This is a genomic window from Variovorax defluvii (assembly GCF_039541515.1).
GTDB classification, from domain to species: domain Bacteria; phylum Pseudomonadota; class Gammaproteobacteria; order Burkholderiales; family Burkholderiaceae_C; genus Variovorax; species Variovorax defluvii.
Genome location: NZ_BAABGJ010000027.1, coordinates 154587 through 210678 on the forward strand (window position 1 = coordinate 154587; position 56092 = coordinate 210678).

The following is a 56092-nucleotide window of genomic DNA, read 5'->3' on the forward strand; positions in this document are numbered from 1 at the left end:
GCCGCTGGCGGCGGGGCTCCAGAGCCGCGAGAAGAAGCTCTTGAGGCTGTCGGCCAAGCCGGCCGTGGTGATGCCGATCTGCGGCGTTGCCGACGATGGCCCGGCCTGCAGGGCACCGGCGACTGCGAAGGCGGCCAGGACCATCGCGACGAGACGCCAGAGGTGCCAGGCTGGGATCGGCGGCGCGGATGGCGCGGTGGCCTTGCGGTGGCGTGCGGCAGATCCTCGTGCAGGCCCTGACGAGCGGGCGCGAGGAGGGGTCGAAGCTGGGGTGATGCGCTTCGAGCGACCGCTCAAGCCGATGAACGACGAGACACGGGCGATCAACGCCCGCAGCGGCGCGCGCCGCGATGGACTTTTCATGTGTGACAGCTCTCCGGGAACGCCTGCTTGTTGTCGAGGCCCCCGCACCAGGCGGTGTGCGGAGGCGGCGCGACTATACGGTCATCAGGCCCACGCCCGAAGACTGCGGCTTGCCAGCCACGGAAGCCCTCGCTACATTGCGTTTTTTGAGGGCCTGCAATGTCCGTTGACGCCGTTCCGACTCCTTCCGCACCGACGCTTCCCCCGACCTCCTCCGAGCCCTCCTCCCCCGTGCCGAGCGCGCCGCAGCGCTCTCACATCCGCCTGACCTCGCATGCAGGCGGCTTCGGCGCCCTGCCGATCCAATGGGGCGCCCCCACCGCGACCGAGCGCGGGCCGGTGGTCGGCACCACCACCAAGCGCGCACACCGCAACGTGATCGGCACCCACAGCGGGTCCTACAGCGTGTACCGCGCACTGGCCGTGGCGGCCGGCGCACTCAAGCGCGAACACAAGGCCGACCTGACCAACACCGCGCCGACCGACGCGATCGGCCCCTATCCGCAATGGAGCGAGCCGGGCCGCATCGTCTCGCTCGACCCCTGGGGCGCGGTGGTCGCCGACGTCTTCGCGGCCGAACTCGCGGCGGGCTACGACATCCGTCCCACCATCGCGGTGACCAAGGCCCACGTGATCCTGCCCGAGGTGATCGAGGCGCTGCAGAAGGGCCGGCTGCAGGCCGACGGCAAGTTCCTCACGCCGGGCGGCGCGGCCATGGTCACGAAGGCCGCGGTCGAGCCCGTGTGGTACCTGCCCGAGGTGGCGCGCCGCTTCGGCTGCTCAGAGACCGACCTGCGCCGCGTGCTCTTCGAGGAAACGGGCGGCATGTATCCCGAGTTGGTGACGCGCTCCGACCTCGAGGTCTTCCTCCCGCCCATCGGTGGCCAGACCCTCTACATCTTCGGCAACCCCCGCGACCTGGCCAACCCCGAGGTCGAGCTCACCGCGCGCATCCACGACGAATGCAACGGCTCCGACGTGTTCGGCTCCGACATCTGCACCTGCCGGCCCTACCTCACGCACGCGATCGAGGAATGCATCCGCGGTGCGCAGCGCGGTGGCGTCGGGCTGATCGCCTACTCGCGCAAGGAAGGCCGCGCGCTGGGCGAAGTGACCAAGTTCCTGGTCTACAACGCGCGCAAGCGCCAGGTCGGCGGCGACACGGCCGACCAGTACTTCGCCCGCACCGAATGCGTGGCCGGCGTGCAGGACATGCGCTTCCAGGAGCTGATGCCCGACGTCTTCCACTGGCTGGGCATCCGCAAGATCCATCGCCTGGTATCGATGAGCAACATGAAGTTCGACGCCATCGTCGGCTCGGGCATCGAGATCGGCGAACGCATCAACATCCCCGACGAGCTGATCCCGGCCGACGCGCGCGTCGAGATGGACGCCAAGATGGCGGCCGGCTACTTCACCCCCGGCGCGGTCCCCGATGCCGAGGAACTCAAGAAGGCCAAGGGAAGGACACTGGACTCATGACCGGCAACAACTACGGACTCGATCCCGATCGCCCCACCGCCAATGCCGCCGTGCGGCATGCAGACGCGGATGGCCATGTCGACCCCGCGCTGGAGTTTGTCGAAGACACCCACCGCCCCGCGGGCGCCGCCGCCTTCCTGCGCACCACGCGCGCCATCCGCATCCGCGCGGACGCCCTGCTGGCGCGCGCACGGCGCGGCGAATCGCAGTGGTTCACCATCGGCGACGAATCCGCATTCGACGCGACCGCGCGCGCCGTGGCCGACGTGACGCGCGAGCGCTATGCGAAGCACACCATTCCCTACCACAGCCGCTGGCGCCACTTCGAGGCCGGCGGCGTGGACCGGCTGCAGGAACTCAACCGCCTGCTGGGCGACCAGAGCCCGACCCAGCGCGCCCGCGCCCACATCGACCTGGCCGTGGTGAGCGTGCTGCTCGATGCGGGTGCCGGGCCCTACTGGCACTACACCGAGCCGGCCACCGGCAAGCGCTTCACGCGCTCCGAGGGCCTGGGCGTGGCCAGCTTCCACGCCTTCACCGGCGGCCTGTTCTCCTCCAACCCCGAGCGGCCGCTGCAGGTCGATGCCGTCGGGCTGCGAGGGCTGGTGACCGACCGCCTCGGCGACGCCTTCCAGGTGAGCGACGTGAACCAGATGGTGGGCCTGCCCGGCCGCGCCACGCTGCTGCGCCGCCTTGGCGAAGTGATGAGCGAACAGCCGCAGACCTTCGGCGAAGACGGACGGCCGGGCGGCATCTTCGATGCACTGGTCAGTCCCTTCGGCCCGGCCGCGCCGCCGACGGCCGAGACCACGGCGCACGAGATCCTTTCACTCCTCCTGGAGTCGCTGTCGCGCATCTGGCCGGCGGCCAACACGATCGACAGCGGCGGCACGGGACCGGGCGATGCCGTCGGCGGCGTGGCGCCGGACGACCCGGTGCTCTCGCTGGGCGACTGCTGGCGCCACAGCGCGGTGCGCGGGCCGGGGCTCACCAACGGCTGGATGCCCTTCCACAAGCTCTCGCAATGGCTGACCTACTCGCTGATCGAGCCCTTCGAATGGGCCGGCGTCAAGGTGCGGCACCTCGAAGCGCTGACGGCCCTGCCCGAGTACCGCAACGGCGGCCTGCTGCTCGACAGCGGCGTGATCGTGCCGCGTGATCCGGCCCTGCTGGAGCGCGAATGGACCGTGGGCGACGAGTTCATCGTCGAATGGCGGGCGCTGACCATTGCCCTGCTCGACGAGTTGGTGCCGCGCGTGCGCCAGGTGCTGGGCCGCAGCGAGGATGAACTGCCGCTCGCCCGTGTGCTGGAAGGCGGCACCTGGGCCGCGGGCCGCGCACTGGCACAGCGCTTGCGTGGGGGAACGCCACCCTTGCGCATCGAGAGCGACGGCACGGTCTTCTAGACTCGGCACTCTTTCGCAACGCCAAGAAGTCCATTTCATGAGCAACGTCCACCTCGTCGACCACCCCCTCGTCCAGCACAAGCTCACGCTGATGCGCCGCAAGGAGGCCAGCACCAACAGCTTCCGGCGCCTTCTGAACGAGATCAGCATGTTGATGGCCTACGAGGTCACGCGCGACATGCCGATGCAGGACATCGAGATCGAGACGCCGCTGGAAACGATGCATGCCAAGGTGATCGACGGCAAGAAGGTGGTGCTGGTCTCCATCCTTCGCGCCGGCACCGGTATCCTGGACGGCATGCTCAGCGTGGTGCCCGGTGCGCGCGTGGGACACATCGGCCTGTACCGCGACCCGAAGACGCTGACCGCGGTCGAGTACTACTTCAAGATGCCCGGCGAGATGGGCGAGCGCGACTGCATCGTGGTGGATCCGATGCTGGCCACGGGCAACTCCGCGGTCGCGGCGGTGGAGCGGCTGAAGGAGCTGAACCCGAAGTCGATCAAGTTCGTCTGCCTGCTGACCTGTCCCGAGGGCATCCGCACCATGCAGGCCGCACACCCCGATGTGCCCATCTACACCGCCGCCATCGACCGGGAACTCAACAGCCACGGCTACATCCTGCCGGGCCTGGGCGATGCCGGCGACCGCATTTTCGGAACGAAATGAGTTCTCCCCAAGACTCACCCACTTCGTGGGGGGCCACACCAGCGGCCCGCGAAGCCGGTTCCGCGGTAAACCCCGAATGAATTGCAACTGAGGAGAAGCCTGTGTCCCTACGCCGTCATGTCATCGCCCGCTCCATCGCCGTCGCCGCAGCGCTCGTTGCAGCTGGCGCGCCCGGTCTCGCGCTGGCGCAGACCAAGCTCAAGGTCGCCGCGGTCTACACCGTGCCCTTCGAGCAGCAATGGGTGGGCCGCATCCACAAGGCGCTGAAGGCCGCCGAGGCCCGCGGCGAGATCGAGTACAAGGCCACCGAGAACGTCGCCAACGCAGACTACGAGCGCGTGATGCGCGAGTATGCGCAGGCCGGGAATCAGCTCATCCTGGGCGAGGTGTTCGGCGTCGAGGCGGCCGCGCGCAAGGTGGCCAAGGACTTCCCCAAGACGGCCTTCCTGATGGGCTCCTCGCTCAAGCCGCAGGCGCCCAACTTCTCGGTCTTCGACAACTACATCCAGGAGCCGGCCTATCTCTCCGGCATGGTGGCCGGCGGCATGACGAAGACCAACAGGATCGGCATGGTCGGCGGGTTCCCCATTCCCGAGGTCAACCGGCTGATGAACGCCTTCATGGCCGGCGCGAGGGAGACCAATCCGAAGGTGGAATTCAGCGTGAGCTTCATCAACAGCTGGTTCGACCCGCCCAAGGCCAAGGAGGCCGCCTTCGCGATGATCGACAAGGGCGCCGACCTGATGTACGCAGAACGCTTCGGCGTGAGCGATGCGGCCAAGGAGCGCGGCAAGCTCGCCATCGGCAACGTGATCAACACGCAGGACAAGTACCCCGACACCGTGGTCGCCTCGGCCCTGTGGAATTTCGAGCCTTCCGCCGACCGTGCCATCAAGCTGGTGAAGGAAGGCAAGTTCACGGCCGAGGACTACGGTGTCTACTCGCACATGAAACACAAGGGCTCGGAACTCGCGCCGCTGGGCACCTTCGAGAAAAAGGTGCCGGCAGAGATCGTGGCCAAGGTCAAGGCGAAGGAGGCGGACATCCTCTCCGGCAAGTTCACCGTCAAGGTGGATGACAGCCAACCCAAGTCGACCGCGAAATAGACGCAATGAGGCATTCCTCCCCCTGGGAGAGGGTCGGGGTGAGGGCACCAGACTGTGGATAGCGTGCAGCCCCCGCAAGCGCCCGATGTCCTCACCCCCGCCCTCTCCCAAAGGCAGAGGGAGCAAGACCCCACCCTCGCGCAAAGGGAGAGGGTATTGCGGCTGCGCGGCATCACCAAGCGCTTCGGCACCCTGGTCGCCAACGACGCGATCTCGCTCGAGCTCGCCGGTGGCGAGGTGCTCGCCCTGCTGGGCGAGAACGGCGCGGGCAAGTCCACGCTGATGTCGATCCTCTTCGGCCACTACGTGGCGGACGAAGGCACGATCGAGGTGTTCGGCCGCCCGCTCGCCCCCGGGCTGCCCAAGGCGGCGCTGGCGGCCGGCATCGGCATGGTGCACCAGCACTTCACGCTGGCCGACAACCTGAGCGTGCTCGACAACGTGATGATGGGCACCGAAGCGCTGTGGCAGCCCTTCTCGCGGCGCTCGGCCGCGCGGGTGAAGCTGCTGGAGGTCTCTCAGCGCTTCGGCCTGCCGGTGCAGCCGGACGCGCGCGTGGGCAGCCTCTCGGTGGGCGAACGGCAGCGGGTGGAGATCCTCAAGGCGCTCTACCGGGGCGCACGCATCCTGATCCTGGACGAACCCAGCGCGGTGCTGACACCGCAGGAGAGCGAGGCCCTGTTCGCCACCCTGGCCCAGATGGTGGCGCAGGGCCTGACGATCATTTTCATCAGCCACAAGCTGGACGAGGTGCTGCGCGTCTCGCACCGCGTGGCCGTGCTGCGCGGCGGCCGGCTGGTGGCCGAGGCGCCCACGCGCGAGACCAGCGCGTCGCAGCTCGCGCTGTGGATGGTGGGCCATGCGGTCGAGAGCGTCGCGCGCTCGCCGGCGCGGCAGGTGGGGGATGCGGTCTGCGTGCTGGACCGCGTGCGCACCGAGGGCAACGGCCACGACCGGCTGCACGATGTCTCGCTCACGCTGCGCGCCGGCGAGATCATGGCGGTGGCCGGCGTGTCCGGCAACGGGCAGGTGGCGCTGGCCGAACTGCTCAGCGGCACGCGCCGCGCGACGGCAGGCGCGGTCAAACTGATGGGCCGCGCACTGCCCGCCACGCCGGCGCGGCTGGTGCAGCGCGGCGTCGCGCGCATCCCGGAAGACCGGCATGGGGTCGGCGTGGTGGGCGACCTGGCGGTGTGGGAAAACGCGGTGTCGGAGCGCCTGCGGCACCCCGCCTTCTCGCGCTTTCTGTGGGTGCGGCGCGCAGCGGCCCGGGCGCATGCGCGGCGCATCGAGAAGGCCTTCGATGTGCGCGGCGCCGGGCTCGACACGCCGGCGCGCTCGCTTTCCGGCGGCAACATGCAGAAGCTGATCCTCGGCCGTGCGCTGCTGGCGCCGGAGGGCGCCACGACACGCAGGGCCGCGCGCCTCATCGTCGCGCACCAGCCGACCTGGGGGCTGGACATCGGCGCGGTCGCCTATGTGCAGCAGCAGCTGATCGCGGCGCGCGATGCAGGCGCCGCGGTGCTGCTCATCTCCGATGACCTGGACGAAGTGCTGGCCCTGGGGGACCGCGTGGCCGTGATGCATGGAGGCCGGCTCAGCGAAGCACGGCCGGCCGCGTCGTGGACGCGCGAGGCCATCGGGCTGGCGATGGCGGGTTCATGATCAGGCTGGAGCGCCGTCACCGTGTCTCGCGCAGCGCGCTGCTGCTGGCACCGATGGGCGCCGTCGGCTTCACGCTGCTGGTCAGCGCGCTGCTGGTGATGTGGGCCGGCGCGCCGGTGGGGCGCACCTACGCTCTGCTGCTGCAGGGCGGCTTCGGCTCGCTGTTTGCCTGGAGCGAAACCCTGACGCGCGCCACGCCGCTGATCCTGACCGGGCTGGCTGCCACCGTGGCCTTCAAGGCACGTCTCTTCAACATCGGCGCCGAGGGGCAGTTCTACGGCGGCGCGCTGGCGGCGGTGGCGGTCGGCGGCATGCATGGCGGCTCCGGCTTCTCGCTCCCGACATGGCTGCTGTTCCCGCTCATGATGGCCGCGGCGGCCGGCGTGGGCGCCCTGCTGCTGCTGGGGCCGGCGCTGATGAAGAACCGCCTCGGCGTGGACGAGGTGGTCACCACGCTGCTGATCAACTTCATCGTGCTGCTGGGCGTCTCGGCCCTTCTGGACGGTCCGATGAAGGACCCGAGCGCGATGGGCTGGCCGCAGAGCGTGTCGCTGCGATCCGAACTCGAGCTCGGCCGCCTGATCGCGCAGACGCGCGTGCATACCGGGCTGCTGTGGGCCGCCGTGTCGGCGGTGCTGGCCTGGATGCTGTTCAAGTTCACCGTGATCGGCTTCGACATCCGCGCGCTGGGCGCGAACGCGCGCGCCGCCGCCTTCGCCGGCGTGCCGGTCACGCGCACGGTCGTCCTGGTGGCACTGATCTCGGGCGCGCTGGCGGGCCTGGCCGGTGCGATCGAGGTCGCCGGCCGCACCAGCTACGTCACGCTGGACATGTCGCCCGGCTACGGCTACAGCGGCATCGTCATCGCGATGCTGGCGGGCCTGCATCCGCTGGGTGTGCTGGCCGCCGGCGTGTTCGTGGCCGGGGTGCAGGTGGGCGCGGACACGATGAGCCGCGCCATCGGCGTGCCGACCTACATCGCCGACGTGATCGTGGCGGCGACGCTGGTCGCGGTGCTCGTCGCCACCCTCCTCACGCAGTACAGGGCGCGATGGAAGTAGCCGAAATCCTCGTCAACCAGGCCTTCTGGGTGGCCGTGCTGCGGATCGCCACGCCCCTGGTCTTCGGCACGTTGGGCGTGCTGCTGTGCGAACGTGCGGGGGTGCTGAACCTCGGCATCGAGGGCATCATGGTCGCCGGCGCCTTCGCCGGATGGCTCGCGGTCTACGCCGGCGCGCCCTTGTGGGCCGGCGTCGCGGTGGCGGCGCTGACCGGCGCGGTGTTCGGCCTGCTGCATGCGCTGCTCACCGTGGGGCTGGCGCTGTCGCAGCATGTGTCGGGCCTGGGCATCACCCTGCTGGCGACGGCGCTGAGCTACTACGGCTACCGCGTGAGCTTCCCCAAGGTCAACACGCCGCCCACGGTGACGCCCTTCGGCCCGATGGACTGGCTGCCGATACCGGTGCTCGGTGCGCAGACGCCGCTCACCCTGCTGGCCCTGCTGCTCGTGCCGCTGCTGGCCTACCTGCTCTATCGCACGCCGCTGGGCCTGGCGCTGCGCATGGTCGGAGAAAACCCGCAGGCGGCCGAGGGCCAGGGGGTCTCGGTGGCGGCCGTGCGCACCGGCGCGATCGTCGCCGGCTCGGCGCTGATGGGCGTGGCGGGCGCCTTCCTCACGCTCTCGGCCTTCAATGCCTTCTTCTTCAACATGGTCAACGGCCGCGGCTGGATCTGCGTGGCGCTGGTGGTGTTCGCCTCCTGGCGGCCGGGCAAGGCCTTGCTGGGCGCCCTGCTCTTCGCCTTCTTCGACGCACTGCAGCTGCGGCTGCAACAATCGGGCGACGCCTTGCTGCCCTACCAGCTTTACCTGATGCTGCCCTATGTGCTGTCGATCGTGGCGCTGGTGCTGGTGGCGCGCAAGGCCGGCTATCCGCAGGCCCTCATGAAGCCTTATCGCAAGGGAGAACGCTAAGCATGCTCGATTTGTTGGTCCACAACGCCAGCCTGCCCGACGGCCGCAGCGGGATGTCGATCGCGGTGCAGGATGGCCGCATCGCCGAAGTCACGGCCGGGCTCGACGCGCCTTCGAAGGACAAGGTGGACGCCACCGGCCTGCTGGTCGCGCCGCATTTCATCGACCCGCATTTCCACATGGACGCCACGCTGAGCTACGGCCTGCCGCGCGTCAACCAGAGCGGCACGCTGCTGGAGGGCATCGCGCTGTGGGGCGAGCTCAAGCCGCTGCTGACGGCCGAGGCGCTGATCGAGCGCGCGCTGGCGTACTGCGACTGGGCCGTGGCCAAGGGGCTGCTGGCCATCCGCAGCCACGTCGACACCAGCGACCCCAGCCTGCTGGCGGTGGACGCACTGCTGGAGGTGAAGAAGCGCGTGGCCCCCTACCTCACGCTGCAGCTGGTCGCCTTTCCACAGGACGGCGTGCTGCGCACCCAAGGCGGCGTCGACAACCTCAAGCGCGCCCTCGACAAGGGCGTGGACGTGATCGGCGGCATCCCGCATTTCGAGCGCACCATGGCCGACGGGGCCGCCAGCGTCAGGTTGCTGTGCGAGCTGGCGGCCGAGCGCGGCCTGCCGGTGGACATGCACTGCGACGAATCGGACGACCCGCTCTCGCGCCACATCGAGACGCTCGCCTTCGAGGTCCAGCGCCTCGGGCTGCAGGGGCGCGCGACCGGCTCGCACTGCACGTCCATGCATTCGATGGACAACTATTACGTGAGCAAGCTGCTGCCGCTCATCGCCGAGGCCGGCGTCAGCGTGGTGGCCAACCCGCTGATCAACATCACGCTGCAGGGGCGCCACGACAGCTATCCCAAGCGCCGCGGGATGACGCGCGTGCCCGAGCTGATGGCGCAGGGCGTGAACGTCGCATTCGGCCACGACTGCGTGATGGACCCGTGGTACGGCATGGGCTCGGGCGACATGCTGGAGGTGGCCCACATGGGCCTGCACGTCGCGCAGATGACCAGCCAGCAAGGCATCCGCCGGTGCTTCGACGCGGTGACGGTGAATGCCGCGAAGGTCTTGGGGCTGCAGGGCTACGGGCTGGAGGCCGGGTGCGAGGCCAGCTTCATGCTGCTGCAGGCGCGCGATCCGGTCGAAGCGATCCGGCTGCGCGCGCCTCGGCTCAAGGTCTGGCGCCGAGGCACGCTGCTCGCCGAGACGCCGGCAGCCACGGCCGCACTGCGGGTGGACGGGCGGCCTGCATCGACGAGCTGGATGCCGGTCGGGCACTGAGCGGGGCGCCGCGGCGCGCCCGGCGTTCCACCGCGGCAGGGCTGCCGCTACCGTTCAAGCGGTGGGCGCGATCGCCTCGGCGTATTCGTAGAGCGCTCCCAGGATCTCCTCGCTTCGCTCGTCGGCAGTCTCGGCCAATTGGTCGATCTCCGCGAAGAGCTGGGTCACGCTGCGCGCCCCGCCCTGGCCTTCGAGCAGGCGCGCCACGCGATGCGCCTCCCAGCGCTCCTCGTCCGCTGCCTGGAGGGTGTGGGGGAAGTTGCGCGCGCGGTAGCGGAACAGCAGTTCCTCCAGCCGGGAATCGTCGAAGCCGGTGCGCGCGCGCGCCAATTCGTCGGGCGACAGGGCGCGCAGCTGCGTGAGGCGGCGGCGGTCGCCGTTGCCGACGAAACCGCCATAGAGGTCTTCGTCGACATCGGGTGCCGCTTCGCGCGGCCGTTCGTAGACCTGCGGCCAGATTGCGCTCATGTCCGGCAATTCGGCGGCCAGCTCGGCGTGACGCATCGCCTGCGCCAGGTCGATGCCCCAGCGCTCGGCCATGGCAGGCGCCAGCGTCTTGAGGTTGCCGACCACCATCGGCGACTTGTTGAGGTGCACGCCCTTCAATGGCAGGCGCCGCACGCCTTCCGGCAGGTCGGCCGTGCGCGTGAAGAGGCGCAGCCGGAGCGTCGCCACGTCGAGGTCGCGCAGCTCGCTGGGGTCGTGTCCCAGGTCCCAGGCGAGCAGTTCGTTCTTGTTGGTGGGGTGGCTCGCCAGCGGCCACATCACCGCCAGGCAGCCCCGCTCGGCCGGAAACATGCCCGAGACATGCAGGAAGGGCCGCGCCGACTCGCGCGTGGCCGGCAGGCCCAGCTCGCCGGCGACACGGTCCTTCTTGTGCAGGCTCAGCGCGAAGTCGAAGAGCCGGGGCTGGCGCGTGCGGATGAGCCGGGCCAGTGCGATGGTGGCGCGCACGTCCGACAGGGCATCGTGGGCCGCTTCGTGCAGCAGGCCGTTGGCGCGCGCCAGGTCCTCCAGCTTGAAGCTCTGGCTGCCATCTTCCTTTTTCGGCCACTCGATGCCGTCGGGCCGCAGCGCATAGCACAGGCGCACCACGTCGAGCAGGTCCCAGCGGCCGCAGTCGTTCTGCCATTCACGCGCGTACGGGTCGATGAGGTTGCGCCAGAACAGGAAGCGCGTGACCTCGTCGTCGAAGCGGATGGTGTTGTAGCCCACGCCGATGGTGCCCGGCTGCGAGAAGGCGGACTCGATGCGCGCGGCGAACTCGTGCTCGGGCAAGCCGCGCTCCAGGCAAAGCTGCGGCGTGATGCCGGTGATGAGGCAGGACTGCGGGCTCGGGAGGTAGTCCGGGGCCGGTTTGCAGTAGATCATCAAGGGCTCGCCGATCTCATTGAGTTCGGCGTCGGTGCGGATGGCGGCGAACTGCGCGGGGCGGTCGCGGCGCGGAACGGCGCCGAAAGTTTCGTAGTCGTGCCAGAGAAATGTTTGCTGGGTCATCAGAATGCTTTCCTCCCTATTGCGTTCTTTTGCCGTTGTTCTGCGTACGTGGTGTAGGCCGGCCGATCCTATAGCAGCGGCGAGAACAGCCGTGCCGTGGCGTCGCCGAGCCGGCGCACGAAGGCCTGTCGGCGCGGGTTTCGCACTTGTGCGGCGCTTTTCAGGTCGGTCTCGAATTGGGCGGCGAGCGGCCCCGCGAGTGCCGGGCCGTAGATGACCGCGCACACCTCGAAGTTGAGTCGGAAGCTGCGGTTGTCGAAGTTCGCGGTACCGATCATCGCGCACTGGTCGTCCACGACCAGCGTCTTGGAATGCAGCATGCGCGCCTTGTACTCCCAGATCTTGACGCCGGCTGCCATCAGTTCGTCGTAGTAGGAGCGCGCCGCCGCACTCACGATCAGCGAATCGCTGCGGCGGGGCACCAGCAAGCGAACGTCGACGCCGCGCAGCGCCGCGCTGGTGAGCGCCATGAGCGCCGGCTCGCCGGGCACGAAGTACGGCGTGGTGAGCCAGGCGCGCTGTGAGGCCGAGTGGATGGCCGCGACGTGAATGCGATGGATGGCCTCGAGCATGCTGTCGGGGCCGCTGGTGACGATCTGCACCGGAATGTCACCCGCGCGCTCGTGCGCCGGCAGGCGCGGCAGCAGCGCATCGAGACTTTCGTTGAGGCGGCGCGGGTCCGCGCCGGTGGCATAGGTCCAGTCTTCGAGAAAGGTGGTCTGCAGCCAGCGCACGGCGCTGCCTTCGATGCGAAGGTGCGCGTCGTGGTAGGCGTCAGCGCGAATCCGGCCATCTTCCTCGTCGGTGATGTTGACGCCGCCGGTGAAGCCGATGCGGCCGTCGCAGACGACGATCTTGCGGTGGGTCCGGTAGTTGGTCACCGGCCGCAGGCGACGGCCGATACGGGTGTCGTGGAACAGTGCCACCTCGATGCCGGCTGCCACCATGGGCGCCATGAAGCGCCGGCCAATTCGCTTGGAGCCCAACGCGTCCAGCAGCAGCCGCACGGTGACGCCCTCGCGAGCCCGCTCGATGAGCAGGTCGCGCAGCGCGGTGCCGGTCCGGTCGGGCTCGAAGATGTAGTACTCGAGGTGGATGTGATCGCGCGCCCGGCGGATCGCTTCGAAAATGGCGTCGAAGGTGGCGGCGCCGCCGGACAGCAACTCGGCGGCCGTCGCGCTCGACACCGGAAGACCGCAGGCGGCCGTGCCGAGCGCGGCCATCTGCCGCAAAGCGGGCGGCGCCTGCTCGGCGGCATCGCGCAGGCTGGTCAGATCCGCGGGGGCCTGCCCGATGGCGCGGCTGCGCAGCCGCTTGAGGCGCTGCTTCTTGAGCCGCTGGGGGCCGAGGAAGTAGTAGATGAGGAAACCCGCAAAAGGCAGCAGCGCCAGCGAGAGGATCCAGCTCATCGTCGAGACCGGCGCACGCTTCTGCATGACGATCCAGACGGAAAGCACCGCGATATAGCCGCTCCATGCCAGGGAGAGGCCAGTCTTCCATTCGTGGCTGAGCTCGGGGAGGATCAAGGCGGGAAGGAACAGTCAAAGAAAAGGCCGGTAGCACGAATGCTACCGGCCTCGCGCGACCGAGCTCGCAGGCGGCTGCGGGTCAGCCGGTGGCGGCCTCTTCCGCTTCGGGCTTGGCGCGCCCTTCCTTCTTGGGCAGCGGCTGGATGTCCAACTGCACCTCTTCCTTGTCGTCGAGGTCCACCGTCAGGCGGCCGCCTTCCTGCAAACGCCCGAACAGCAGTTCGTCGGCGAGGGCACGGCGGATCGTGTCCTGAATCAGCCGCTGCATCGGACGCGCACCCATCAACGGGTCGAAGCCCTTCTTCGCCAGATGCTTGCGCAGGGCGTCGGTGAAGGTGACGTCCACCTTCTTCTCGGCCAGCTGGGTTTCCAGCTGCAGCAGGAACTTGTCGACCACGCGCAGGATGATCTGCTCATCGAGCGCCTTGAAGCTCACGATCGCATCCAGGCGGTTGCGGAACTCCGGCGTGAACAGGCGCTTGATGTCGCCCATCTCGTCGCCGGCCTGGCGCGGATTGGTGAAGCCGATGGTCGACTTGTTCATCGTCTCGGCGCCCGCGTTGGTCGTCATGACGATGATCACGTTGCGAAAGTCGGCCTTGCGCCCGTTGTTGTCCGTCAGCGTGCCATGGTCCATGACCTGCAACAGCACGTTGAAGATGTCCGGGTGCGCCTTCTCGATCTCGTCGAGCAGCAGCACCGCGTGCGGCTTCTTCGTGATCGCTTCGGTCAGCAGGCCGCCCTGGTCGAAGCCGACGTAGCCGGGAGGCGCACCGATCAGACGGCTCACGGCATGGCGCTCCATGTACTCGGACATGTCGAAGCGGATCAGCTCGATGCCCATGATGTAGGCCAGTTGCTTCGCCGCCTCGGTCTTGCCGACGCCGGTGGGGCCGCTGAACAGGAAGGAGCCGATCGGCTTGTCGTCCCGGCCGAGGCCCGAACGCGCCATCTTGACGGACGAGGCCAGGACCTCGAGCGCCTTGTCCTGCCCGAACACCACGCTCTTGAGGTCGCGCTCGATGTTCTGCAGCTTGCCGCGGTCATCGTTCGACACGTTGGCCGGGGGAATGCGCGCGATCTTCGCGACGATTTCCTCGACCTCGCTCTTGCCGATGGTCTTCTTGCGCTTGTTCGCTGGCAGGATGCGCTGCGACGCGCCCGCCTCGTCGATCACGTCGATGGCCTTGTCAGGAAGGTGGCGGTCGTTGATGTACTTGGCGCTGAGCTCGGCCGCGGCCTGCAGGGCCGCCGGGCCGTACTTCACGCCATGGTGCTCCTCGAAGCGCGACTTCAGGCCCTTGAGGATGTCGACCGTTTCCTGCACCGTGGGCTCGACCACGTCGACCTTCTGGAAGCGACGCGACAGGGCCGCATCCTTCTCGAAAATGCCGCGGTATTCGGTGAAGGTGGTGGCGCCGATGCACTTGAGCTGCCCGCTGGACAAGGCGGGCTTGAGCAGGTTCGACGCGTCCAGCGTACCACCCGAGGCGGCGCCGGCGCCGATCAGCGTGTGGATCTCGTCGATGAAGAGGATCGCGTTCGGCTTGTCCTTGAGAGACTTGAGCACGCCCTTGAGGCGCTGCTCGAAGTCGCCGCGGTACTTTGTGCCGGCCAGCAAGGCGCCCATGTCGAGCGAGTAGACGAAGGACTCGGCCAGGATCTCCGGCACGTCGCCCTGAGTGATGCGCCAGGCCAAGCCCTCGGCGATGGCCGTCTTGCCTACGCCGGCTTCACCCACCAGCAGCGGGTTGTTCTTGCGCCGGCGGCACAGGATCTGGATCACGCGCTCGACCTCGTACTCGCGGCCGATCAGCGGATCGATCTTGCCGTCCTTGGCCATCTGGTTGAGGTTCTGGGTGAACTGTTCGAGCGGAGAGGACTTCTCGTTCTTCTCGCCGCCACCCTCCTCGCCTTCGGACGACGATTCGCCGCTGCTCTTGGCGGCCTCCGGAGGATCGCTCTTCTTGATGCCGTGGGCGATGAAGTTCACGACGTCGAGCCGGGTCACGCCCTGCTGGTGCAGGTAGTAGACCGCGTGCGAGTCCTTCTCGCCGAAGATCGCGACCAGCACGTTGGCGCCGGTCACTTCCTTCTTGCCGTTGCCGGTCGATTGCACGTGCATGATCGCGCGCTGGATCACGCGCTGGAAGCCGAGCGTGGGCTGCGTGTCCACGTCATCGGTCCCTGCCACCTGGGGCGTGTTGTCCTTGATGAAATTGGTCAACGACGCGCGAAGGTCGTCGACATTGGCTGAGCAGGCGCGCAACACCTCGGCCGCGCTCGGATTGTCCAGCAAAGCGAGCAGGAGGTGCTCCACCGTGATGAATTCATGCCGTTGCTGCCTCGCTTCCACAAAAGCCATGTGCAAGCTGACTTCCAGTTCCTGGGCAATCATGTGATTTCCTTTGGCTTTGCTGTAAATAAAAACTCAAATGGGTTGGAGCGCGATTTATTCAACCGGTTCACTGACGCATTGCAGCGGATGTCCGGCCTGGTGCGCCGCTTCCATCACTTGATTGACCTTCGTGGCCGCCATATCGCGCGAGTAGACGCCGCAGACGCCTCGCCCGTCGAGATGGATCTTGAGCATGATCTGGGTGGCGGTTTCCCGGTCCTTGTTGAAAAACTCCTGGATCACGACGACCACGAACTCCATGGGCGTGTAGTCGTCGTTGAGCATCACCACCTGATACATCTGGGGCGGCGCAGTCTTCTGAGGACGACGCTCGATCACGACCGCATCGCCGTCATCCCGCGCCGGCTTCACGGCGGGCGGCGTGGGTGGAGTCGAAGGGATTTTCGTAGCCATGTAATTCATTTTATCGAGCCGCCCGGCGCTTGCAGTGTCCGTGCTTGGAGAACTGGTGGCGGCTTTGTGACATTCAAGACGGCAGCTATTACAAAGGCGACAAAGGCGGCGCAGGCCGCATATGCAAGGGCTGTGCCCCACCTCCCCGCTTCGGACGCCCGGCCCCGAAAAAAACCCCGGGGCCTTGCGGAACCGGGGTTGGGGAGCCAGGGCTTCAGGCGCGTCCCGAAGGGGCTCACATGTTGTCGATCATGACCTGGCCGAATCCCGAGCAGCTCACTTGCGTAGCGCCTTCCATCAACCGGGCGAAGTCGTAGGTGACTTTCTTGCTGGCGACCGACTTTTCCATCGCGCTGATGATCAGGTCGGCGGCCTCGGTCCAGCCCATGTGGCGCAGCATCATCTCGGCCGACAGGATTTCCGAGCCGGGATTGACGTAGTCCTTGCCGGCATACTTGGGGGCGGTGCCGTGGGTTGCCTCGAACATGGCGACCGTGTCGCTGAGGTTGGCGCCCGGCGCGATACCGATGCCGCCAACCTGGGCCGCCAGCGCGTCGGACACGTAGTCGCCATTCAAGTTCAAGGTTGCGATCACGCTGTACTCGGCCGGACGCAGCAGGATCTGTTGCAGGAAAGCATCGGCGATCGAATCCTTGATGGTGATGTCCTTGCCGGTCTTCGGATTCTTGACCTTCATCCATGGGCCTCCGTCGATCAGCTCGCCCCCGAATTCGCGCGCCGCCAGCCCATAGCCCCAGTCGCGGAAGGCACCCTCGGTGAACTTCATGATGTTGCCCTTGTGCACGAGCGTGACGCTAGGCTTGTCGTTGTCGATGGCGTACTGGATCGCCTTGCGCACCAGACGCTCGGTGCCCTCGCGCGACACCGGCTTGATGCCAATCCCGGAGCTCTCGGGGAAGCGGATTTTCTTGACACCGAACTCGTCCTGCAGGAACTTGATGAGTTTTTTGGCTTTGTCGCTCTCGGCCTCGAACTCGATGCCGGCGTAGATGTCCTCCGAGTTCTCGCGGAAGATCACCATGTTGGTCTTCTGCGGCTCCTTCACCGGGCTGGGAACGCCTTCGAAGTACTGGATGGGACGCAGGCACACGTAAAGATCGAGTTCCTGGCGCAGCGCGACATTCAGTGAGCGGATGCCGCCCCCGACGGGCGTGGTGAGCGGGCCCTTGATCGACACCACGTACTCGCGCACTGCGTGCAGGGTCTCCTCGGGAAGCCAGACGTCAGGGCCGTAGACCTTGGTCGACTTCTCGCCGGCGTAGACCTCCATCCAATGGATCTTCCGCTTGCCGCCGTAGCTCTTGGCCACTGCGGCGTCCACGACGTTGATCATCACCGGCGTGATGTCGAGGCCCGTGCCGTCGCCCTCGATGAAGGGAATGACGGGCTGGTCCGGCACATTAAGGGAATTGTCGGCATTGACCGTGATCTTCTGGCCGTCGGTCGGAACTTTGATGTGCTGATAGCTGGACATGAGAGCAGAAACTCCGGGGTAATTTGAAGGCAGGAAGACACTATGTTTTCAGCCCCCTGAATAGCCTTAGAATTTTAGATGCAACCGGAGGAGCCCGAGGGTGCTGTCAACCGTGGCCCTGAAGCCCTCGTTGTTGGCTGACCTTCTGCTGGCCGGGAGGCATTTTCAAACCACTCCACAGAGGAATCGCAATGAAGAAAGTTTTCGCAGTGATGATTGCCGGCCTGTTCGCCGCAGCCGCGTTCGCCCAGACCCAACCGGCCGAGATCAACCCTCAGGCCCAAGGCAAGGCAGCCGACCGCGCGGAAGCCCGCAAGGCAGCTCGTCCGGCCGGCCAGGTGAAGGAAGCCGGTGGCGACCAGAAGAACGTCGCAGAAGGCAGCGGCGGCGTGACCAAGACCGGTGCCGACAAGGCCGCTCAGGCCCGTCGCGATTCGCGCGATGCGCGTCGTCCGGCCAAGGGCGGCGGAAAGAAGCCGGTGCCCGTTCAAGGCGGCACCCCCCAGTAAGTCTGGGCGGTTGCACCAAAAAAGCGTTCCTCGGAACGCTTTTTTTTCGGCTGCGCGCTCAATGCTGAATTTGTAGGATGTATGTACGCTTTGCGGGGTGCTCCGGCATCACGTTGGACGAGAGCGTGCGCCCAGCCATCTTTTCCTGTCTTCGTCTTCGTCTCGAAAAGCTTTCCCATGCTCCAGCGCCTTCTTGCCCTGCTCGCACTTTCAGCCTCGTTGGCATGCGCTCCAGGCGCCGATGCTCAGGAAGCGCAGACCCAGTTGCCGAGAGTCAAGCTGACGGCAGGTATGTACCAGATCGACGCCCAGGTGGCCCGGACGCCGCAACAGCAGCAGGTCGGGCTCATGTTCCGCAAGGAGATGCCGCAGAACGAGGGCATGATCTTCGTGTTCGATCGGCCGGGCACACAGTGCTTCTGGATGCGCAACACGCTGCTGCCGCTGACGGCCGCCTTCGTGGCCGACGATGGCCGCATCGTGAACCTCGCGGACATGAGGCCCATGACCGACGACTCCCATTGCTCCGAAGAACCGGTCCGCTTCGTGCTGGAGATGAACCAGGGCTGGTTCGCCCGTAAGAACATCAAGAAGGGCGCCAAGCTCGGTGGAGAGCTTTTCGTCAGCACGCGCTAAGTCTCTTCGGCGCCCGAAGCAAAAAGCCGACCCGCGGGTCGGCTTGTAGTCCCAGAGCCGACTGCTGTCGGCTCAGCCGAAGTTCTTCTGGGCGAAGTCCCAGTTCACTAGCTTGGACAGGAAGGTCTCCACGAACTTCGGGCGCAGGTTGCGGTAGTCGATGTAGTAGGCGTGCTCCCAGACGTCCACCGTCAGCACCGGCTTGTCGGCCGTGGTCAGCGGCGTGCCGGCTGCGCCCATGTTGACGATGTCCACAGTACCGTCAGGCTTCTTGACCAGCCAGGTCCAGCCCGAGCCGAAGTTGCCCACCGCCGACTTCACGAACGCTTCCTTGAAGGCATCGTAGCTGCCCCACTTGGCCTCGATCGCCTTGGCCAGCGCACCGGTAGGCTGGCCGCCGCCGGCGGGCTTCATGCAGTTCCAGAAGAAGGTGTGATTCCAGATCTGTGCAGCGTTGTTGTAGATGCCGCCACTGGACTTCTTCACGATGTCCTCGAGTTCCATGTTTTCGAACTCGGTGCCCTTCTGCAAGTTGTTCAGGTTCACCACATAGGCGTTGTGGTGCTTGCCATAGTGGTACTCGAGCGTTTCCTTGGAGTATTCGGGTGCCAGCGCGTCCAGGGCATACGGAAGGGGTGGGAGGACGTGTTCCATGTCTTTTCTCGCAGGTTGGTTATGGGGACAGCGCATTCTAGAAAGGAATCAGGAAGCCGTCGTCGGACGCAATCGCGTCGTGGTCGTTCGCCCTACTGTCATGTCGGCCGTGCCGTCGGCCAGCCGGGCCTGCACGGCATCGCCCGGCTCCATCTGCCCGACGCTGGTGAGCGCCTTGCCGTCCGCGTCCGTGAGCCAGGCATAGCCACGCTCAAGGACCAGCGCCGGATCCAGCAGTTGCAGCCTTAGCGAGGCGCGTTCGAGCCGCTCCCTGCGTTGCAGCAGCACGCGTGCAAACTGCCCCGGCAGCGCCGTCTCCAGCCCCTGCCGCATCTGCGCAAGCCGCTGGATGCGCGATTGCGCCACGTGGCGCAGCCGGTGCGCATGCTGCGCCAGCCGCATCTGCTGTCGCATGACCAGCGTCGAGGGCCGCGACAGCCTGCCCGCCGCGTCGTCGACGCGCTGATACATCGCGTCAAGACGCCCCGACAGCGCGCCGCTCAGCCGCTTCTCCAGCAGTTCCAGCGCGCCCAGCCAGAGCTCGCGCGGCGGCGCCACCAGCTCGGCCGCGGCGGTGGGCGTCGGTGCGCGAAGGTCGGCGCAGAAGTCGGCGATGGTGAAGTCGGTCTCGTGGCCGACGCCGCTGATCACCGGCACCGGACTCTGCACGATCGTTCGCGCCAGGGTCTCGTCGTTGAAGGCCCAGAGGTCTTCGATCGAGCCGCCGCCGCGTACCAGCAGAATCGCATCGACCGGCGGTTGCAAGGCGTAAAGCGCACGCAGCGAGCGCACCAGTTCGGCCGGCGCCCCGCTGCCCTGTACTGCCGCTGGCGCGAGCACGACCGAGATGTGGGGCACGCGTCGCCGCAGCGCGGTCACAACGTCGTGCAACGCCGCCGCGCCCTGCGAGGTCACCAGTCCGACTGCCCGCGGCATGGCGGGGAGCGGCCGCTTGTGGGCGGGGTCGAACAGCCCTTCGGCCTCCAGCCGCGCCTTGCGCTGCAGGAACTGCTCGAACAGCGCGCCCTGCCCGGCCCGGCGCAAGCTCTCGACCACCAATTGCAGATCACCGCGCGGCTCGTACACGGCCAGCCTTCCTCGGACCTCGACCTGATCGCCGTCGCGCGGCGTGAAGTCGAGCAGGCCCGCGGCGCGCCTGAACATGGCACAGCGCAGTTGGCCCGCTTCGTCCTTCAAGGCAAAGTAGCAATGCCCGCTGGCGGCGCGCGAGAAGCCGCTGATCTCGCCGCGCACGGCCACGGGATTGAAGCGCGCCTCGAGGGCATCCGCGACCGCGCGACACAGCGCGCCCACGGCCCAGATGCGCGGCCCGGCGGCCAATGCATCGGATCCGTTCATTTCGGTGCGTCCTGACAAAGGGTTCAGTCTTCCACAAGAAGGATCGGGCGCCCCTTCAGGCCAAGCAACCGGCACGACGCGCCCATGTTCACGTGCAACGCATTGATTTGATTAAAGAAAGTGGTGCTCAAAATTCAGTCGTTCCAAGGCGAGGCCCGTGAAATGAGGCTACGGCCGAGTTGTCATGCGGGTTAGCCACAAAGTTATCCACAGAATCTGTGCGTCGTCGCCTACAGACGACTACAAATCGGAACATCTGACAGCCGACGGTGGATAATCGCCGCGCATTTGCATTTGCAGTCCACGGGCCGGAGGGTTTCCTTGTTTTCGATCATAGTTGCTGCGGGCTGGCCGATCTGGCCGCTGCTCGCTTGTTCGGTGGTGGGGCTGGCGCTGGTGATCGAGAGATTCAGCAGCCTCAAAACCGCCAAGGTCCTTCCTCCCAAGCTGCTCGACGAAGCCATCGGCGTCTCGCGCAACGCGATCCCCGGCCCGGAGGTGGTGACCAAGCTGGAAAAGAACTCGGGCCTCGGCGAGGTGCTGGCCGCCGGATTTCGCGCCTTGAACGCCAATCCCCATTCGACCGAAGACGATCTGCGTGCGGCAATGGAAGCCGCAGGCCGCATCGTCGCCCATCGGTTGGAACGCTACCTGCCCGCGCTCGCGACCATCGCGTCAGCCGCCCCTTTGCTGGGTTTGCTGGGCACGGTGATCGGCATGATCGAGATCTTCGGCTCGCAATCGCCGAGCACTGGCGCCGTCGGCACCGGCAACCCGGCACAACTGGCGCACGGCATCTCGGTGGCGCTGTACAACACGGCCTTCGGGCTGATGGTGGCGATCCCGGCGCTGATCTTCTGGCGCTATTTCCGCACCCGCGTCGATGAGTACCTGCTGAATCTCGAACTGGCCGGCGAACGCTTCGCCCGCCACCTGAACACGCTCCGCATATGAGAAGGATGCACTTCAGCCACGGCTCCAAGGAGGAGCCGGAGGTCAACCTGATTCCCTTCATTGACGTGCTTCTGGTCGTGCTGATCTTTCTGATGCTGTCGACCACCTACAGCAAGTTCACCGAGATGCAGTTGCGCCTGCCCGTGGCCGACGCAGAAGCCCAGCGCGACTATCCGAAGGAAGTCATCGTGGCCGTGTCCGCCGACGGCCGCTATTCGGTCAACAAGTCACCATTGGCCGAGCGCAGCGTTGAAGCGGTGGCCGAAGCCCTCGGCAACGCGGCCACCGGTGGCAAGGACAGCGTGATCATCATCAGCGCCGACGCCAACGCCACCCACCAGTCGGTGATCACGGTGATGGAAGCCGCGCGCCGCGCCGGCCTCATTCAGATCACCTTCGCTGCCCAGTCGGCCGGTCGGGCCGGCCGCTAGTCTTGAGCCTGCAGCAAGCTTGGCTCGGGCGCGGAGCGCTTGCGCGGCTGTTGTGGCCTCTTTCCCTCGTCTTCGGCGCGCTGGCCATGATCCGGCGCGCGCTCTACAGCGCGGGTCTTCTGAAGACGGAGCGAATCGGGGTGCCCGTGATCGTGGTCGGCAACGTCATCGCCGGCGGTTCCGGCAAGACCCCGGTCGTGATGGCCGTCGTACGCCATCTCCAGGCCCGCGGACGGCGCGTCGGCGTCGTGTCACGCGGCTATGGGCGGAGCACCGATGACTGCCGGGAAGTCGAAGTTGAGAGCGAACCCTACGACGTCGGCGACGAGCCGGCCCTGATCCGGCGCGCGACTGGCGCCCCGGTCTTCGTGGCGCGGCGCCGTGCACAGGCGGCACGCGCCCTGCTTGCGCGCTACCCTGAAACGCAGTGCATCGTCAGCGACGATGGCCTTCAGCATCTTGCCCTCGCTCGCGACATCGAGATCTGCGTCTTCGACGACCGCGGCACGGGCAACGGGTGGCTTCTTCCCGCAGGCCCCTTGCGCGAGCGCTGGCCGCGGCGATGCGACCTGGTGCTGCACACGGGTGCACAGCCCGCGTTCGAGGGCTTCACCGCGCGCCGCGCACTGGCCGGCCACGCCTTGCGCCGGGACGGCACGCCGGTACCGCTCACCGATCTGCAGGGCCGGCCGCTGGTGGCCGTTGCCGCGATCGCGAAACCCGAGGCATTCTTCGAGATGCTGCGGGATCGCGGGCTGGTGCCGCAGCAATGCATCGCCTTGCGCGACCATGACGGCTTCGACGGCTGGCGCTCCCCGCCCGGTGAAGGCTACGCCCTGCTGTGCACCGAGAAGGATGCGCTCAAACTCTGGCGCTACGCCCCCGAGGCGCTGGCCGTGCCGCTGCTGTTCGAGCCCGAGCCCGGCTTCTTCCACGCGCTGGACGCGAAGCTATCATCGACCGATGGACCCCAAGCTGCTTGAACTGCTCGTCTGCCCCGTGACCAAGGGACCGCTCACCTGGAACCGCGAGAAGCAGGAGCTGGTGTCGCGCAGCGCGCGCCTGGCCTACCCGGTGCGCGACGGCATCCCGATCCTGCTGGAGAACGAGGCTCGCCCTCTGACTGACGAAGAACTGGGACTGTGAGTCTGCCGTGAGCTTGCCATTCGCCGTCCTGATCCCGGCCAGGCTCGCCTCGACCCGCCTGCCCGACAAGCCGCTGGCCGACATCGCCGGCCTGCCAATGGTGGTGCGCGTCGCGCAGCGTGCGCTGCAATCGGGCGCCGCCCGTGTCGTGGTGGCGGCCGACGACGCGCGCATCGTTGCCGCCTGCGAGGCACACGGCATCCAGGTGCTGCTCACGCGCAAGGATCATCCGAGCGGCAGCGACCGCCTGGCCGAGGCCTGCCAGTTGCTCGGCCTGGCCGACGAAGAAATCGTGGTCAACGTCCAGGGCGACGAACCGCTGATCGATCCGGCGCTGATCGACGCCGTAGCCCGGACGCTCGCCGCGCACCCCGATGCCGCGATGAGCACGGCCGCGCATGCCATCCATTCTCTGGAGGACTTCCTCAACCCGAACGTCGTCAAGACCGTGCTGGACGCGCAGGGCAACGCGCTCTATTTCAGCCGTGCCCCCATCCCCTGGTGGCGCGATGGCTTCGCCAAAGGCACACCCGGCGCCCTGCCGCCGGCCCCCGCCCCGCTGCGCCACATCGGCATCTACGGCTATCGGACCGGCTTCGTGCGCCGCTTCCCTGGCCTGCCGCCGGCACCCATCGAGGCGACCGAAGCACTGGAACAGCTGCGCGCGCTGTGGCACGGGCACCGCATCGCCGTGCACGTGAGCACCCATGCGCCGGGACCGGGCATCGACACGCCGGAAGACCTCGAGCGCGTGCGCGCCCTGTTCACTGCCGCCTGAGGCGATCGGCGAGCCGCGCCGAGGTGCAGCGCACGCCGGGGTGCGTGCTATCCTCGACACGATTGCGCCCTTGCTACCGTCGCCTGCGACAGGCAGGCGCACCAGAAATCGAAGAACCGTCCGAGGACACCATGAGACTGATTTTGTTGGGCGCCCCCGGGGCGGGCAAGGGCACACAAGCCACCTTCATCTGCCAGAAGTACGGCATTCCCCAGATCTCCACCGGCGACATGCTGCGCGCTGCCGTCAAGGCCGGCACCCCGCTCGGCCTGCAGGCCAAGGCCGTCATGGACGCCGGTGCACTGGTCAGCGACGATCTCATCATCAACCTCGTCAAGGAACGACTTGCGCAGCCCGACTGCAGCAACGGCTTCCTCTTCGACGGCTTTCCCCGAACCCTCCCGCAGGCCGACGCGATGCGCGCCGCCAACGTCAAGCTCGACTACGTGCTCGAGATCGACGTGCCTTTCGCGGACATCATCGAGCGCATGAGCGGGCGCCGCTCGCACCCGGCATCGGGCCGTACCTACCACATCAAGTTCAATCCGTCGAAGGTCGACGGCAAGGACGACGTCACCGGCGAGGATCTGATTCAGCGCGAGGACGACAAGGAAGAGACGGTCCGTCACCGCCTCGAGGTCTACAGCCGGCAGACTCGGCCGCTGGTCGACTACTACGCCGCCTGGGCCGAGGCGGAACCAGAGGCCGCGCCGAAGTACCGCGCCATCAGCGGCGTCGGCACGGTCGAGGAAATCACCCAGCGCGCCTTCGCCGCCCTGGCGAGCTGAGCTGATCAGGCCGGGCTGGAACGCAGCCCGTAGGCCTTGCCATCCACGAACAGATATTCGACGCGCATCACCGCATCCTTCTCTTCCTTGTGCGTGAAGCCCACCGCGGACACGGTGGTACCGGGCTTGACCTCGGCAAGCTTCCAGGCCTCCAGGCGTGTCAACGGCGCCAGTTCGAGCTCCCATTGCCGCTCGCTGCGCCTGGGCAGTTCGGCGCGGGCCAGCAGGCCTGCCCCATCGACAGGCGCGCTCTGTGCCGGCAGTGTGCGCTTCGCGAGGTCGGCAGGCACCTTGAGGCCGGGCGGCACCTCGATCACCAGCTCGGCATGCGGGTTCTGCCATTTAGTGCGCACGACCCTGCCCTCGAGATAGACGGGACGGTCCTGGTCGAAACTGCTCCAGCCATGGTGCGCCCAGGCAAGGCGGCTCGCGAGCGGCAGGGATGCGGCAACAGCGAGGATTCGGCGACGCTTCATGGGGATGGCTCCTTCATCTTTTCATTCAGTACGCGATCCAGCGGCCGCAGAACACGACGGCCAACCAGATCGCAGTAGACATCAGCATTTGTATCCGCGCCAGCGCATCGAGCTTCCGCAGGGAGGCGCGGGCATGAAACCACCCGGCATTGAAGCCCGCCGCCACCAGCAGCCCCATCTTGATCACGAAGGCACGATTGGCCAGCAGCTCGGTTGGCTGGGTGGCGAACATCATTGCGCCGCTGGCGGCAGCCAACCCGAAGCCGGTGAGCGCGATCGACAGCGACAAGCTGGCCATCGCAGCCACCGGCAACATGGCTGCGCGGCCGAACACCCGCATTTCGAGCGCGACCAGATTGCCGAGCAGTAGCGCGATGCCGACGATGTGCACGACCTCCAGCGAGGGATAGACCCAGGCGTGCGACTGAAGCGCTGAGAACATGCGCTCTGCCGCTCAGGAAGTGCCGACCCCGGAAGCCATCAGTTCCAGTATCAGGGCGATGCGCGCCTTGACCGGCGTCAGCCCGCCTGCATCGCGAAGCGCCGCGCCCGGCGTCGGAAGGATACGACCCTGCATGCAGCGGGTGGCCCGCACCACCATGATCCCCGCGCCCTGCGCCTGCAAGGCTGCCGCTTCCAGCGCCTCGTGGAGCGTGCCGTTGCCGGTCGCCGCAAGGACCAGGCCCTGCACGGCGTCTTCATCGCCAGCCGCCCGCTGAGCGACCAGTGCGCGGATGACGCCGCCGCCCGCCTCCGCGTGGCTCAGCAGGATCTCCACGCGCGGCCAGCGCGCCGCACGTGCCATTCGTTCGAAGGCTTGCCGTGCCGGATCAGGCGGCGAGAAGGGCCAGGGGCGAAGTGCGCGCAACACGCCCTCCTCCACGTACGCCACCGGCCCGGCATCGCCAGAAGAAAAGGCATCGATTCGATAGGTGTGAATCTTCTGCACGTCGAAGGCACTGTGGACTTGTCCAGCGCAGACCACCGTCACGCCCCGTGCCTCGGGGCTGAGGGCGACGGCCATCGCGTCCCGCACGTTCTGCGGTCCATCCGGCGTCAGCGCGGTTGCGGGCCGCATCGCGCAGGTCACGACGACGGGCTTGGCGGGCGCCAGCACCGATTGCAGGAAGAACGCGGTTTCTTCCAGCGTGTCGGTGCCGTGGGTAATCACCAGCCCTGCCACGTCGGGCTCAGCCAGCCAATGGGCGCAGCGTTCGGCCAGCCGGCGCCAGATCGGGAAGCTCATGTCCTTGCTGTCGACCTGCGCCACCTGCTCGGTCTGGACCGCCGCACCCGGCGGTGCCTCGATGCCCTCCAGCAACTCGGTCACGCCGACCTGGCCGGCGGTGTACCCGATGTTGTCTCTCGCCGACGCCGCGCGGCCGGCGATCGTGCCGCCCGTGCCCAGGACGATCACGCGGCGTTTGCTTTCTCTCGTCGAATCTGCCATCGCTTGCCAAAGTCCCGAAAACTGGTTAAAAATACAGATACTGGATGTTCAACCAGTATCGCAGGAGCCCCCATGCAGTTCGCCGCCAAGCTTACCGCCCGCCAGCAACAGATTCTGGACCTGATCCAAAGCGCCATCGCCCGTACCGGCGCACCGCCCACGCGTGCCGAAATCGCGGCGGAGTTGGGCTTCAAGTCTGCCAACGCCGCCGAAGAGCATCTCCAGGCGCTGGCCCGCAAGGGCGTGATCGAGCTGGTGAGCGGCACCTCTCGCGGCATCCGCCTCAAGGGCGATGCGCTGCGCTCGCTGAACGAATCGCGCAACAACCAGTACTCGCTCTCGCTGCCAGGCATGGCCCAGCTCGCGCTGCCGCTCATCGGCCGCGTCGCTGCCGGCTCGCCGATCCTGGCGCAGGAACATGTCGATCAGACCTACTACGTCGAGAACACGCTCTTCCAGCGCCAGCCCGACTATCTGCTCAAAGTACGCGGCATGTCCATGCGCGACGCCGGCATCATGGATGGCGACCTGCTCGCCGTGCAGGCCACCAAGGAGGCGCGAAACGGGCAGATCATCGTGGCCCGCCTGGGCGACGAGGTCACGGTCAAGCGCCTCAAGCGCAACAAGCAGGTCATCGAGCTTCACGCCGAGAACCCCGATTACCCCACCATCATCGTCCAGCCCGGCGAGCCTTTCGAGATTGAAGGCCTGGCCGTGGGCTTGATCCGCAACACGATGCTGATGTAGCACCGAAATGGCGAGGTGCACCCTGCACCTTGCAGCCACGGCCGCGACAGGTGGCGGGCGTATGGCCGAAGGGCCATCACCCTGCCGTGGCCGTCATTTAGCAATCCTGCCTGTGTTCAATCCCTGACTACATGGAGTTCACATGGGAATCGCTCTGCTCAGCTTCGCCGACCTGTTCGTGCCACTGCAATCGCTGGCCACCCGCTGGATGAAGCCGCGCCGCGCGCGCAAGTCGGTGCTCCGCTACGTGGGCATCCGGCCCAGTTGCGCGGTGCGGCCGGGCGCGCCGGTAGCCTCTCGCCAGGCCACTGCGCCTCGCACCCTGCGCGTGGTTCGCACGGTCGACGCCCAGCCCAGCGGCCAAGGCACGGGGCGGGTCCTGATCTCCGGCCGTATGGCGGATGTCTGCGCCGAGCTGGACCGTCTCGTGGCCCTGGAGGCCGCGGGCACGAGCCCGAGCGCCGGCCGGCTGCATTGAGCCTGCGTCCAGCCCAACCGTCCGCTCGCGGCCCACGCGGCCCACGCGGCACGCGCTGTACGCGCTGTACGCGCTGCACGCGCCGTTCACTTGGCCCGCGCAGCCCACTCGGCGTGTTGAGTTAACCCACGGGCATCCTGCGGCTCTGGCTGCCAGGCGCAGGCTCATGGATGGTGCGAGGCACAATGGCACGCCATGAACATCGTGATCCTCGACGACTACCAGGATGCAGTGCGCAAACTGCGCTGCGCATCCAAACTCGATGCGTATGCGGCCAAGGTCTATACCAACACCGTGAAGGGGATCGGGCAACTGTCCGTTCGACTCAAGGACGCCGACGTGATCGTGCTGATCCGCGAGCGCACCCAGATCACTCGCCAGTTGATCGAGAAACTGCCCAGACTCAAGCTCATCTCGCAGACCGGCCGCGCCGGGCAGCACATCGACATCAATGCCTGTACCGAGTACGGCGTGGCAGTCGCCGAAGGCACCGGCTCGCCGCTCGCGCCCGCCGAGCTGACCTGGGCGCTGATCATGGCGGCCATGCGTCGGCTGCCGCAGTACATCAGCAATCTCAAGCACGGCGCCTGGCAGCAATCGGGCCTCAAATCGGCCTCGATGCCGCCCAACTTCGGCCTCGGCTCGGTGCTCAAGGGCAAGACGCTCTGCATTTGGGGCTATGGCCGCATCGGCCAGCTGGTGGCGCGCTACGGGCAGGCCTTCGGCATGCAGGTCGTGATCTGGGGTCGCGAGGAAAGCTGTGCCCGCGCGCGGTCCGACGGCTTCCAGGTGGCGCCCAATCGCGAAGCCTTCTTCACCGCGGCCGACGTGCTCTCCGTCCATCTGCGGCTGACCGACGAAACCCGCGGCCTCGTGACGCTCGAGGACCTGTCCCGCATGAAGCCCTCCGCGCTCTTCGTCAACACCTCGCGCGCCGAGCTGGTCGAGCAGGATGCGCTACTCGCCGCACTCAATCGCGGCCGACCCGGCTTGGCGGCCATCGACGTGTTCGAGAGCGAGCCGCCCCTGCAGGGCCACGCGCTGCTGCGGCTGGAGAACTGCATCTGCACGCCGCATATCGGCTATGTCGAGCAGGACAGCTACGAGATGTACTTCGGGCAGGCCTTCGACAATGTGGTGAGCTTCATCAAGGGCAATCCGACCAACATCGTCAATCCCGGCGCGTTGCAGGTGCGGCGTTGAAGCGCCGCGGCCTGCCCGGCCCCAGTGTGTTGCCGGCCGGCAATTTCCCGATGTTCAGCGCTTCTTGACCGGCTTCGGTGCGATCTCGGCCTCGGTCTGCGGGTCGAAGAGTTCGAAATCGATCACGTGCGGATCGGCCGAGGGTGGCGGCGGCGGCTTGGGTGTCTCGATTGGCGCTCGCATGGTCTCGAAGGCCGTCCGGTCGAAGTCTTCCAGGTCGAGGTTGATGTCGGGCTGTACGTGAACCGAGTCGCGGCCCGGCACATCGGCCGGTGCCGAGGCCGGCAGTTCGGGCGACAGAACGGTCTCGTGGTCCAGCGTTTCGTCGATGACGCCATAGAGCGATGGTGGCAGTGTCGGCCCGGCGTCAATGGGCTCGGGCGGGCGCTCGGGCTCGATCGGCGCGGGGGCCGTCGGCATCTGGTCGTGCCCGAAGGTGTCGACGAAGGACTGCGGCGTGACCGGCGCAGGTGCAGTGCTGTCCGGGTCGATCACTTCCTTGGCCACTGAATAGAGCAGGAGCAGTTCCTGGTAGGCGGCCAGGTCGAAGGGCTCGTCCTCGTGCATGCCCGGCTTGCGGAAGATCAGTTCCTCGATCAATGCCAGGGTGCCGGGCGCCGGCCATTGCGCCTCGATGCGTGCCAGGGCGCTGCGGTAATGTTCCAGGCCCTTGCCCGTCTGATTGAACTCGTCGAAGGCCGGCACGGCGGCATTGAAGGCGCGCTCGAACTCCTCCGACAGGCGCGCGTAGTCTTCCCTGCGGTCCAGCGAATGGTAGATGCGCAGCAAGTCCAGGTAGGCCAGCGCGCTGGTACCGGGGTTGCTGGCGATGTGCTCGCGCAAGACGGCGATCGCCTGGTCATGCTGGCCCAGCGAGAGGAAGAAGTCGGACTGCTGCTGGACGTCGTAAAGCTCTTCGGTGTTCACCGGCCGCACGGGTATGCCATCGGGCGTGCGCGCAGGCGGAGGCACGGCCTCTTCTTCGTCTTCCTCCTCTTCGGCCACCAGGCCGGCGAAAGTGCTGGTGCCGAAGTTGGTGGCGTTCGCACTGCTGCCGCGGCCGGCCTTTCCGGCCAGGTCGTTATCGAGTTCGCCGAAGCTGTCGGGACGGGTCGGCCCTTCTTCGCTCGCGGCCGCGGGTTCCCGCCACCAGGCCGGCTCGGCGCGCCGGGCGGCCAGGCGCCACAGCATCAGAATCGCGATCAGCGCGAGCAGCAGCAAGCCGATCAGCGCGTAGACCAGCGGGTTGCTGTAGCGGCTTTCCCGCGCCTGGGCGAGTTCGGTGCGCAATTCCAGGAGGACGCGCTGGTTCTGTGCCGTCTGTTCGCGCAGGGTGGCCAGCGTCGCCTCGAGGGCCTTGATCCGCTCGCTCTCGACCTGGGATTCGCGCGGTGCCGCGCCGGCTTCGCCACCGAGCGCGCGCCAGTCCGCTGCGGCAGCGGCGCGGCGGGCCGGGTCCTCCGTCGCGGGCATGGCCAATTGCGTCGTCGTCTTGAGGCCAGGCTGGGCCACAGGCGCGGGCTCCAGCGCCTCGAGTTGAAGGCGGGGAGCACCGGCCGCCGTCTCGCGACGAGGCGGCGCGGGGGCGGCAGTCTGTGGTGCCGGCGTGCGCGGTGTGCTGGCGCGCGCAGCCGGCGATTGCACCGGACTTCGGGGCGCAGGTGCCGGTGCAGCGCTGCGCCGCGGCGGCGCGGATTCGGCATCCTGCGCCGATGCGCGCGGCACGGGCGCCGCCTGCCGCCGGACCGGCGCGCCGCCTTCGCCGTCGAACGAAGCGCCCGAACCTGAGGCTGCCGAACCTGCGGTTCTGCCTTGCGGCGCACGCACAGCCGCAGGGGCCTGCGCCTGCGCAATGATCGGCAGGGAGGACTGCGCTGGCACATCTGCCAGCAAGACGTAGCTGCGCGTCAGGCGCATCTCGCAACCGGCACGCACGCTCACGTTGACCACCGGCTCGTCGACACTGGCGGAGGACCGGATGCGAATCCGCGAATTGGCCGGGTTGGCCCCGGGCTCGAGCGAGACCCTCAGGCTGCCGTTCGGCATCGGGACCTCGCCCTGCACGACCTCGGCCTCGAGGCACAGCGAGCCACCGGCCTCGGCGGCGTCCAGTGCAAGCGGGATCACCACGTCCAGCGGCTTGCCGATCCAGACGGCACCCTGCGGGCGCCCGATGGTCAAGGCAGACGATTCAATCGCGAACCCGATAAAGAACAGGGCCGCAGCCAAACGTGGTAGTTGCAAAATGACTAACGAGATGAGTATTCGAAAGTAGACATATTCTGGCATGCCCGAAAGCGTGCCTTTTTCACCGAGGGACAATTATCAAATGACTGTGCAGTTTTCCAATGTAGGGATCGTCGGTGCAGGCGCCATGGGGCGCGGAATCGCTCAGATCGCGGCGCAGGCGGGGAGCGAGGTCTTCCTGCTCGACGCCTTCGAAGGAGCGGCCGCCCGCGGCCGCGATGCCATCCTCGCGCAATGGCGCAAATTGCTGGAGAGGGGCAAGCTGGACGAGGCGCGCTGCGAGATTCTGTCAGGTCGCCTCCACGTTGCCGACTCCATGCGGGCGCTGGCGGGTTGCGACCTCGTTGTCGAGGCGGTCGTGGAAGACATCGAGGTCAAGCGCAAGCTGTTCCGCGATCTCGAGGCAGTGGTGGCGCCCTCTGCCGTTCTCGCGACCAACACCTCCTCGCTCTCGGTCACCGCCATCGGCGCCGCCATGGCGAAGCCGGAGCGGATGGCCGGCTTCCATTTCTTCAACCCGGTCCCGTTGATGAAGGTGGTCGAGGTGGTGGCGGGCTTCAAAACCGACGCCGAGATCTGCCGCCGGCTCGCCAGCTTTGCGACCGAGATGGGCCATGCCGCCGTGCAGGCCAAGGATACGCCCGGCTTCATCGTCAACCATGCGGGCCGTGGCTATGGCACCGAGGCCCTGCGCGTCGCCGGCGAAGGCGTGGCCGACTTCGCCACCATCGACCGGATCCTCAAGGACCAGGCCGGTTTCCGCCTCGGACCTTTCGAATTGCTGGACCTGACGGCGCTCGACGTCTCCCACCCGGTGATGGAGTCGATCTACCGCCAGTACTACGACGAGCCGCGCTACCGGCCGAGCGTGATCACGGCGCAGCGGCTTGCCGCCGGAGCGCTTGGGCGCAAGACGGGCGAAGGCTTTTACCGCTATGTCGACGGCGCCCCCCAGATAGCCCCGGAGCCGTCCGCACCGGTGATCGAGGGCCATCCCTCGGTCTGGATCTCGCCCCGGGCCGCGCGGCGGCCGGAACTGCTGCGGCTCGTGCATGCACTGGGGGCTCAGCTCGAAAGCGGTGCGACGCCCTCCTCCGCGGCCCTGATCCTGGTCGCGCCGCTGGGCTTCGACGTCACCACCGTCGCCGCTGTCGACCGGCTGGACGCGACGCGCACGGTCGGCATCGACCTGATGGTGGATGACGCCGCCACCAAGCGCCGCGTACTGGCGACCAACCCGGCCACGCGACCGGACATGCGCGATGCCGCCCACGCGCTGTTCGCGCGCGACGGCAAGGCCGTCAGCGTGATCCGCGACAGCGCCGGCTTCGTCACGCAGCGGGTGATCGGCACCATCGTGAACATCGCGGCCGACATGTGCCAGCAGCGGGTCTGCACCCCGGCCGACCTCGACCTCGCGGTCAAGCTGGGCCTGGGCTATCCGCAGGGGCCGCTGGCGATGGGCGACCTGTACGGACCGACCAACGTCCTGGAAGTGCTGTTCAACATGCAGACCGTCTACGGCGACCCGCGTTACCGCCCCAGTCCCTGGTTGCGCCGCCGCGGCGCGCTGGGCTTGAGCCTGACCCATCCCGAAGAGTAGACACACCTCGACAGAGGCAAGGACGAAAAGAGCCGATCCGATGACCGCAGAACTCAAGAGCACGACCGAGGGCAGCACCATGGTGCTGACCCTGTCCAATCCCTCGCAGCGCAACGCGCTCGGGCCCGAGATGTACGCCGCAGGCGTCGAGGCGCTCAACGGCGCCGAGAACAACAGCGAGATCCGCAGCGTGGTGCTGGTGGGCGAAGGCACCTGGTTCTGTGCCGGGGGCTCCCTGCAACGCCTGCTTGGCAACCGCGAGCGCGAGCCTGCGGTGCAGGCCCAGAGCATCGACGCGCTGCACAACTGGATCGATTCGATCCGCACCTTCCCCAAACCGGTGATCGCGGCGGTCGAGGGTGCCGCGGCCGGTGCCGGGTTCTCCCTCGCCATGGCCTGCGACATGATCGTCGCGGCCCGCGACGCGGTGTTCGCGGCCTCCTACAGCAGCGTCGCGCTGTCGCCGGACGGCGGGCTGAGCTGGCACCTGGCGCAGATGCTGCCGCGCCAGATCGCGACCGAATGGCTGATGCTGGGCGGGCGCATCGAGGCCGCACGGCTGCACGCCCTCGGCGTGATCAACGAGCTCACCGAGAACGGGCAGGCCCTGGCGGCCGCGCTCGCACTGGCCGAGCGCCTGGGCGAACGCGCGCCCAACTCGCTGGCCAGCATCAAGGAGCTGCTGAGCGACGGCCGGGGTGCCACCCTCAGCGCGCAGCTCTCGCAGGAACGGGACCACTTCGTGCGCAACCTGCACCATCCCAACGCCGGCATCGGCATCAACGCTTTTCTGTCCAAGGAAAAGCCGCGCTTCGAGTAGCGCCGCGTCGCTCGGGCGACATGCCCGGACATTTCAGTCACGCACAGGACAGTCCATGGACGAGCCCATTCTTACCATCGAAGAACGAGAAGCGATCAATGGTGGTCGTTGGTTCTCTTCACTCTCACCTTCTCTGCGTCACGACATTCTTCGATGCACCTTCGTCAAGCGCTTCAAGGACGGCGACCTGATCGCGGCTCGCGGCGACCCGCCCGAGCAGTGGATCGCCTGTGCCAAGGGCGCGGTGCGGGTGAGTTCGACCGCAGTGTCGGGCAAGCAGGTGACACTGACCTACGTGGAGCCCGGGATCTGGTTCGGCGATATCGCGATGTTCGACGGGGACCGGCGCACGCACGACGCCTATGCGCATGGCGACACCACGATCGTCTGCGTGGCGCGGGCGGATTTCCAGAAGATCCTGGCCACGCACGTCGAGCTCTACGAAGCGTTGATGCGCTTGCAGGCGCGGCGGCTGCGCCAGCTCTTCGGGCTGGTGGAAGATCTCAACACCCTGCCCCTGCGGGCCCGCCTGGCCAAGCAGTTGGTCCACCTGGTGCGCAGCTACGGCGTGCCGAACCTGGCGGACGGCAGCCAGATGCGCATCGGCCTGCATCTTGCGCAGGAGGAACTGGCCCAGTTGCTGGGCGCCTCCCGTCAGCGCGTCAACCAGGAGCTCAAGGCCATGGAGCGCGAGGACGTGATCCGCATCGAGCCCGGTGGGCTGGTGGTGCTGGACCGCGCCGCGCTGATGCGCATCTCGGAAGCCGACGAACAATAGCCCAACGCAGCGCGCAGACTGCAGAGACCGCAGAGACATGACCCAGGACTTCGACAGCTTCGTCGGCACCCGCGCCGTATCCCAGCAACATCTCTTCGACGTCGATGCGCTGACCGCGTGGCTCGAAAAGAACCTCGACGGGTTCAAGGGTCCGCTCACGGTCGAGATGTTCAAGGGTGGGCAGTCCAACCCCACCTACAAGCTGCTGACGCCCGGCCGGACGTACGTGATGCGCGCCAAGCCCGGGCCGGTCGCGAAGCTGCTGCCCTCCGCGCATGCGATCGAGCGCGAGTTCAAGGTCATGCGCGGATTGGCCGGGACCGACGTGCCGGTGCCGAAGATGCTGTGCCTGTGCGAAGACGAGAGCGTCATCGGCCGCGCCTTCTACCTCATGGAGTTCATGGACGGCCGGGTGCTCTGGGACCAGTCCCTGCCCGGCATGAGCAACGCGCAGCGCGATGCCATCTACGACGAGATGAACCGCGTCATCGCCGCGCTGCACACGGTCAAGTTCGCCGAGCGCGGCCTGGCCGACTACGGCAAGCCCGGCAACTACTTCGAGCGCCAGATCGGGCGCTGGAGCAAGCAGTACAAGGCCTCGACCGACGGCGCCGGCGAGCTGTCGCAGCCGATCGACGAAATGGAGCGCCTGATCGACTGGCTGCCCGCGCACATGCCCGCGAGCGCACGCGACGAGAGCAAGGTCTCGATCGTGCATGGCGACTACCGCCTGGACAACGTGATGTTCCATGCCTCCGAACCACGCATCATCGCGGTGCTCGACTGGGAGCTGTCGACGCTGGGCCATCCGCTGGCCGACTTCAGCTACCACTGCATGTCGTGGCACATGCCGCCCAGCACCGGCCGCGGCATCGGCGGCTTGGACGTAGCGGCACTGGGCATTCCCACCGAAGCCGAATACATCCGCCGCTATTGCGCACGCACCGGCATCAGCACGCCCGAGGCGCTGGCGCCCGACTGGAACTTTTACCAGGCCTACAACCTGTTCCGCATGGCCGCGATCCTGCAGGGCATCGCCAAGCGCGTCGAGGCGGGCACCGCCTCCAGCGAGCAGGCCGTGGCCTCCGCCCGCGGCGCACGGCCGATGGCCGCGATGGCCTGGCAGTTCGCCCAACGCGCCTGACGGCGTCCTACCCCTTTTCCCACCGGAGACACCCATGGATTTCGACTATTCGGCCAAGACCAAGGACTTGCAGGCGCGCGTCAGCGCGTTCATGGAAGCCCACATCTACCCCGCCGAGGCTGAATACGCGGCCGAACTGGCGGCGAACACCGCCGCCGGCAAACGCTGGACCCCGCTGCAGACCATCGAGAAGCTCAAGCAGAAGGCCAAGAGCCAGGGCCTGTGGAACCTGTTCCTGCCGGTCGACAGTGCCGAGGTCTCGGGCTACAAGGGTGCCGGCCTCACCAACCAGGAATACGCGCCGCTGGCCGAACTCATGGGCCGCGTGCCATGGGCTCCCGAGGTGTTCAACTGCTCGGCACCGGACACCGGCAACATGGAGACCATCGCCCGCTACGGCTCCGACGAAATCAAGGCGCGCTGGCTCAAGCCGCTGCTGGAAGGCGAGATCCGCTCGGCCTTCGCGATGACCGAGCCCGAGGTCGCCTCGAGCGACGCGACCAACATCTCGACCCGCATCGAACGCCAGGGCGACGAGTACGTCATCAACGGCCACAAGTGGTGGATCTCAGGCGCGGCCGATCCGCGCTGCAAGGTCTTCATCACCATGGGCAAGACCGACCCCGACGCACCGAAGCATTCGCAGCAGAGCATGATCGTCGTGCCGGCCGATGCCAAGGGCATCCGCATCGTGCGGCCGCTCAACGTGATGGGCTACGACGACGCGCCGCACGGCCACGTCGAGATGTACTTCGAGAACGTGCGCGTGCCGGCCGGCAACATCCTGCTGGGCGAAGGCCGTGGCTTCGAAATCGCGCAAGGTCGCCTGGGCCCGGGACGCATTCATCACTGCATGCGCCTGATCGGCCTGGCCGAGCGCGCACTCGAGCTGATGTGCCGGCGCGCCTCCTCGCGCGTGGCCTTCGGCAAGACCGTGGCTTCGCAGACCGTGACGCAGGAACGCATCGCCGAGGCCCGCTGCAAGATCGACATGGCGCGCCTGCTTACGCTCAAGGCCGCCTGGCTGATGGATGTGGCCGGCAACAAGGTGGCCAAGACCGAGATCGCGATGATCAAGGTGGTGGCGCCCAACATGGCTTGCCAGGTGATCGACTGGGCCATGCAGGCGCACGGCGGCGGTGGCATGTGCGACGACTTCCCACTCGCCTACGCCTATGCCGGCGCGCGGACGCTGCGCTTCGCGGACGGCCCGGACGAGGTGCACCGCAATGCCATCGCCAAGTGGGAACTGGGCAAGTACGGCGCTGCGAAGGTGGACGACGCCATGCCCGTCACCCGCTTCTGACCGGCCGCCGGCGCCGCAGGACCGCCGCCGCGCCCCAGGCGCCGGCGGTCTTTTTTCTGGGGCCTACAGCTTTTTCTGGAGAAACAAGGCCTGGCCGAAGGCCGGATCGAGCTGGTAGCCGGCGAAGCCCTCCCGCTCGTAGGCACGCAACGCGCTGCGGTTGCCTGAGAGCACTTCTAGCGTGAGCTTGCAGGCGCCGCGCGCCCGGGCTTCCGCCTCGACGCGCGCGAACATGCGCTGGGCAACGCGCTGCCCGCGATGGCTGGGCAGCACGACCACGTCGTGCACGTTCACCAGCGGCCTGCAGGCGAAGGTGGAAAAGCCTTCGATGCAGTTGACCAGGCCGACAGCCTGGTCGCCGTCATAGGCCAGCACGCTGAAGGCCTGAGGCCGTGCTGCCAGCGCCGCGGGCAGCTCGGCCAGCACCTCCGGCGCGAGCGGCGTGCCGCCGCCCGCCGGGTCGCGTGCATAGCTGTCGAGCAGGCCCACCACCGCCTCGGCGTGGACCGGGTCGCGATAGTCGGCCAGGAGGACTTTGACCATCGCGTCAGCCGGCCTCGACGGCGGCGACCAGGCGCTTCGCGCAGGCCTCGGCCTGGGCCGCGTCCCTGGCCTCGACCATCACGCGCAGCAGCGGCTCGGTGCCGCTGGCGCGGATCAGCACGCGGCCGGCATCGCCCAGCTCGGCTTCAGTGCGCTCGATCTCGGTCGCCAGCGCCCTGTTGGCCTGCCAGTCCTGGCCGGGCGCCAGGCGCACGTTGATCAGCGTCTGCGGGAACAGCCGGAGGTCCGACAGCAGCTCGCCGACGGTCTTGCCGCTGCGCTGGCAAGCCTGAAGCACCTGCAGCGCGCTGACGATGCCGTCACCGGTGGTGTGGCGGTCCAGCGCCAGCAGATGCCCCGAACCCTCACCGCCAAGGAGCCAGCGGCGCTTTTCGAGTTCCTCGAGAACGTAGCGGTCACCGACGCGCGCGCGCACGAACTCGATGCCCTGGGCGCGCAGCGCCATTTCCACCGCCTTGTTGGTCATCAGCGTGCCCACCACGCCCGCCACCTTCTCGCCCCGCGAGATGCGCTCCATCGCCATCAGGTAAAGCAGCTCGTCGCCGTTGAAGAGGCGGCCGCTGCCATCCACCAGTTGCAGCCGGTCGGCATCGCCGTCGAGCGCGATGCCGTAGTGCGCGCCCTGGGCTTTCACCGTGTCGATCAGCGCCCGGGGGTGGGTCGCACCCACGTCCTTGTTGATGTTCAGGCCATCGGGCGCGCAGCCGATGCTGCTCACGTCCGCACCCAGTTCGTGGAACACCTGCGGCGCGACCTGGTACGCCGCACCATGCGCGCCATCGACCACCAGCTTGAGGCCGCGCAGCGTCAGATCATTGGCGAAGGTGCTCTTGCAGAACTCGATATAGCGGCCCGGCGCGTCGTTGAGGCGGCGTGCCTTGCCGAGCTGGGCCGAGTCGGCCCAGGACGGCGCTTCTTCCAGCGCGGCTTCGACGGCCAACTCCCATTCGTCGCTGAGCTTGGTGCCCTGGGCGCTGAAGAACTTGATGCCATTGTCCGGGAAGGCATTGTGGCTGGCGCTGATCACCACGCCCAGGCTGGCACGCTGCGCGCGCGTGAGATAGGCCACGCCAGGCGTGGGCAGCGGCCCCAGCAGCACCACGTCGACGCCGGCGGAGTTGAAGCCCGATTCGAGCGCCGACTCCAGCATGTAGCCCGAGATGCGCGTGTCCTTGCCGATCAGCACGGCCGGACGCGACTCCGACTTCTTGAGCACGCGGCCCACTGCATGCGCAAGGCGCAGCACGAAGTCGGGGGTGATGGGTGCCCGGCCGACCGTGCCGCGGATGCCGTCGGTGCCGAAGTACTTTCTTGTCATGGTTGGACCTCCTGTCCCTGTTCTTGCGAGGAAATCATGGCCCGCCGCACGGCGAAGGCCGCCACGGTCTCGCGCACGTCATGCACACGCACGATGGCAGCGCCGCGCTCCACCGCGAGCAACGCAGCCGCCACGCTGGGCACCACGCGCTCGGAGGCCGCCTCGATGCCGGTGACGGCGCCGATCGAGGACTTGCGCGACCACCCGATCAGGAGCGGCAGGCCCACGCCGAGAAGATCGCGCTGGCGTGCGAGCAAGGCGAAATTCTGCCTCACCGTCTTGCCGAAGCCGATGCCCGGATCGAGCGTGATGCGCTCGGGCGCGACACCCAGCGCCTGCAGCGCGCACGCCTGCTCGGCGAGGAAATCGCGCACCACCGACACCACATCGCCCTCCATCGGCGCGGTCTGCATGGTCTGTGGGTCGCGGTGCATGTGCATCAGGCAGATGCCGCAGGAGGGATGAGCCGCCACCGCCTGGCGCGCGGCCGGTTGCCGCAGCGCCCAGATGTCGTTGATGATGTCCGCGCCCAGGTCCAGCACGGCGCGCATGACTTCGGGCTTGTAGGTATCGACCGAGACCGGCACATTCAGCTTGACGGCCTCGCGCACGACCGGGATGACGCGGTCCAGTTCCTCGTCCAGCGGCACGGCCGGGCTGCCGGGCCGCGTCGATTCGCCACCGATGTCGAGGATGTCCGCGCCCTCTTCCAGCAACTGCGCGCAATGGCGCACGGCCGCCGCCGTGGACGCGTGGGCGCCGCCATCGGAGAAGGAGTCTGGCGTGACATTGACGATGCCCATCACGCGCGGCTGTGCCAGGTCGATGGCAAAGCGGGCAGTGCGCCAGACGGCGGTCATGCGGCGGCCCCCGCTCCAACGAGAAACGGGGCCAGAGGCCCCGTCGTTTGGCAAAGCGGCATCGGCTCAGGCGGCGGTGGGTGCCGGGTCCGGATTCACCGCGGGAGTGCCGCCGCTGCCGCCGTTGCCCGAAGGAGGCGTGCGCGGCGTCCAGTCCTTGGGCGGACGCGGCTCGCGGCCGGCCATGATGTCGTCGATCTGCTCGGTGTCGATGGTTTCCCATTCGAGCAAGGCCTTGGCCATCGCGTGCATCTTGTCACTGTTCTCCTCGATCAGGCGGCGCGCCAGGGCGTACTGCTCGTCGATGATGCGGCGCACCTCGGCGTCGACCTTCTGCATGGTCGACTCGCTCATGTTGGTGGTCTTGGTGACCGAGCGGCCCAGGAAGACCTCGCCCTCGTTCTCGGCGTAGACCATCGGTCCCAGCGATTCGGACATGCCATAGCGCATGACCATGTCGCGCGCGATCTGCGTGGCGCGCTCGAAGTCGTTGCTGGCACCGGTGGTCATCTGGTGCATGAACACTTCCTCGGCGATGCGGCCGCCGAACAGCATGCTGATCTGGTTCAGCATGTACTCGCGGTCGTAGCTGTAGCGGTCCTGCGCGGGCAGGCTCATGGTCACGCCGAGGGCGCGGCCGCGCGGGATGATGGTGACCTTGTGCACAGGGTCGCACTTGGGCAGCAGCTTGCCGATCAAGGCGTGGCCGGACTCGTGGTAGGCCGTGTTGCGGCGCTCTTCCTCGGGCATCACCATGCTCTTGCGCTCGGGGCCCATGAAGATCTTGTCCTTGGCCTTCTCGAAGTCCTGCATCTCGACCACGCGCGCATTGCGGCGCGCGGCCATCAGCGCGGCCTCGTTGCACAGGTTGGCCAGGTCGGCGCCCGACATGCCCGGCGTGCCGCGGGCGATGATGCTCGGGTTCACGTCCTGACCCAGCGGGACCTTGCGCATGTGGACGTTGAGGATCTGCTCCCGTCCCCGGATGTCGGGCAGCGTCACGTAGACCTGGCGGTCGAAACGTCCAGGGCGCAGCAAAGCAGCGTCCAGGATGTCGGGGCGGTTGGTCGCGGCGACCACGATCACGCCCAGGTTGGTCTCGAAGCCATCCATCTCGACCAGCATCTGATTGAGTGTCTGCTCGCGCTCGTCGTTGCCGCCACCCAGGCCGGCACCGCGCTGGCGGCCGACCGCGTCGATTTCATCGATGAAGATGATGCAGGGGGCGTTCTTCTTGGCGTTCTCGAACATGTCGCGCACGCGGGCCGCGCCCACACCGACGAACATCTCGACGAAGTCGGAGCCGGAGATCGAGAAGAAAGGCACCTTGGCCTCACCGGCGATGCCCTTGGCCAGCAGCGTCTTGCCGGTACCGGGCGGGCCCACCAGGAGAAGGCCGCGCGGAATGCGGCCACCGAGCTTCTGGAACTTGGCCGGGTCCTTCAGGAAGTCGACCACTTCCTTGACTTCTTCCTTGGCCTCGTCGCAACCAGCGACGTCGGCGAAGGTGACCTGGTTGTTGTTCTCGTCGAGCATGCGCGCCTTGCTCTTGCCGAAGCTGAAGGCGCCGCCCTTGCCGCCGCCCTGCATCTGGCGCATGAAGTAGACCCAGACGCCGATCAGCAGGAGCATGGGCCCCCAACTCACCAGCAGCGTCATGAGCAGAGAGCCTTCCTCACGCGGCTTGACGTCGAACTTGACGTTGTTGTTGATGAGGTCGCCGACCAGACCGCGGTCGAGGTAGGTGGCCGTGGTGCGGATCTTGCGATCGTCGGTGGTGATCGCCACGATCTCGCTGCCGCCCTGGCCTTCCTGGATGGTGGCGCTCTTGATACGGTTGTTGCGGACTTCCTCCAGGAAGTCGGAATAACCGACGTTGCCGGCGCCGGCGACGCCGCGGGTGTCGAACTGCTTGAACACAGTGAACAACACCATCGCGATGACCAGCCAGACGGCGACCTTGGAAAACCACTGATTGTTCAAACGAAGCTCCAGTCGAAAGCGCGTGACATGGGGAATAAAACAATATGCGCCACGGTACGCAATTGGCGGCCATTTTAGGCTTTTCAACTTGCGAAATGCCGGAATTTCCCTATAGCAGCCATAGGACCGCCACGGTTTTCAGGGCGAAATGCCGCGGCGGCAGGTATCAATTCGTATCCACCGGCTTGAGGCCGATGCCGACCATGAAGGTCTCGGCCGACCGGTCGCGCGAGGCCTTCGGCTTGACCGGTTTCACGACCCGAAAATTCTTCTTGAACAGCCCCGTGAGTTCGGCATAGCCGCTGCCGTGGAACAGCTTCGCCACCAGCGCGCCCTCCGGCTTCATGTGGTGGCGGGCGAAGTCGATCGCAAGCTCGATCAGATGGGAGACGCGGGCCGCGTCGGCCGAGGCGATGCCGGACAGATTGGGTGCCATGTCGGAAACCACCACGTCGGCCAGCCGGCCCGCCAGGGCCTGCTCCAGTTGCGCCAGCACCTCGGCCTCGCGGAAATCGCCCTGCAGGAAGATCACGCCCTCGATCGGCTCCATCGGCAGGATGTCGAGCGCGATGATGGTGCCGTCCAGTTCACCGGCCGCCGCGCCGCCGGGCGACAGGCGGCGGCGCAGGTACTGGCTCCAGGCGCCCGGGGCCGAGCCCAGGTCCACCACCACCTGGCCCGGCCGGATCAGGCCAAGCGCCTCGTCGATCTCCTTGAGCTTGTAGGCGGCACGAGCCCGGTAGCCCTCCTTGTTGGCGAGCTTCACATAGGGGTCGTTCACATGGTCGTGCAGCCATGCGCGGTTGACCTTGCCGCTCTTGGGTTTGGGCTTCATCGACGCTCGATAATACGAGGATGCCCGCCATACAACTGACACCTGCACAGCGCAAGGCGCACCGCGCCGACGCGCACCACCTGGACCCGATCGTGATGATCGGCGGCGACGGGCTGACACCGGCCGTGACGAAGGAAGCCGACGCCGCGCTCAAGGCGCACGGCCTGATCAAGATCCGCGTGTTCTCCGACGACCGCGCCATGCGCGAGACCATGCTGAACACACTGGCGGACGCGCTCGATGCCGCGCCCATCCAGCACATCGGCAAGCTGCTCGTTCTCTGGCGCCCGATCCCCGAAAAGGAGCGCGCCGTCGACGAGGACCGCCTGCCCGGTCCGCGCGACGTGAAGGTGATCAAGTACAGCAAGCGCGGCGGTCAGCGGCCGGAGATCAAGACGCTGCGCGTGCTGGGCAACCAGCGGCTCACGCCCGGGGGCAACATCAAGCGCGCCAAGGTGAAGAAGCCCTTGTCCGTCAAGAAGCGGCACCAGGCGGACTGAGCGGATGCCGAGCCAAGACCCGGTGGCGACCCCGCAGCGCCACATCCTCTGCATGAAATGGGGCACCAAGTACGGCCCGGAGTACGTCAACCGCCTCTACGCGATGGTGCGCCGGCACTTGAGCGGCGATTTCAACTTCGTCTGCCTCACGGACGATGCCAAGGGAATCCGCGGCGAAGTGCAATGCTTTCCGATCCCACCGCTGGACCTGGAGCTGGCGCCGGGCCAGCCGGACCGGGCCTGGAAGAAGCTGACCACCTTCGAAGCGGATCTGCACGGCCTGCGGGGCCAAGCTCTCTTCATCGATCTCGACGTGGTGATTGTCGGCAGCCTGAACGCCTTCTTCGAATACCCGGGCGAGTTCCTGATCATCCATGACTACGCACGCCCCTGGCGGCGCCGCCGCATCACCGGCAACTCATCGGTCTACCGCTTCGAGCTGGGCGCGCATCCGGATGTGCTGGCCTATTTCCGCCAGAACATGGACGAGGTGCAGGCGCGCTACCGCAACGAGCAGACCTACCTGTCGGCCTTCATGCATCGCAAGGGCACGCTGGCCTATTGGCCGGCCGAGTGGTGCCCGAGCTTCAAGTACCACGGCATTCCGGCCTGGCCCACCAACTACTGGCGCGAGCCCTTCGTGCCGAAGGATGCGCGCATCATGGTCTTCCACGGGGAATGCAACCCACCGGATGCCCTGGCGGGTCGGCGCAACCGGCGCTTCCGCTTCATCCGGCCGGCGCGCTGGATCACCCAGTTCTGGAACGCCTGATCTGCGATCAGCCGGGCTCCCGGCGCCCCATGCGCCAGAGCAGCACGCCCGCGCAGAGCCACTGGCCGAAGTACATCGCGCTGCCCAGGGAATGCCAGAGCCTTAGGTTCTCTCGCGCCAGGATGCGCGGTGCCACCGCGTACTCCTGCAGCAGCGCCAGCAGCAACGCGGCCAGGATCCAGCCGATCGCCACGCGCGAGGCGGCGTCCACCTGGTCGTGGACCTTCGATCTGAAGTAGGTCAGCAGCGCCAGGCCGCAGGCCAGCGCCACCCAGCTCTGGGCCGAGAACAGCTTCGCCGCGACCCGGCCCGCCTGGGCCGGATGGCCCAGGTGGGCGAAGAGCATGGGAACGACCAGGAAGCCGATCGTCGTCAGGCTCCCCCACCACAGGGCCGCCACCAGCAGCGCGATGCGATCCCTCACCGCGCCAGGCCTCAGAGGTAGCTGACGCCGACGATCTCGTAGCGCTTGACGCCGCCCGGAGCCTGGACCTCCGCGGTGTCGCCCTCTTCCTTGCCGATCAGCGCGCGCGCGATCGGGCTGGAGACGTTGATCAGGCCCAGCTTCAGGTCAGCCTCGTCCTCGCCGACGATCTGGTACTTGAGCGCCTCGCCGGTCTTCTCGTCTTCCAGCTCCACGGTGGAGCCGAAGACGATGCGGCCGCCGGCGTCGAGCTCGGCAGGATCGATGATCTGGGCATTGGACAGCATGCCCTCGATCTGCTTGATGCGGCCCTCGATCCAGCCCTGGCGCTCCTTGGCGGCGTCGTAGTCCGCGTTCTCGCTGAGGTCGCCCTGAGCGCGGGCCTCGGCGATGGCCGTGATGACCGCGGGACGATCCACGGATTTCAGGCGCTGCAGCTCCTCACGCAGCTTCTCCGCGCCTTTCTTGGTAATCGGAATGGTGTTGGCCATGTTTTGGTGCTCCAGAAAGCGAAACCGCCGAACGCTGCCGTTCGGCGGTTCATGGATGGACAAATGATCAGACGAGGGAGCGTCCGGTCAGCCGGCTCAGGATGGCGAGCGGGCTCGAATCGGGATTGTATTGCCTTGCGGCGGGCAGGTGCAGGGTCTGTTCCAGCATGTACTGGCCGGACATCGCGGCATGCGAGGTCTGGTCGGAGAAGCAGACCCAGACCGAGCCAGCGGGAAAGGGCACGCTCTCCTGCGGGGCATTCTTCTGGTAGTCGAGGTCCGACTTCATGCCGTCGTGCATCTGCAGCATGAGGTGGTCGTATTCGCTGCGGAACGACTTGGTGACCCGCAGGGCCCGCAGGCACCGGGCCTGCCAACGCGAATACGGCTTGGCACGCGGCAGGAAGCGCCGCGCCACCGTTTCGAAGGGCTCGCCCACACGCCAGACGCGCGGCGCCCCTTCCGGGTTGATGTTGGTGAAAACCCTGAGGATGCGCTCGCCGTAGTTCGGCCGCGACGGGAAGGCGTCGACGTGCAGGCGGCGGTCGTCGGCCCGCCAGGACTGCACCCGCGTCTCCACCTGCACCGGCCGGTAACTGGTGGGCGCCAGGCGCAGCGCCGGCGTGTAGTGCGGCAACAGGCCGTGGATCAGCTGCCGAGCCTGGGTGCGAAAACGCCCGATCATCGCGCCGACCGCCTGCTGCCGGACCTCGTCGCCGGCAGCGCCCTTGAGCCTGCCCTCGGCATCCAGGCTGATGTTGCGCACGCCCTCGGCCAGGACCGAGGGCGCCAGAAGCTCATGCTCCTGCGGTAGCAGCTCGAAGCCCAGCTTCGGGAAGTACAGCACCTTGCCGGCCTCGAGTTCGGCGATCCACGTCTCGTTGGGCGTGGCCGCGCTCCAGTCGGCCAGGTCCAGTTCGACGAGCTGCGTTTCCATGGCCTCAGGCCGACACGAGGCGCGCGTGCATTTCCTGCACCGAGATCACGTCCAGGTCCTTCATGTAGCGCATGCCCTCCACCGCCGCTTCGGCGCCGAAGATGGTGGTGAAGGTGGTCACGCGTGCCAGCAGCGCCGAGGTGCGGATCTGGCGCGAATCGGTGATCGCATTGCGGCGTTCCTCCACGGTGTTGATGACCAGCGCAATCTCGTTGTTCTTGATCATGTCCACGATGTGCGGGCGGCCTTCGGTCACCTTGTTGACCGTGGCGCAGTCAATGCCGGCGGCATTGATCGCAGCCGAGGTGCCCTTGGTCGCGATCAGCTCGAAGCCCAGCTCGACCAGCCCGCGCGCGACCTCGACTGCGCGCGGCTTGTCGTTGTTCTTGACCGAGATGAAGACGCGGCCCGACTTCGGCAGGTGCGTACCCGCGCCCAGCTGCGACTTCACGAAGGCCTCGCCGAAGGTCTTGCCCACGCCCATGACCTCGCCGGTGGACTTCATCTCGGGGCCGAGGATGGTGTCCACGCCGGGGAATTTGACGAAGGGGAACACCGCCTCCTTCACGCTGAAGTAGGGCGGGGTGACCTCCTTGGTGACGCCCTGCGACGCCAGCGACTGGCCGGCCATGCAGCGCGCTGCGACCTTGGCCAGCTGGATGCCGGTGGCCTTGCTCACGTAGGGCACGGTGCGCGAGGCGCGCGGGTTCACTTCCAGCACGTAGATGACGTCCTTGCCACCCTTCTCCTGGATCGCGAACTGCACGTTCATCAGGCCGACCACGTTGAGCGCCTTGGCCATGGCCGCGCTCTGGCGCTTCAGTTCCGCCACGGTCTCGGGCTTGAGGCTGTAGGGCGGCAGCGAGCAAGCGGAGTCGCCCGAGTGCACGCCAGCCTGCTCGATGTGCTCCATCACGCCGCCGATGAGCGTCGCGCCTTCGGCGTCGCGCAGGCAATCCACGTCGCATTCGATGGCATCGTTGAGGAAGCGATCCAGCAGCACCGGCGAGTCGTTGCTGACCTTGACCGCCTCGCGCATGTAGCGCTCCAGGTCGCGCTGCTCGTGCACGATCTCCATCGCGCGCCCCCCCAGCACGTAGCTCGGACGTACCACCAGGGGGTAGCCCAGTTCCTGGGCCTTGTCCAGCGCCTCGCCCTCGGTGCGGGCGGTGGCATTCGGGGGTTGGCGCAGTTGCAGGTCGTGCAAGAGCTTCTGGAAGCGCTCGCGGTCCTCGGCGGCGTCGATCATGTCCGGGCTGGTGCCGATGATCGGCACGCCATTGGCCTCCAGATCCAAGGCCAGCTTCAGCGGCGTCTGGCCGCCGTATTGAACGATCACACCGGTGGGTTTTTCCTTGTCGACGATCTCCAGCACGTCCTCCAGCGTCAGCGGCTCGAAGTAGAGCCGGTCGCTGGTGTCGTAGTCGGTCGAGACGGTCTCGGGGTTGCAGTTGACCATGATGGTCTCGTAGCCGTCCTCGCGCATCGCCAGCGCCGCATGCACGCAGCAGTAGTCGAACTCGATGCCCTGGCCGATGCGGTTGGGGCCGCCGCCGAGCACCATGATCTTCTTCTTGGCGCTCGGCTCGGCCTCGCACTCGTCCTCGTAGGTCGAGTACATGTAGGCGGTGTGGGTCGCGAACTCGGCGGCGCAGGTGTCCACGCGCTTGTAGGCCGGGCGCACGTTGAGCGCGCGGCGCTTCTCGCGGATCGCGGTGTCGGTGGTCTTGAGCTGCCTGGCCAGCCGGCGGTCGGAGAAGCCCTTCTTCTTGAGCGCGAGCAGCGTGTCGCGGTCGATGTCGTCCAGAGACTTGGTTTCCAGTTCGAGCTCGATCTTCACGATCTCCTCGATCTGAACCAGGAACCACGGGTCGATCTTGGTCAGCGCGTGCACCTCGTCGACCGTCAGGCCCATGGCGAAGGCATCGCCCACGTACCAGATGCGGTCGGGGCCGGGCTCTCCCAGTTCCTTCTCGAGCACCTCGCGGTCCTGCGTCTTTTCGTTGAGGCCGTCCACGCCCACTTCCAGGCCACGCAGGGCCTTCTGAAAGGATTCCTGGAAGGTGCGGCCCATGGCCATGACTTCGCCCACCGACTTCATCTGGGTGGTCAGGCGCGAATCGGCCTGCGGGAACTTCTCGAAGGCGAAGCGCGGGATCTTGGTCACCACGTAGTCGATGCTGGGCTCGAAGCTCGCCGGCGTCGCGCCGCCGGTGATCTCGTTGCGCAGCTCGTCGAGCGTGTAGCCCACCGCCAGCTTGGCCGCCACCTTGGCGATCGGGAACCCCGTGGCCTTCGAGGCCAGCGCCGAGGAGCGCGAGACGCGCGGGTTCATCTCGATCACGACCATGCGGCCGTCCTTCGGGTTGATCGAGAACTGCACGTTGGAGCCGCCGGTGTCGACGCCGATCTCACGCAGCACGGCCAGGGATGCATTGCGCAGGATCTGGTATTCCTTGTCCGAGAGGGTCTGCGCAGGCGCGACGGTGATCGAGTCGCCGGTGTGCACGCCCATCGGGTCGAGGTTCTCGATCGAGCAGACGATGATGCAGTTGTCCGCCTTGTCGCGGACCACTTCCATCTCGTATTCCTTCCAGCCGAGCAGCGATTCCTCGATCAGCAGTTCGTTGGTGGGCGAGGCCTCCAGGCCGCGCTTGCAGATGGTCTCGAACTCTTCCGGGTTGTAGGCGATGCCGCCGCCGGTACCGCCCAGGGTGAAGCTGGGGCGGATGACGACAGGGAAGCCCACCGTCTTCTGCACCGCCCAGGCCTCGTCCAGCGAGTGGGCGATGCCCGAGCGCGCGGAGCCCAGACCGATCTTGGTCATGGCGTCCTTGAACTTCAGGCGGTCCTCGGCCTTGTCGATCGCCTCCGGCGTCGCGCCGATCAGCTCGACCTTGTATTTGTCGAGCACACCGTTGCGCCAGAGGTCCAGCGCGCAGTTGAGCGCGGTCTGGCCGCCCATGGTGGGCAGGATCGCGTCGGGCCGCTCCTTGGCGATGATCTTCTCGACCGTGGGCCAGGTGATGGGCTCGATGTAGGTGACGTCGGCCGTGGCCGGGTCGGTCATGATCGTCGCGGGGTTGCTGTTGATCAGGATGACCTTGTAGCCCTCCTCGCGCAGCGCCTTGCAGGCCTGCACGCCGGAGTAGTCGAACTCGCAGGCCTGGCCGATGATGATCGGGCCGGCCCCGATGATGAGGATGCTCTTGAGGTCGGTACGCTTAGGCATTCTTCTGCCCTTCTTTGTGACTTTGCATGAGCGCGGTGAAGCGGTCGAAGAGGTAGCCGATGTCGTGCGGACCCGGCGATGCCTCGGGATGGCCCTGGAAGCAGAAGGCGGGCTTGTCGGTGCGCGCCAGTCCCTGCAGGGTGCCGTCGAACAGGCTGATGTGGGTGGGGCGCAGGTTGGCGGGCAGCGTCTTCTCGTCGACGGCGAAGCCGTGGTTCTGGCTGGTGATGCTCACGCGGCCGTTGTCCAGGTCCTTCACAGGGTGGTTGGCACCGTGGTGGCCGAACTTCATCTTGAAGGTCTTCGCGCCGGAGGCGAGAGCCATGATCTGGTGGCCCAGGCAGATGCCAAAGACGGGGATGCCGGTTTCGATCAACTCGCGCGTGGCGGCGATCGCGTAGTCGCAAGGCTCCGGATCGCCGGGGCCGTTGGCCAGGAAGACGCCGTCCGGACGCAGCTTGAGCACGTCGGCCGCGGGCGTCTGCGCCGGCACCACCGTGATGCGCGCGCCGCGTTGGGCGATCATGCGCAGGATGTTCTTCTTGACGCCGTAGTCGTAGGCCACGACGTGGAAGCGCGGCGTGATCTGCACACCATAGCCCTGGCCCAGCTTCCATTCGGTCTGGGTCCATTCGTAGGTTTCCTTGACCGACACCACCTTGGCCAGGTCCAGGCCCGACATGCTGGGCGTGGCCTTGGCAGCGGCCACGGCCTTGTCGACCAGGGCCTGCGAGACGGCTTCGCCAGTCGCCAGGCCGAGGATGCAGCCGTTCTGCGCACCGTGCGTGCGCAGGTGGCGGGTGAGCTTGCGGGTGTCGATGCCGGAGATCGCCACCGTGCCGTTGCGCGTCAGGTACTCGGTGAGCGTGGCGCTCTTGCGGAAGTTGGATGCCAGGAGCGGCAGGTCCTTGATGATCAGGCCGGCGGCATGGACCTTGTCGGCCTCGATGTCTTCCTCGTTGACGCCGTAGTTGCCGATGTGCGGATACGTGAGCGTCACGATCTGCTGGCAGTAGCTGGGGTCGGTCAGGATTTCCTGGTAACCGGTCATGGCGGTGTTGAACACCACTTCGCCGGTGGTGGCGCCGTGGGCGCCGATCGAGTTGCCGAGAAAGACCGTGCCGTCTGCAAGCGCCAGGATGGCGGGCGGGAAATTTCCCTTGAGAGACAAAAGCACTGGGATCTCCGAATGGATGACGCCCAAGGCGAACCCAAGATAGGACTCTGGGTCGCGACTTTCGTCGAGGAGTAGGCTTGCGTGCGCTATGGGCGAGGTGTGAGCAGGAAAGCCCTTGATTATAGCCCGCGCAGGGTTAACCCCCGGCCGTGGAGGCGCTCGCGTGCAGGCAGATCGCCGCCGCCGCGGCGACGTTGAGCGACTCCTCGCCGCCCGGCTGGACGATGCGCACCTGCAGGCCGGCGCGTGCCTCCAGCGCCGCCGATAGTCCCTGCCCTTCATGACCCATCAGCCAGGCACAGGGATGCGGCAAGCGGGTCCGGTGCAGCCACTCGCCGCGGTGCGAACTGGTGGCGATACAGGGGACCGTCAACGCGTCGAGCGCCTCGATGCCGACGCTCTCCACCAGCCGCAGCCCGAAGTGGGCTCCCATGCCGGCGCGCAGCACCTTGGGCGACCAGAGCGCCGCCGTGCCCTTGAGCGCGATCACCTGGGCGAAGCCGAATGCGGCGGCGCTGCGCAGGATGGAGCCGACGTTGCCGGCATCCTGCAGCCGGTCGAGCACGACGGTCGGCCAGTCGGCCGCAATGGGCGGCGGCGCGGGCAGGTCGAGCACGAAACCCATCGACGCGGGGGATTCAAGGCCGCTGACGGCGGCCAGCAGCGCGTCGGCAAGCACGACGGTCTTGTCCGCCGCGCCGGCCCACTCGGGGCGCGCCGCGGGCCAGGCGGATTCGGTGAAGACGGCCACGGCGGCCCGGACGCCACGGGCACGGGCCGCCCGGCACAGGTGATCGCCTTCCAGCCAGATGCGACCTGCCTTGCGATAGGCGCCGGGGTCGTGCGCAAGCTTGCGCAGCTCCTTGAGCAGCGGGTTGTCGCGCGAGCTGATGTGGCTGGGCTCGGCCACGGTCATGGCGAGGGCCGCAGTTCGGCCTGGGCCGCTTGCACCACCACCGTGCCCTCGGACACGGCCAGCACCTGATCGGCCGGGCGCGACAGTACCGCAGCCACCGGGCTGAAGGAGCGCCGGTGATGCACGCAGGCCCCATGGCGCATCAACGCCTCCAGGTGCTCCGGCGTGCCGTAGCCCTTGTGCGACGCAAAGCCGTAATGCGGAAACTCGACGTGCAGTTGCTCGCACAAGCGGTCCCGGTGCACCTTCGCCAGGATCGAGGCGGCAGAGATGGCCTTGACGGTGGCATCGCCACCGACGACGGCCTCGGCCAGCACGTCCAGCCGGGGTAGCCGGTTGCCGTCGACCAGCACCTTGACCGGCTTCAACCGCAGGCCCTCGACCGCCCGCTTCATCGCCAGCATGGTCGCGCCCAGAATGTTGTGCTCCTCGATTTCCTCGACGCTGGCTTGGGCGATCGAACAGCACAGGGCCTTGGCGAGGATCTGGTCGTTCAGGCGTTCCCGCTGCAGCGGCGTCAGGGCCTTGGAGTCGGCCAGGCCCCGGATGCGGCGCTGGTCGTCCAGGATCACGGCCGCCGCCACCACCGGGCCGGCCAACGGACCGCGGCCGGCCTCGTCGACGCCGGCCACCAGGCCCGGCGCATCCCAGGCGAGCTTCGCCTGTTCAACCTTCAAGAACTTTCTGGATCGCATCAGCACAGAGTGTCGGCGTATCGCGCTGCAGTTCGGCATGCAGCGCATCGAAACGTTGTTGCAAGGCGTGAACCTTGTCCGGCGACGCGAGCCAGGCCAGCGTCGCCTCGGCCAGCGCCGGCGGCGTCGCCGCTTCCTGGATCAGTTCGGGCACGACGAAGTCGCCGCACAGGATGTTGGGCAGGCCGACCCAAGGCTGCAATTGCTTGCGGCGCATCAGGGCCCAGGACATCGCGTTCATGTTGTAGGCGATCACCATCGGGCGCTTGAAGAGCGCGGCCTCGAGGGTGGCGGTGCCACTGGCGATCAAGGTCACGTCGCAGGCGGCGAGCGCCGCGTGCGAACGGCCCTCGAGCACCTGGACGCGGCCTTGCATCCCGCTGGCGACCAGCATGCGGTCGATCTCGGCGCGCAGGCTTGGCAGCGTCGGCAGCACGAAGCGCAGCGCCGGCTGCGCCTGCTGCATCAGTGCGGCGGCATCGAAGAAGCGCCGCGCCAGGTAGCGCAGCTCGGAGCGCCGGCTGCCGGGTAACAGCGCCACCACCGGGGCATCCAGCGGCAAGCCGAGCGCGGTGCGGGCCGCCACCCGGTCGGGCATCATGGGAATCACGTTGGCCACCGGGTGCCCCACGTAGCTGGCCGGGATGCCGTTCTTCGCCAGCAGGGCTGGCTCGAAGGGGAAGATGCACAGCACGTGGTCGGCAGCCGCGCGCAGCTTGTGCACGCGCTCCGGCCGCCAGGCCCAGATCGAAGGACAGACGAAATGCGCCGTCTTCATACCGCGCTCGCGCAGCCCCGCCTCCAGGTCGAGATTGAAGTCCGGTGCGTCGACGCCGATGAAGATCTCGGCCCCCTCCTCCAGCAGCCGCGCCTTCAGCTGGCGCCGGATGCCGGCGATCTCGGGATAGTGGCGCAGCACCTCGACGTAGCCGCGCACGGCCAGCTTTTCCTGGGGCCACCAGCTTCGGAATCCGCGGGCCAGCATCTGCGGCCCGCCGATGCCCACGGCAGGCACACCCGGCCAGCGGGCCTGCAGGCCGTCGAGCAGCAGGCCTGCGAGCAGATCGCCCGAAGCCTCGCCCGCGACCATGGCAAATCGCCGCGCAGCCTCCTGTGCCATGCAACTCCTCAGCGCACGATGCCGCGCGTGGCGCTGGCCAGGAAGTCGTTCATCATGGCCGCATCGACGGCCGCCTCGGGCACCTCGGTGCCCAGGGCCTGGATGGCCGCCCTCGCCTGCTCCAGGGTATTGCCCTGGCGATACAGCAGCCGGTGCATCTGCTTCACCGCGGCGATCCGGGCCGCGGAAAAATCGCGCCGGCGCAGACCGACCACGTTGAAGCCCCGCACAGCAAGCGGATTGCCGTCGACCAGCATGAAAGGCGGCACGTCCTGCGCCACCGCGCTGGCGAAGCCCACCATGGCATGGGCACCGATCGACACGAACTGGTGGATGCCGGTCAGCCCCCCCACCGTGACCCAGTCCGCCAGGTGGACGTGGCCGGCCAGCGTCGTGTTGTTGGCCAGCGTCGTGTGGTTGTCGACCCGGCAATCATGCGCGATGTGGGTGTAGGCCATGATCCAGTTGTCGTTGCCCACGCGCGTGATGCCGCCTGCCCCCGGCACGCCGATGTTGAAGGTGCAGAACTCGCGGATCGTGTTGCGGTCGCCGATCACCAGTTCGGTGGCCTCACCGGCGTATTTCTTGTCCTGCGGGATCGCGCCCAGCGACGCGAACTGGAAAATGCGGTTGTCACGCCCGATCGTGGTCCGGCCCTCGATCACGCAGTGCGGGCCGACCGTCGTGCCGGCACCCACGCGCACGTTCGGTCCGATGACGGAATAGGGGCCGACGCTGACCGTCGGGTCCAGTTCCGCGCCGGGATCGACGATGGCCGTCGGATGAACCTGGGTCATTCCGCGGTCAGTTGATCTGGCGCATCGCGCACATCAGGCTGGCCTCGCAGGCCAGTTCCTCGCCCACCCGGGCACGCCCCTTGAATTTGGAAATGCCGGCCTTCATGCGCTCGATCTCGACCTCCAGCGTCAGCTGGTCTCCCGGCTCCACCGGGCGCTTGAAACGCGCGCCGTCGATGGCCGCGAAGTAGTAAACGGTGTTGTCGTCAGGAACGATGTCCAGCGAATGGAAAGACAGGAGGGCTGCGGCCTGTGCCATCGCTTCGAGCATCAGCACGCCAGGCATGACGGGACGATGCGGAAAGTGGCCGTTGAAGAAGGGCTCGTTCATCGTCACGTTCTTCAGCGCCGTGATGCGCTTGCCTTTCTCCATCTCGAGCACGCGATCCACGAGCAGAAAAGGATAGCGGTGAGGGAGAAGTTTCAGAATTTGATGGATGTCGAGCGTCATGATTGTCTGTCCTGCGTCGCCGATTTCTCCAGCGCCTTGAGGCGCTCCCGCAGGGCGTGCAGCTGTTTGAGGGTGGCGGCGTTTCTCTCCCAGGCGGCATTGTCGTCGATGGGAAACATGCCGGTGTACTGGCCCGGTTTGAGGATGGAGCGCGTGACCACGGTCGCGGCCGAGATGTGCACGCCATCGGCCATCCTGAGGTGACCCAGCACGATCGCGCCGCCGCCGATGGTGCAATTCGCGCCGATGTCGGCGCTTCCGGCCACGCCGACGCACCCTGCCATGGCGGTGTTCTTGCCGATGCGGACGTTGTGGCCGATCTGGATCAGGTTATCGAGCTTGACGCCGTCCTCGATGACGGTGTCTTCCAGGGCACCGCGGTCGACGCAGGTGTTGGCGCCGATCTCGACGTCGTCGCCGATTCGCACCGCACCCAGCTGTTCGATCTTGACCCAGGCACCCTGGTGCGGGGCGAGCCCGAAGCCGTCGGCGCCGATCACCACGCCGGGGTGGAGCAGACAGCGCGCGCCGATGACGCAGCCCTCGCTGACCGTCACGCGGGACTTCAGCACGGTGTCGGGGCCGATGCGTGCGCCACGCTCGACCACGCACAGCGCGCCAACGCGGGCGCTGGGGTCGACGTGGGCATCCGTGTCGATGACCGCACTCGGGTGGATGCGCGGCCCCTGCGCCCCGGCGTGGGAACGCTTCCACAGCTGAGTCAACCGTGCGAAATAGAGATACGGGTCCGGCGTGAGGATGAATGCGCCCCGCCGCTGCGCCACTTCCTTCATGGCCGGCGACACGATCACGCAACCGGCCTTCGAAGCCGCAAGCTCTTTCTGGTACTTGGGATGGCTCAGGAAACTGAGCGCATCGGGCTGCGCGGTCGCCAGCGGCGCGAGGCGCTCGACCGACAGCGCAGGGTCTCCCTGCAGTTCGCCCCCGAGGGCCTCAACGATCGCGCCTAACCGCAATGCCACGCCGCTTCGGCGTCACTTGCCGCCCGCGATGGACGCATTCAGCGCCTTGATCACCTTCTCGGTGATGTCATGCTTGGGGTTGATGTAGATCGCCTCCTGCAGGATGGCGTCGTACTTCTCGGCCTCGGCCACCTGCTTGACCACACGGTTGGCGCGCTCGTAGACCTGCTGCAGTTCCTCGTTCTTGCGGGCGTTGAGGTCTTCCTGGAACTCCCGGCGGCGGCGCTGGAAATCGCGGTCCTGATCGATCAGGGCGCGCTGGCGGGTGGCGCGCTGGCTCTCCGACAGCGTGGGCGCCTCGCGCTCGAACTTCTCGGAAGCCGTCTTGAGCGCTTCGCCCTGTGCCTGCAGGTCCTTCTCGCGCTTCAAGAACTCTGCCTCGAGCTTCGCCTGTGCCGCCTTGGCGGGCTGCGCCTCGCGCAGCACGCGATCAGGATTGACGAAACCGATGCGGAAGGTTTCCTGCGGCTGCGCTTGCGGCTGCGATTGCGGTTGCGTCTGCGCCACCACGGGCAGGCCCACGAGCGCGAAAGCGGGGATCAGCAGCGCACCGGCGGCACGAAGCAAAGGAGTCATTAGAAGGAGGTTCCGATCTGGAATTGCAGGCGTTGAATTCTATCCTTGGGGATCGGGTGCAGCGGATCGGTCGTGTCTTCCTTCTGCTGCCGCACCGGGAACGCATAGGCCAGCCGCAGCGGGCCCAGCGGCGAGATCCAGCTGATGCCCAGGCCGACCGACGCGCGCAGCTTCTTCTGCGCCTTCCACTGGGCATCCGTCATGGACGGATCGCGCTTTTCCGCGAACACATTGCCCACGTCGAAGAAGCCATAAAGGCGCAGGGTACGGTCATTGCCCGCACCCGGGAAGGGAGTGCTCAGCTCCATGTTGAAGATGGCCTTCTTGGTGCCGCCGAGCGCCGCGCCCTCAGTCTGACCAAACAGCGGTACATCGCGCGGACCCAGCGAGTTCTGTTCGAAGCCCCGCACCGAGCCCAGGCCGCCCGCGTAGAAGTTCTTGAAAATCGGGAAAGGCTTGCCGCCAAAGGGCTTCGCATACCCCACTTCGCCGTTGATGGCAAAGGTGTATTGCTTGCTGATTGGGAAGAACTGCTGGTACTGGTAGCTGCCTTTCCAGTACTTCATGTCGCCACCGGTGCCGATCTCCAGGTTGGCCCGCTGCAGGCGGCCACGGGTCGGAACCAGTGCGCTGTCACGGTCATCCCGCGACCAGCCCACGGACAAGGGAACGCCCCA

The 56092-nt window shown here is 67.1% G+C and carries 55 protein-coding genes (1 of these 55 running past the window's edge); 26 read left to right on the forward strand and 29 right to left on the reverse strand.

Features of this window, described 5'->3' with window-relative positions; all coding sequences use genetic code 11:
* The first annotated feature begins 522 nt into the window (after nt 1-522).
* From ABEA07_RS14535 to ABEA07_RS14570, 8 genes are all read left to right on the forward strand, one after another.
* Nucleotides 523-1845, forward strand: a complete 1323-nt coding sequence (locus ABEA07_RS14535; RefSeq protein ID WP_345538692.1) for a GTP cyclohydrolase II — start codon at nt 523-525, stop codon at nt 1843-1845.
* Entirely contained in the window at nt 1842-3251 is a 1410-nt protein-coding gene (locus tag ABEA07_RS14540; RefSeq protein WP_345538693.1) for a URC4/urg3 family protein, read from the forward strand. Before ABEA07_RS14535 ends, ABEA07_RS14540 begins: the two co-directional genes overlap by 4 nt.
* A gap of 37 nt (nt 3252-3288) precedes the next feature.
* Nucleotides 3289-3918, forward strand: coding sequence for a uracil phosphoribosyltransferase (gene upp, locus ABEA07_RS14545; protein WP_345538694.1), 630 nt, complete (start codon nt 3289-3291; stop codon nt 3916-3918).
* 101 nt (nt 3919-4019) lie between these two features.
* Nucleotides 4020-5024 carry a BMP family protein gene (locus ABEA07_RS14550; protein WP_345538695.1) on the forward strand — a complete coding sequence of 335 codons (1005 nt, stop codon included), beginning with the start codon at nt 4020-4022 and terminating at the stop codon, nt 5022-5024.
* Nucleotides 5025-5180: 156 nt separating this feature from the next.
* The gene (locus tag ABEA07_RS14555; RefSeq protein WP_345538696.1) at nt 5181-6689 is read left to right on the forward strand and encodes an ABC transporter ATP-binding protein; all 1509 of its coding nucleotides are present in this window, start codon (nt 5181-5183) and stop codon (nt 6687-6689) included.
* The gene (locus tag ABEA07_RS14560) at nt 6686-7750 is read left to right on the forward strand and encodes an ABC transporter permease (RefSeq protein WP_345538698.1); all 1065 of its coding nucleotides are present in this window, start codon (nt 6686-6688) and stop codon (nt 7748-7750) included. The genes ABEA07_RS14555 and ABEA07_RS14560 overlap by 4 nt, the downstream gene beginning before the upstream one ends.
* Nucleotides 7741-8661 carry an ABC transporter permease gene (locus ABEA07_RS14565; protein ID WP_345538700.1) on the forward strand — a complete coding sequence of 307 codons (921 nt, stop codon included), beginning with the start codon at nt 7741-7743 and terminating at the stop codon, nt 8659-8661. The genes ABEA07_RS14560 and ABEA07_RS14565 overlap by 10 nt, the downstream gene beginning before the upstream one ends.
* Nucleotides 8662-8663: 2 nt before the next feature.
* On the forward strand, nt 8664-9944 hold the full coding sequence (locus ABEA07_RS14570) for an amidohydrolase family protein (RefSeq protein ID WP_345538701.1): 1281 nt from the start codon (nt 8664-8666) through the stop codon (nt 9942-9944).
* Nucleotides 9945-9998: 54 nt separating this feature from the next.
* On the opposite strand, the gene sbcB is transcribed toward ABEA07_RS14570, so the two are convergent.
* From sbcB to icd, 5 genes are all read right to left on the reverse strand, one after another.
* Nucleotides 9999-11441, reverse strand: a complete 1443-nt coding sequence (gene sbcB / locus ABEA07_RS14575; protein WP_345538702.1) for an exodeoxyribonuclease I — start codon at nt 11439-11441, stop codon at nt 9999-10001.
* Nucleotides 11442-11509: 68 nt separating this feature from the next.
* Nucleotides 11510-12967, reverse strand: coding sequence for a cardiolipin synthase (gene cls, locus ABEA07_RS14580; protein WP_345538704.1), 1458 nt, complete (start codon nt 12965-12967; stop codon nt 11510-11512).
* 82 nt (nt 12968-13049) lie between these two features.
* A complete protein-coding gene (gene clpA / locus ABEA07_RS14585; RefSeq protein ID WP_345538705.1) occupies nt 13050-15368 on the reverse strand; it encodes an ATP-dependent Clp protease ATP-binding subunit ClpA in 2319 nt (772 codons plus the stop codon).
* 54 nt (nt 15369-15422) lie between these two features.
* Nucleotides 15423-15782 carry an ATP-dependent Clp protease adapter ClpS gene (gene clpS, locus ABEA07_RS14590; RefSeq protein ID WP_345538707.1) on the reverse strand — a complete coding sequence of 120 codons (360 nt, stop codon included), beginning with the start codon at nt 15780-15782 and terminating at the stop codon, nt 15423-15425.
* Between the two features lie 235 nt (nt 15783-16017).
* Nucleotides 16018-17277 carry an NADP-dependent isocitrate dehydrogenase gene (gene icd / locus ABEA07_RS14595; protein ID WP_345538709.1) on the reverse strand — a complete coding sequence of 420 codons (1260 nt, stop codon included), beginning with the start codon at nt 17275-17277 and terminating at the stop codon, nt 16018-16020.
* A 212-nt stretch (nt 17278-17489) separates the two neighbouring features.
* Between icd and ABEA07_RS14600 the strand changes: the two genes are divergently transcribed.
* Together ABEA07_RS14600 and ABEA07_RS14605 are read left to right on the forward strand one after the other, a co-directional pair.
* The gene (locus ABEA07_RS14600) at nt 17490-17786 is read left to right on the forward strand and encodes a cell envelope biogenesis protein TolA (protein WP_345538710.1); all 297 of its coding nucleotides are present in this window, start codon (nt 17490-17492) and stop codon (nt 17784-17786) included.
* A gap of 177 nt (nt 17787-17963) precedes the next feature.
* The gene (locus ABEA07_RS14605; RefSeq protein ID WP_345538711.1) at nt 17964-18422 is read left to right on the forward strand and encodes a DUF192 domain-containing protein; all 459 of its coding nucleotides are present in this window, start codon (nt 17964-17966) and stop codon (nt 18420-18422) included.
* A gap of 72 nt (nt 18423-18494) precedes the next feature.
* Here ABEA07_RS14605 and ABEA07_RS14610 read toward each other — a convergent pair whose 3' ends face one another.
* Nucleotides 18495-19076 (reverse strand): superoxide dismutase, encoded by a 582-nt coding sequence (locus ABEA07_RS14610; protein WP_345538712.1) that lies wholly within the window; start codon nt 19074-19076, stop codon nt 18495-18497.
* A gap of 48 nt (nt 19077-19124) precedes the next feature.
* Entirely contained in the window at nt 19125-20435 is a 1311-nt protein-coding gene (gene xseA / locus ABEA07_RS14615) for an exodeoxyribonuclease VII large subunit (RefSeq protein WP_345538713.1), read from the reverse strand.
* A gap of 321 nt (nt 20436-20756) precedes the next feature.
* Here xseA and ABEA07_RS14620 point away from each other — a divergent pair, with 321 nt between their 5' ends.
* The 6 genes from ABEA07_RS14620 to adk all read left to right on the forward strand — a co-directional run bounded on the left by ABEA07_RS14620 (nt 20757) and on the right by adk (nt 24532).
* Nucleotides 20757-21389, forward strand: a complete 633-nt coding sequence (locus ABEA07_RS14620) for a MotA/TolQ/ExbB proton channel family protein (RefSeq protein ID WP_345538811.1) — start codon at nt 20757-20759, stop codon at nt 21387-21389.
* A 5-nt stretch (nt 21390-21394) separates the two neighbouring features.
* Nucleotides 21395-21820 carry an ExbD/TolR family protein gene (locus tag ABEA07_RS14625; protein ID WP_345538714.1) on the forward strand — a complete coding sequence of 142 codons (426 nt, stop codon included), beginning with the start codon at nt 21395-21397 and terminating at the stop codon, nt 21818-21820.
* A gap of 2 nt (nt 21821-21822) precedes the next feature.
* Nucleotides 21823-22803 carry a tetraacyldisaccharide 4'-kinase gene (lpxK, locus tag ABEA07_RS14630; protein ID WP_345538715.1) on the forward strand — a complete coding sequence of 327 codons (981 nt, stop codon included), beginning with the start codon at nt 21823-21825 and terminating at the stop codon, nt 22801-22803.
* On the forward strand, nt 22784-22966 hold the full coding sequence (locus tag ABEA07_RS14635; RefSeq protein ID WP_345538717.1) for a Trm112 family protein: 183 nt from the start codon (nt 22784-22786) through the stop codon (nt 22964-22966). Before lpxK ends, ABEA07_RS14635 begins: the two co-directional genes overlap by 20 nt.
* 13 nt (nt 22967-22979) lie before the next feature.
* On the forward strand, nt 22980-23744 hold the full coding sequence (gene kdsB / locus ABEA07_RS14640; protein WP_345538812.1) for a 3-deoxy-manno-octulosonate cytidylyltransferase: 765 nt from the start codon (nt 22980-22982) through the stop codon (nt 23742-23744).
* 131 nt (nt 23745-23875) lie between these two features.
* The gene (adk, locus tag ABEA07_RS14645) at nt 23876-24532 is read left to right on the forward strand and encodes an adenylate kinase (protein ID WP_345538718.1); all 657 of its coding nucleotides are present in this window, start codon (nt 23876-23878) and stop codon (nt 24530-24532) included.
* A 5-nt stretch (nt 24533-24537) separates the two neighbouring features.
* Here adk and ABEA07_RS14650 read toward each other — a convergent pair whose 3' ends face one another.
* Genes ABEA07_RS14650 through ABEA07_RS14660 form a run of 3 tightly spaced genes read right to left on the reverse strand, consistent with a single transcriptional unit; the run spans nt 24538 to nt 26458 of the window.
* Nucleotides 24538-25008, reverse strand: coding sequence for a DUF6152 family protein (locus ABEA07_RS14650; RefSeq protein ID WP_345538720.1), 471 nt, complete (start codon nt 25006-25008; stop codon nt 24538-24540).
* Nucleotides 25009-25033: 25 nt separating this feature from the next.
* On the reverse strand, nt 25034-25450 hold the full coding sequence (locus tag ABEA07_RS14655; RefSeq protein ID WP_345538721.1) for a hypothetical protein: 417 nt from the start codon (nt 25448-25450) through the stop codon (nt 25034-25036).
* Nucleotides 25451-25462: 12 nt separating this feature from the next.
* A complete protein-coding gene (locus tag ABEA07_RS14660) occupies nt 25463-26458 on the reverse strand; it encodes an asparaginase (protein ID WP_345538723.1) in 996 nt (331 codons plus the stop codon).
* 72 nt (nt 26459-26530) lie between these two features.
* On the opposite strand from ABEA07_RS14660, the gene lexA reads away from it, so the two are divergent.
* From lexA to ABEA07_RS14675, 3 genes are all read left to right on the forward strand, one after another.
* A complete protein-coding gene (lexA, locus tag ABEA07_RS14665) occupies nt 26531-27205 on the forward strand; it encodes a transcriptional repressor LexA (protein WP_086922819.1) in 675 nt (224 codons plus the stop codon).
* Between the two features lie 142 nt (nt 27206-27347).
* On the forward strand, nt 27348-27683 hold the full coding sequence (locus tag ABEA07_RS14670; RefSeq protein ID WP_345538727.1) for a hypothetical protein: 336 nt from the start codon (nt 27348-27350) through the stop codon (nt 27681-27683).
* Nucleotides 27684-27878: 195 nt separating this feature from the next.
* Entirely contained in the window at nt 27879-28886 is a 1008-nt protein-coding gene (locus tag ABEA07_RS14675; RefSeq protein WP_345538728.1) for a D-2-hydroxyacid dehydrogenase family protein, read from the forward strand.
* Nucleotides 28887-28940: 54 nt separating this feature from the next.
* Here ABEA07_RS14675 and ABEA07_RS14680 read toward each other — a convergent pair whose 3' ends face one another.
* Nucleotides 28941-31067 (reverse strand): type IV pilus assembly protein FimV, encoded by a 2127-nt coding sequence (locus ABEA07_RS14680; RefSeq protein WP_345538729.1) that lies wholly within the window; start codon nt 31065-31067, stop codon nt 28941-28943.
* 148 nt (nt 31068-31215) lie between these two features.
* Between ABEA07_RS14680 and ABEA07_RS14685 the strand changes: the two genes are divergently transcribed.
* Genes ABEA07_RS14685 through ABEA07_RS14705 form a run of 5 tightly spaced genes read left to right on the forward strand, consistent with a single transcriptional unit; the run spans nt 31216 to nt 36784 of the window.
* Nucleotides 31216-32736 (forward strand): 3-hydroxyacyl-CoA dehydrogenase, encoded by a 1521-nt coding sequence (locus ABEA07_RS14685; RefSeq protein WP_345538730.1) that lies wholly within the window; start codon nt 31216-31218, stop codon nt 32734-32736.
* A gap of 40 nt (nt 32737-32776) precedes the next feature.
* Entirely contained in the window at nt 32777-33556 is a 780-nt protein-coding gene (locus ABEA07_RS14690; RefSeq protein ID WP_345538731.1) for an oxepin-CoA hydrolase, alternative type, read from the forward strand.
* Between the two features lie 55 nt (nt 33557-33611).
* Nucleotides 33612-34334, forward strand: a complete 723-nt coding sequence (locus ABEA07_RS14695; protein WP_345538732.1) for a Crp/Fnr family transcriptional regulator — start codon at nt 33612-33614, stop codon at nt 34332-34334.
* A 37-nt stretch (nt 34335-34371) separates the two neighbouring features.
* Entirely contained in the window at nt 34372-35478 is a 1107-nt protein-coding gene (locus ABEA07_RS14700; RefSeq protein WP_345538733.1) for a phosphotransferase, read from the forward strand.
* Nucleotides 35479-35512: 34 nt separating this feature from the next.
* The gene (locus ABEA07_RS14705; protein ID WP_345538734.1) at nt 35513-36784 is read left to right on the forward strand and encodes an acyl-CoA dehydrogenase family protein; all 1272 of its coding nucleotides are present in this window, start codon (nt 35513-35515) and stop codon (nt 36782-36784) included.
* 63 nt (nt 36785-36847) lie between these two features.
* On the opposite strand, the gene ABEA07_RS14710 is transcribed toward ABEA07_RS14705, so the two are convergent.
* From ABEA07_RS14710 to ABEA07_RS14730, 5 genes are all read right to left on the reverse strand, one after another.
* Nucleotides 36848-37327, reverse strand: a complete 480-nt coding sequence (locus ABEA07_RS14710) for a GNAT family N-acetyltransferase (RefSeq protein ID WP_345538735.1) — start codon at nt 37325-37327, stop codon at nt 36848-36850.
* A gap of 4 nt (nt 37328-37331) precedes the next feature.
* Nucleotides 37332-38666, reverse strand: a complete 1335-nt coding sequence (gene glmM / locus ABEA07_RS14715; protein WP_345538737.1) for a phosphoglucosamine mutase — start codon at nt 38664-38666, stop codon at nt 37332-37334.
* Nucleotides 38663-39526, reverse strand: a complete 864-nt coding sequence (gene folP, locus ABEA07_RS14720; RefSeq protein ID WP_345538738.1) for a dihydropteroate synthase — start codon at nt 39524-39526, stop codon at nt 38663-38665. Before folP ends, glmM begins: the two co-directional genes overlap by 4 nt.
* 66 nt (nt 39527-39592) lie before the next feature.
* Nucleotides 39593-41509 (reverse strand): ATP-dependent zinc metalloprotease FtsH, encoded by a 1917-nt coding sequence (ftsH, locus tag ABEA07_RS14725; protein ID WP_345538739.1) that lies wholly within the window; start codon nt 41507-41509, stop codon nt 39593-39595.
* 166 nt (nt 41510-41675) lie between these two features.
* Nucleotides 41676-42344, reverse strand: a complete 669-nt coding sequence (locus ABEA07_RS14730) for an RlmE family RNA methyltransferase (RefSeq protein WP_345538741.1) — start codon at nt 42342-42344, stop codon at nt 41676-41678.
* Nucleotides 42345-42364: 20 nt separating this feature from the next.
* On the opposite strand from ABEA07_RS14730, the gene ABEA07_RS14735 reads away from it, so the two are divergent.
* Both ABEA07_RS14735 and ABEA07_RS14740 read left to right on the forward strand, forming a co-directional pair.
* The gene (locus ABEA07_RS14735) at nt 42365-42844 is read left to right on the forward strand and encodes a YhbY family RNA-binding protein (RefSeq protein WP_345538742.1); all 480 of its coding nucleotides are present in this window, start codon (nt 42365-42367) and stop codon (nt 42842-42844) included.
* 4 nt (nt 42845-42848) lie between these two features.
* Nucleotides 42849-43616: a glycosyltransferase gene (locus tag ABEA07_RS14740; protein ID WP_345538744.1), complete on the forward strand. Its 768-nt coding sequence runs from the start codon at nt 42849-42851 to the stop codon at nt 43614-43616.
* Between the two features lie 7 nt (nt 43617-43623).
* Here the strand turns inward: ABEA07_RS14740 and ABEA07_RS14745 are convergent, their stop codons facing one another.
* From ABEA07_RS14745 to bamA, 13 genes are all read right to left on the reverse strand, one after another.
* Entirely contained in the window at nt 43624-44040 is a 417-nt protein-coding gene (locus tag ABEA07_RS14745) for a DUF4149 domain-containing protein (protein WP_345538746.1), read from the reverse strand.
* Nucleotides 44041-44051: 11 nt separating this feature from the next.
* A complete protein-coding gene (gene greA / locus ABEA07_RS14750; protein WP_345538747.1) occupies nt 44052-44531 on the reverse strand; it encodes a transcription elongation factor GreA in 480 nt (159 codons plus the stop codon).
* Between the two features lie 67 nt (nt 44532-44598).
* The gene (gene kdoO / locus ABEA07_RS14755; protein ID WP_345538748.1) at nt 44599-45468 is read right to left on the reverse strand and encodes a Kdo hydroxylase KdoO; all 870 of its coding nucleotides are present in this window, start codon (nt 45466-45468) and stop codon (nt 44599-44601) included.
* A gap of 4 nt (nt 45469-45472) precedes the next feature.
* On the reverse strand, nt 45473-48700 hold the full coding sequence (gene carB / locus ABEA07_RS14760; RefSeq protein WP_345538749.1) for a carbamoyl-phosphate synthase large subunit: 3228 nt from the start codon (nt 48698-48700) through the stop codon (nt 45473-45475).
* Nucleotides 48693-49877, reverse strand: coding sequence for a glutamine-hydrolyzing carbamoyl-phosphate synthase small subunit (carA, locus tag ABEA07_RS14765; RefSeq protein WP_345538750.1), 1185 nt, complete (start codon nt 49875-49877; stop codon nt 48693-48695). Before carA ends, carB begins: the two co-directional genes overlap by 8 nt.
* A 136-nt stretch (nt 49878-50013) precedes the next feature.
* Nucleotides 50014-50793, reverse strand: a complete 780-nt coding sequence (locus ABEA07_RS14770) for a TrmH family RNA methyltransferase (protein ID WP_345538752.1) — start codon at nt 50791-50793, stop codon at nt 50014-50016.
* Entirely contained in the window at nt 50790-51488 is a 699-nt protein-coding gene (rnhB, locus tag ABEA07_RS14775; RefSeq protein WP_345538753.1) for a ribonuclease HII, read from the reverse strand. The genes ABEA07_RS14770 and rnhB overlap by 4 nt, the downstream gene beginning before the upstream one ends.
* Nucleotides 51460-52608, reverse strand: a complete 1149-nt coding sequence (gene lpxB / locus ABEA07_RS14780; protein WP_345538754.1) for a lipid-A-disaccharide synthase — start codon at nt 52606-52608, stop codon at nt 51460-51462. Before lpxB ends, rnhB begins: the two co-directional genes overlap by 29 nt.
* Nucleotides 52609-52616: 8 nt before the next feature.
* Nucleotides 52617-53405, reverse strand: a complete 789-nt coding sequence (gene lpxA / locus ABEA07_RS14785) for an acyl-ACP--UDP-N-acetylglucosamine O-acyltransferase (RefSeq protein WP_345538755.1) — start codon at nt 53403-53405, stop codon at nt 52617-52619.
* Between the two features lie 7 nt (nt 53406-53412).
* Nucleotides 53413-53856 carry a 3-hydroxyacyl-ACP dehydratase FabZ gene (fabZ, locus tag ABEA07_RS14790; protein ID WP_345538756.1) on the reverse strand — a complete coding sequence of 148 codons (444 nt, stop codon included), beginning with the start codon at nt 53854-53856 and terminating at the stop codon, nt 53413-53415.
* A complete protein-coding gene (gene lpxD, locus ABEA07_RS14795) occupies nt 53853-54839 on the reverse strand; it encodes a UDP-3-O-(3-hydroxymyristoyl)glucosamine N-acyltransferase (protein ID WP_345538757.1) in 987 nt (328 codons plus the stop codon). Before lpxD ends, fabZ begins: the two co-directional genes overlap by 4 nt.
* Nucleotides 54840-54851: 12 nt before the next feature.
* Nucleotides 54852-55415 (reverse strand): OmpH/Skp family outer membrane protein, encoded by a 564-nt coding sequence (locus ABEA07_RS14800; RefSeq protein WP_345538758.1) that lies wholly within the window; start codon nt 55413-55415, stop codon nt 54852-54854.
* Nucleotides 55415-56092: the 3' portion of an outer membrane protein assembly factor BamA gene (bamA, locus tag ABEA07_RS14805; RefSeq protein ID WP_345538759.1), read on the reverse strand. 1740 nt of this gene lie beyond the right edge of the window; only the last 678 of its 2418 coding nucleotides appear in the window; the start codon falls outside the window, past its right edge; its stop codon occupies nt 55415-55417. The genes ABEA07_RS14800 and bamA overlap by 1 nt, the downstream gene beginning before the upstream one ends.

Coding starts and splice junctions, on each gene's coding strand:
- ABEA07_RS14535 (WP_345538692.1), top strand. CDS start 523: ATGTCCGTTGACGCCGTTCCGACTCCTTCCGCACCGACGCTTCCCCCG.
- ABEA07_RS14540 (WP_345538693.1), top strand. CDS start 1,842: ATGACCGGCAACAACTACGGACTCGATCCCGATCGCCCCACCGCCAAT.
- upp (WP_345538694.1), top strand. CDS start 3,289: ATGAGCAACGTCCACCTCGTCGACCACCCCCTCGTCCAGCACAAGCTC.
- ABEA07_RS14560 (WP_345538698.1), top strand. CDS start 6,686: ATGATCAGGCTGGAGCGCCGTCACCGTGTCTCGCGCAGCGCGCTGCTG.
- ABEA07_RS14565 (WP_345538700.1), top strand. CDS start 7,741: ATGGAAGTAGCCGAAATCCTCGTCAACCAGGCCTTCTGGGTGGCCGTG.
- ABEA07_RS14570 (WP_345538701.1), top strand. CDS start 8,664: ATGCTCGATTTGTTGGTCCACAACGCCAGCCTGCCCGACGGCCGCAGC.
- sbcB (WP_345538702.1), bottom strand. CDS start 11,441: ATGACCCAGCAAACATTTCTCTGGCACGACTACGAAACTTTCGGCGCC.
- clpA (WP_345538705.1), bottom strand. CDS start 15,368: ATGATTGCCCAGGAACTGGAAGTCAGCTTGCACATGGCTTTTGTGGAA.
- clpS (WP_345538707.1), bottom strand. CDS start 15,782: ATGGCTACGAAAATCCCTTCGACTCCACCCACGCCGCCCGCCGTGAAG.
- icd (WP_345538709.1), bottom strand. CDS start 17,277: ATGTCCAGCTATCAGCACATCAAAGTTCCGACCGACGGCCAGAAGATC.
- ABEA07_RS14600 (WP_345538710.1), top strand. CDS start 17,490: ATGATTGCCGGCCTGTTCGCCGCAGCCGCGTTCGCCCAGACCCAACCG.
- ABEA07_RS14605 (WP_345538711.1), top strand. CDS start 17,964: ATGCTCCAGCGCCTTCTTGCCCTGCTCGCACTTTCAGCCTCGTTGGCA.
- ABEA07_RS14610 (WP_345538712.1), bottom strand. CDS start 19,076: ATGGAACACGTCCTCCCACCCCTTCCGTATGCCCTGGACGCGCTGGCA.
- xseA (WP_345538713.1), bottom strand. CDS start 20,435: ATGAACGGATCCGATGCATTGGCCGCCGGGCCGCGCATCTGGGCCGTG.
- ABEA07_RS14625 (WP_345538714.1), top strand. CDS start 21,395: ATGCACTTCAGCCACGGCTCCAAGGAGGAGCCGGAGGTCAACCTGATT.
- ABEA07_RS14635 (WP_345538717.1), top strand. CDS start 22,784: ATGGACCCCAAGCTGCTTGAACTGCTCGTCTGCCCCGTGACCAAGGGA.
- adk (WP_345538718.1), top strand. CDS start 23,876: ATGAGACTGATTTTGTTGGGCGCCCCCGGGGCGGGCAAGGGCACACAA.
- ABEA07_RS14650 (WP_345538720.1), bottom strand. CDS start 25,008: ATGAAGCGTCGCCGAATCCTCGCTGTTGCCGCATCCCTGCCGCTCGCG.
- ABEA07_RS14655 (WP_345538721.1), bottom strand. CDS start 25,450: ATGTTCTCAGCGCTTCAGTCGCACGCCTGGGTCTATCCCTCGCTGGAG.
- ABEA07_RS14660 (WP_345538723.1), bottom strand. CDS start 26,458: ATGGCAGATTCGACGAGAGAAAGCAAACGCCGCGTGATCGTCCTGGGC.
- lexA (WP_086922819.1), top strand. CDS start 26,531: ATGCAGTTCGCCGCCAAGCTTACCGCCCGCCAGCAACAGATTCTGGAC.
- ABEA07_RS14670 (WP_345538727.1), top strand. CDS start 27,348: ATGGGAATCGCTCTGCTCAGCTTCGCCGACCTGTTCGTGCCACTGCAA.
- ABEA07_RS14675 (WP_345538728.1), top strand. CDS start 27,879: ATGAACATCGTGATCCTCGACGACTACCAGGATGCAGTGCGCAAACTG.
- ABEA07_RS14685 (WP_345538730.1), top strand. CDS start 31,216: ATGACTGTGCAGTTTTCCAATGTAGGGATCGTCGGTGCAGGCGCCATG.
- ABEA07_RS14690 (WP_345538731.1), top strand. CDS start 32,777: ATGACCGCAGAACTCAAGAGCACGACCGAGGGCAGCACCATGGTGCTG.
- ABEA07_RS14695 (WP_345538732.1), top strand. CDS start 33,612: ATGGACGAGCCCATTCTTACCATCGAAGAACGAGAAGCGATCAATGGT.
- ABEA07_RS14700 (WP_345538733.1), top strand. CDS start 34,372: ATGACCCAGGACTTCGACAGCTTCGTCGGCACCCGCGCCGTATCCCAG.
- ABEA07_RS14705 (WP_345538734.1), top strand. CDS start 35,513: ATGGATTTCGACTATTCGGCCAAGACCAAGGACTTGCAGGCGCGCGTC.
- ABEA07_RS14710 (WP_345538735.1), bottom strand. CDS start 37,327: ATGGTCAAAGTCCTCCTGGCCGACTATCGCGACCCGGTCCACGCCGAG.
- glmM (WP_345538737.1), bottom strand. CDS start 38,666: ATGACAAGAAAGTACTTCGGCACCGACGGCATCCGCGGCACGGTCGGC.
- folP (WP_345538738.1), bottom strand. CDS start 39,526: ATGACCGCCGTCTGGCGCACTGCCCGCTTTGCCATCGACCTGGCACAG.
- ABEA07_RS14730 (WP_345538741.1), bottom strand. CDS start 42,344: ATGAAGCCCAAACCCAAGAGCGGCAAGGTCAACCGCGCATGGCTGCAC.
- ABEA07_RS14735 (WP_345538742.1), top strand. CDS start 42,365: ATGCCCGCCATACAACTGACACCTGCACAGCGCAAGGCGCACCGCGCC.
- ABEA07_RS14740 (WP_345538744.1), top strand. CDS start 42,849: ATGCCGAGCCAAGACCCGGTGGCGACCCCGCAGCGCCACATCCTCTGC.
- greA (WP_345538747.1), bottom strand. CDS start 44,531: ATGGCCAACACCATTCCGATTACCAAGAAAGGCGCGGAGAAGCTGCGT.
- kdoO (WP_345538748.1), bottom strand. CDS start 45,468: ATGGAAACGCAGCTCGTCGAACTGGACCTGGCCGACTGGAGCGCGGCC.
- carB (WP_345538749.1), bottom strand. CDS start 48,700: ATGCCTAAGCGTACCGACCTCAAGAGCATCCTCATCATCGGGGCCGGC.
- ABEA07_RS14770 (WP_345538752.1), bottom strand. CDS start 50,793: ATGACCGTGGCCGAGCCCAGCCACATCAGCTCGCGCGACAACCCGCTG.
- rnhB (WP_345538753.1), bottom strand. CDS start 51,488: ATGCGATCCAGAAAGTTCTTGAAGGTTGAACAGGCGAAGCTCGCCTGG.
- lpxB (WP_345538754.1), bottom strand. CDS start 52,608: ATGGCACAGGAGGCTGCGCGGCGATTTGCCATGGTCGCGGGCGAGGCT.
- lpxA (WP_345538755.1), bottom strand. CDS start 53,405: ATGACCCAGGTTCATCCGACGGCCATCGTCGATCCCGGCGCGGAACTG.
- fabZ (WP_345538756.1), bottom strand. CDS start 53,856: ATGACGCTCGACATCCATCAAATTCTGAAACTTCTCCCTCACCGCTAT.
- ABEA07_RS14800 (WP_345538758.1), bottom strand. CDS start 55,415: ATGACTCCTTTGCTTCGTGCCGCCGGTGCGCTGCTGATCCCCGCTTTC.